General features: G+C 62.7%; 52 protein-coding genes, 1 tRNA gene and 1 pseudogene (2 of these 54 only partly in view). 26 read left to right on the plus strand and 28 right to left on the minus strand.

Going from position 1 to position 56,829, the window contains the following annotated elements:
- Positions 1-489, plus strand: the 3' end of a protein-coding gene (locus ABRP84_RS07770) for an MFS transporter (RefSeq protein WP_023023878.1). The gene continues 1,035 nt to the left of window position 1, outside the view; 489 of the gene's 1,524 nt are visible here — the last part of the coding sequence; the start codon falls outside the window, past its left edge; the stop codon is at positions 487-489.
- Positions 490-559: 70 nt separating this feature from the next.
- Here the strand turns inward: ABRP84_RS07770 and ABRP84_RS07775 are convergent.
- Positions 560-632 (minus strand) — tRNA-Thr (locus ABRP84_RS07775).
- A 152-nt stretch (positions 633-784) separates the two neighbouring features.
- Between ABRP84_RS07775 and thrE the strand changes: the two genes are divergently transcribed.
- The 5 genes from thrE to otsB all read left to right on the plus strand — a co-directional run bounded on the left by thrE (position 785) and on the right by otsB (position 5,763).
- Positions 785-2,515, plus strand: coding sequence for a threonine/serine exporter ThrE (gene thrE / locus ABRP84_RS07780; protein ID WP_023023880.1), 1,731 nt, complete (start codon positions 785-787; stop codon positions 2,513-2,515).
- 62 nt (positions 2,516-2,577) lie between these two features.
- Positions 2,578-2,934, plus strand: a complete 357-nt coding sequence (locus ABRP84_RS07785) for a hypothetical protein (RefSeq protein ID WP_023017948.1) — start codon at positions 2,578-2,580, stop codon at positions 2,932-2,934.
- 14 nt (positions 2,935-2,948) lie between these two features.
- Positions 2,949-4,418, plus strand: a complete 1,470-nt coding sequence (locus tag ABRP84_RS07790; protein ID WP_023023882.1) for an alpha,alpha-trehalose-phosphate synthase (UDP-forming) — start codon at positions 2,949-2,951, stop codon at positions 4,416-4,418.
- Complete coding sequence (locus ABRP84_RS07795) at positions 4,418-4,993, plus strand: META domain-containing protein (protein ID WP_023023883.1); 576 nt, start codon at positions 4,418-4,420, stop codon at positions 4,991-4,993. The genes ABRP84_RS07790 and ABRP84_RS07795 overlap by 1 nt, the downstream gene beginning before the upstream one ends.
- A gap of 11 nt (positions 4,994-5,004) precedes the next feature.
- Positions 5,005-5,763 (plus strand): trehalose-phosphatase, encoded by a 759-nt coding sequence (otsB, locus tag ABRP84_RS07800; protein ID WP_023023885.1) that lies wholly within the window; start codon positions 5,005-5,007, stop codon positions 5,761-5,763.
- Here otsB and ABRP84_RS07805 read toward each other — a convergent pair.
- The gene (locus ABRP84_RS07805; protein WP_023023887.1) at positions 5,735-6,874 is read right to left on the minus strand and encodes a LacI family DNA-binding transcriptional regulator; all 1,140 of its coding nucleotides are present in this window, start codon (positions 6,872-6,874) and stop codon (positions 5,735-5,737) included. The genes otsB and ABRP84_RS07805 overlap by 29 nt on opposite strands.
- Positions 6,875-6,913: 39 nt before the next feature.
- Here ABRP84_RS07805 and ABRP84_RS07810 point away from each other — a divergent pair, with 39 nt between their 5' ends.
- The 5 genes from ABRP84_RS07810 to ABRP84_RS07830 all read left to right on the plus strand — a co-directional run bounded on the left by ABRP84_RS07810 (position 6,914) and on the right by ABRP84_RS07830 (position 11,526).
- Positions 6,914-7,939, plus strand: a complete 1,026-nt coding sequence (locus tag ABRP84_RS07810) for a metal ABC transporter solute-binding protein, Zn/Mn family (protein ID WP_023023889.1) — start codon at positions 6,914-6,916, stop codon at positions 7,937-7,939.
- Positions 7,939-8,640 carry a metal ABC transporter ATP-binding protein gene (locus tag ABRP84_RS07815; protein ID WP_023023891.1) on the plus strand — a complete coding sequence of 234 codons (702 nt, stop codon included), beginning with the start codon at positions 7,939-7,941 and terminating at the stop codon, positions 8,638-8,640. Before ABRP84_RS07810 ends, ABRP84_RS07815 begins: the two co-directional genes overlap by 1 nt.
- Positions 8,633-9,532 (plus strand): metal ABC transporter permease, encoded by a 900-nt coding sequence (locus tag ABRP84_RS07820; RefSeq protein WP_349819786.1) that lies wholly within the window; start codon positions 8,633-8,635, stop codon positions 9,530-9,532. Before ABRP84_RS07815 ends, ABRP84_RS07820 begins: the two co-directional genes overlap by 8 nt.
- Before the next feature lie 11 nt (positions 9,533-9,543).
- Positions 9,544-10,374 (plus strand): CE1 family esterase, encoded by an 831-nt coding sequence (locus tag ABRP84_RS07825; protein WP_349853247.1) that lies wholly within the window; start codon positions 9,544-9,546, stop codon positions 10,372-10,374.
- A gap of 69 nt (positions 10,375-10,443) precedes the next feature.
- Positions 10,444-11,526, plus strand: coding sequence for an HNH endonuclease signature motif containing protein (locus ABRP84_RS07830; protein WP_239268401.1), 1,083 nt, complete (start codon positions 10,444-10,446; stop codon positions 11,524-11,526).
- A gap of 187 nt (positions 11,527-11,713) precedes the next feature.
- Here ABRP84_RS07830 and rlmB read toward each other — a convergent pair whose 3' ends face one another.
- The 5 genes from rlmB to ABRP84_RS07855 are packed head-to-tail and all read right to left on the minus strand — an operon-like array spanning position 11,714 to position 15,948.
- Positions 11,714-12,664: a 23S rRNA (guanosine(2251)-2'-O)-methyltransferase RlmB gene (gene rlmB / locus ABRP84_RS07835; RefSeq protein WP_237792359.1), complete on the minus strand. Its 951-nt coding sequence runs from the start codon at positions 12,662-12,664 to the stop codon at positions 11,714-11,716.
- 60 nt (positions 12,665-12,724) lie between these two features.
- On the minus strand, positions 12,725-14,155 hold the full coding sequence (cysS, locus tag ABRP84_RS07840) for a cysteine--tRNA ligase (RefSeq protein ID WP_023023900.1): 1,431 nt from the start codon (positions 14,153-14,155) through the stop codon (positions 12,725-12,727).
- A 30-nt stretch (positions 14,156-14,185) separates the two neighbouring features.
- Positions 14,186-14,674: a 2-C-methyl-D-erythritol 2,4-cyclodiphosphate synthase gene (gene ispF, locus ABRP84_RS07845; RefSeq protein ID WP_023023902.1), complete on the minus strand. Its 489-nt coding sequence runs from the start codon at positions 14,672-14,674 to the stop codon at positions 14,186-14,188.
- Positions 14,667-15,392 (minus strand): 2-C-methyl-D-erythritol 4-phosphate cytidylyltransferase, encoded by a 726-nt coding sequence (ispD, locus tag ABRP84_RS07850; RefSeq protein WP_349853248.1) that lies wholly within the window; start codon positions 15,390-15,392, stop codon positions 14,667-14,669. The genes ispF and ispD overlap by 8 nt, the downstream gene beginning before the upstream one ends.
- Positions 15,364-15,948 carry a CarD family transcriptional regulator gene (locus ABRP84_RS07855; protein ID WP_005279544.1) on the minus strand — a complete coding sequence of 195 codons (585 nt, stop codon included), beginning with the start codon at positions 15,946-15,948 and terminating at the stop codon, positions 15,364-15,366. Before ABRP84_RS07855 ends, ispD begins: the two co-directional genes overlap by 29 nt.
- 192 nt (positions 15,949-16,140) lie before the next feature.
- Here ABRP84_RS07855 and ABRP84_RS07860 point away from each other — a divergent pair, with 192 nt between their 5' ends.
- On the plus strand, positions 16,141-16,740 hold the full coding sequence (locus ABRP84_RS07860) for a hypothetical protein (protein ID WP_239268405.1): 600 nt from the start codon (positions 16,141-16,143) through the stop codon (positions 16,738-16,740).
- Between the two features lie 79 nt (positions 16,741-16,819).
- Complete coding sequence (radA, locus tag ABRP84_RS07865) at positions 16,820-18,184, plus strand: DNA repair protein RadA (protein ID WP_349853249.1); 1,365 nt, start codon at positions 16,820-16,822, stop codon at positions 18,182-18,184.
- 238 nt (positions 18,185-18,422) lie between these two features.
- Here radA and ABRP84_RS07870 read toward each other — a convergent pair whose 3' ends face one another.
- Both ABRP84_RS07870 and ABRP84_RS07875 read right to left on the minus strand, forming a co-directional pair.
- Positions 18,423-19,148 (minus strand): hypothetical protein, encoded by a 726-nt coding sequence (locus tag ABRP84_RS07870; protein WP_349853250.1) that lies wholly within the window; start codon positions 19,146-19,148, stop codon positions 18,423-18,425.
- Between the two features lie 10 nt (positions 19,149-19,158).
- Positions 19,159-19,818, minus strand: a complete 660-nt coding sequence (locus ABRP84_RS07875; RefSeq protein ID WP_239268412.1) for a carbonic anhydrase — start codon at positions 19,816-19,818, stop codon at positions 19,159-19,161.
- A gap of 35 nt (positions 19,819-19,853) precedes the next feature.
- Here ABRP84_RS07875 and ABRP84_RS07880 point away from each other — a divergent pair, with 35 nt between their 5' ends.
- Positions 19,854-20,708 (plus strand): HhH-GPD family protein, encoded by an 855-nt coding sequence (locus ABRP84_RS07880; RefSeq protein WP_239268414.1) that lies wholly within the window; start codon positions 19,854-19,856, stop codon positions 20,706-20,708.
- Positions 20,709-20,748: 40 nt separating this feature from the next.
- On the opposite strand, the gene ABRP84_RS07885 is transcribed toward ABRP84_RS07880, so the two are convergent.
- Both ABRP84_RS07885 and ABRP84_RS07890 read right to left on the minus strand, forming a co-directional pair.
- Positions 20,749-20,919, minus strand: a complete 171-nt coding sequence (locus tag ABRP84_RS07885) for a DUF4236 domain-containing protein (protein WP_081443674.1) — start codon at positions 20,917-20,919, stop codon at positions 20,749-20,751.
- A 213-nt stretch (positions 20,920-21,132) separates the two neighbouring features.
- A complete protein-coding gene (locus ABRP84_RS07890; protein ID WP_239268416.1) occupies positions 21,133-24,012 on the minus strand; it encodes an ATP-dependent Clp protease ATP-binding subunit in 2,880 nt (959 codons plus the stop codon).
- A gap of 216 nt (positions 24,013-24,228) precedes the next feature.
- Between ABRP84_RS07890 and ABRP84_RS07895 the strand changes: the two genes are divergently transcribed.
- Positions 24,229-25,542 (plus strand): serine/threonine protein kinase, encoded by a 1,314-nt coding sequence (locus ABRP84_RS07895; protein WP_349853251.1) that lies wholly within the window; start codon positions 24,229-24,231, stop codon positions 25,540-25,542.
- Positions 25,543-25,639: 97 nt separating this feature from the next.
- Here ABRP84_RS07895 and ABRP84_RS07900 read toward each other — a convergent pair whose 3' ends face one another.
- Positions 25,640-27,061, minus strand: a complete 1,422-nt coding sequence (locus ABRP84_RS07900; protein WP_349853252.1) for an MDR family MFS transporter — start codon at positions 27,059-27,061, stop codon at positions 25,640-25,642.
- Between the two features lie 97 nt (positions 27,062-27,158).
- On the opposite strand from ABRP84_RS07900, the gene ABRP84_RS07905 reads away from it, so the two are divergent.
- From ABRP84_RS07905 to crtI, 3 genes are read left to right on the plus strand one after another with little or no spacing between them, the layout of a single operon-like run.
- A complete protein-coding gene (locus ABRP84_RS07905) occupies positions 27,159-28,595 on the plus strand; it encodes a GuaB1 family IMP dehydrogenase-related protein (RefSeq protein ID WP_349853253.1) in 1,437 nt (478 codons plus the stop codon).
- A gap of 31 nt (positions 28,596-28,626) precedes the next feature.
- A complete protein-coding gene (locus ABRP84_RS07910) occupies positions 28,627-29,469 on the plus strand; it encodes a phytoene/squalene synthase family protein (protein ID WP_349853254.1) in 843 nt (280 codons plus the stop codon).
- A 55-nt stretch (positions 29,470-29,524) separates the two neighbouring features.
- Positions 29,525-31,099, plus strand: coding sequence for a phytoene desaturase family protein (gene crtI / locus ABRP84_RS07915; RefSeq protein WP_349853255.1), 1,575 nt, complete (start codon positions 29,525-29,527; stop codon positions 31,097-31,099).
- Between the two features lie 6 nt (positions 31,100-31,105).
- Here the strand turns inward: crtI and ABRP84_RS07920 are convergent, their stop codons facing one another.
- Positions 31,106-32,029 carry a hypothetical protein gene (locus ABRP84_RS07920; RefSeq protein WP_284869450.1) on the minus strand — a complete coding sequence of 308 codons (924 nt, stop codon included), beginning with the start codon at positions 32,027-32,029 and terminating at the stop codon, positions 31,106-31,108.
- 435 nt (positions 32,030-32,464) lie between these two features.
- Positions 32,465-34,042 (minus strand): lysine--tRNA ligase, encoded by a 1,578-nt coding sequence (gene lysS, locus ABRP84_RS07925; RefSeq protein WP_284869449.1) that lies wholly within the window; start codon positions 34,040-34,042, stop codon positions 32,465-32,467.
- A 1,303-nt stretch (positions 34,043-35,345) separates the two neighbouring features.
- Here lysS and ABRP84_RS07930 point away from each other — a divergent pair.
- From ABRP84_RS07930 to ABRP84_RS07955, 6 genes are all read left to right on the plus strand, one after another.
- Positions 35,346-36,056, plus strand: a complete 711-nt coding sequence (locus ABRP84_RS07930; RefSeq protein WP_349837739.1) for an ASCH domain-containing protein — start codon at positions 35,346-35,348, stop codon at positions 36,054-36,056.
- Between the two features lie 433 nt (positions 36,057-36,489).
- Entirely contained in the window at positions 36,490-38,202 is a 1,713-nt protein-coding gene (locus ABRP84_RS07935) for a carbon starvation CstA family protein (protein ID WP_349853257.1), read from the plus strand.
- Complete coding sequence (locus tag ABRP84_RS07940; protein ID WP_023029243.1) at positions 38,186-38,443, plus strand: cory-CC-star protein; 258 nt, start codon at positions 38,186-38,188, stop codon at positions 38,441-38,443. Before ABRP84_RS07935 ends, ABRP84_RS07940 begins: the two co-directional genes overlap by 17 nt.
- Entirely contained in the window at positions 38,434-39,375 is a 942-nt protein-coding gene (locus ABRP84_RS07945; RefSeq protein WP_349853259.1) for an ArsA family ATPase, read from the plus strand. Before ABRP84_RS07940 ends, ABRP84_RS07945 begins: the two co-directional genes overlap by 10 nt.
- Positions 39,376-39,452: 77 nt before the next feature.
- Positions 39,453-40,772 (plus strand): C1 family peptidase, encoded by a 1,320-nt coding sequence (locus tag ABRP84_RS07950; protein ID WP_349853261.1) that lies wholly within the window; start codon positions 39,453-39,455, stop codon positions 40,770-40,772.
- 13 nt (positions 40,773-40,785) lie between these two features.
- Positions 40,786-42,087 (plus strand): C1 family peptidase, encoded by a 1,302-nt coding sequence (locus ABRP84_RS07955; RefSeq protein ID WP_349853262.1) that lies wholly within the window; start codon positions 40,786-40,788, stop codon positions 42,085-42,087.
- A gap of 154 nt (positions 42,088-42,241) precedes the next feature.
- Here ABRP84_RS07955 and ABRP84_RS07960 read toward each other — a convergent pair whose 3' ends face one another.
- The 13 genes and pseudogenes from ABRP84_RS07960 to dacB form a co-directional block, all read right to left on the minus strand.
- Entirely contained in the window at positions 42,242-42,853 is a 612-nt protein-coding gene (locus tag ABRP84_RS07960; protein ID WP_239268440.1) for a GNAT family N-acetyltransferase, read from the minus strand.
- Complete coding sequence (locus ABRP84_RS07965; protein WP_349853264.1) at positions 42,853-43,794, minus strand: pantoate--beta-alanine ligase; 942 nt, start codon at positions 43,792-43,794, stop codon at positions 42,853-42,855. Before ABRP84_RS07965 ends, ABRP84_RS07960 begins: the two co-directional genes overlap by 1 nt.
- Positions 43,791-44,465, minus strand: coding sequence for a Rossmann-fold NAD(P)-binding domain-containing protein (locus tag ABRP84_RS07970; RefSeq protein ID WP_284771715.1), 675 nt, complete (start codon positions 44,463-44,465; stop codon positions 43,791-43,793). Before ABRP84_RS07970 ends, ABRP84_RS07965 begins: the two co-directional genes overlap by 4 nt.
- Positions 44,466-45,566 carry a DUF6779 domain-containing protein gene (locus ABRP84_RS07975; protein ID WP_349853266.1) on the minus strand — a complete coding sequence of 367 codons (1,101 nt, stop codon included), beginning with the start codon at positions 45,564-45,566 and terminating at the stop codon, positions 44,466-44,468.
- Positions 45,567-45,571: 5 nt separating this feature from the next.
- Positions 45,572-46,045, minus strand: coding sequence for a DUF3180 domain-containing protein (locus ABRP84_RS07980; RefSeq protein ID WP_023023950.1), 474 nt, complete (start codon positions 46,043-46,045; stop codon positions 45,572-45,574).
- Positions 46,042-46,527, minus strand: coding sequence for a 2-amino-4-hydroxy-6-hydroxymethyldihydropteridine diphosphokinase (gene folK, locus ABRP84_RS07985; protein WP_349853268.1), 486 nt, complete (start codon positions 46,525-46,527; stop codon positions 46,042-46,044). The genes ABRP84_RS07980 and folK overlap by 4 nt, the downstream gene beginning before the upstream one ends.
- A 95-nt stretch (positions 46,528-46,622) precedes the next feature.
- Positions 46,623-46,997, minus strand: a pseudogene (folB, locus tag ABRP84_RS07990) (dihydroneopterin aldolase); the annotation flags it as partial.
- A 2-nt stretch (positions 46,998-46,999) separates the two neighbouring features.
- Complete coding sequence (gene folP / locus ABRP84_RS07995) at positions 47,000-47,959, minus strand: dihydropteroate synthase (protein WP_349853270.1); 960 nt, start codon at positions 47,957-47,959, stop codon at positions 47,000-47,002.
- Positions 47,960-48,000: 41 nt separating this feature from the next.
- The gene (gene folE, locus ABRP84_RS08000) at positions 48,001-48,609 is read right to left on the minus strand and encodes a GTP cyclohydrolase I FolE (protein ID WP_349853271.1); all 609 of its coding nucleotides are present in this window, start codon (positions 48,607-48,609) and stop codon (positions 48,001-48,003) included.
- Positions 48,610-48,620: 11 nt separating this feature from the next.
- The gene (gene ftsH, locus ABRP84_RS08005; RefSeq protein ID WP_349853272.1) at positions 48,621-51,008 is read right to left on the minus strand and encodes an ATP-dependent zinc metalloprotease FtsH; all 2,388 of its coding nucleotides are present in this window, start codon (positions 51,006-51,008) and stop codon (positions 48,621-48,623) included.
- A gap of 12 nt (positions 51,009-51,020) precedes the next feature.
- Positions 51,021-51,608, minus strand: a complete 588-nt coding sequence (gene hpt / locus ABRP84_RS08010; protein ID WP_349853273.1) for a hypoxanthine phosphoribosyltransferase — start codon at positions 51,606-51,608, stop codon at positions 51,021-51,023.
- 12 nt (positions 51,609-51,620) lie between these two features.
- On the minus strand, positions 51,621-52,601 hold the full coding sequence (tilS, locus tag ABRP84_RS08015; RefSeq protein WP_023023963.1) for a tRNA lysidine(34) synthetase TilS: 981 nt from the start codon (positions 52,599-52,601) through the stop codon (positions 51,621-51,623).
- Positions 52,602-53,888 carry a D-alanyl-D-alanine carboxypeptidase/D-alanyl-D-alanine endopeptidase gene (gene dacB, locus ABRP84_RS08020; RefSeq protein ID WP_034659560.1) on the minus strand — a complete coding sequence of 429 codons (1,287 nt, stop codon included), beginning with the start codon at positions 53,886-53,888 and terminating at the stop codon, positions 52,602-52,604.
- 82 nt (positions 53,889-53,970) lie between these two features.
- Here dacB and ABRP84_RS08025 point away from each other — a divergent pair, with 82 nt between their 5' ends.
- The gene (locus ABRP84_RS08025; RefSeq protein WP_349853274.1) at positions 53,971-54,444 is read left to right on the plus strand and encodes an inorganic diphosphatase; all 474 of its coding nucleotides are present in this window, start codon (positions 53,971-53,973) and stop codon (positions 54,442-54,444) included.
- 413 nt (positions 54,445-54,857) lie between these two features.
- Complete coding sequence (locus ABRP84_RS08030; protein WP_349853275.1) at positions 54,858-55,571, plus strand: endonuclease domain-containing protein; 714 nt, start codon at positions 54,858-54,860, stop codon at positions 55,569-55,571.
- A gap of 73 nt (positions 55,572-55,644) precedes the next feature.
- Here the strand turns inward: ABRP84_RS08030 and ABRP84_RS08035 are convergent, their stop codons facing one another.
- Positions 55,645-56,829, minus strand: partial view of an FtsX-like permease family protein gene (locus ABRP84_RS08035; RefSeq protein ID WP_349853276.1) — the 3' portion only. It continues 216 nt past the right edge of the window; 1,185 of the gene's 1,401 nt are visible here — the last part of the coding sequence; its start codon lies off the right edge, out of view; its stop codon occupies positions 55,645-55,647.

Below are 56,829 nucleotides of genomic sequence, written 5' to 3' on the forward strand. Positions count from 1 at the left end.
TTTTTGCCCATCATCAGCGGCGGTTTCCTGAGCATGTCCATCGGCATGCTGGGCATCATCTGGGCCGACCGCGCCGATAACCTCGCGGTATTTATTACCGGCCTCATCCTTACCGGCTTAGGTGCTGGCTCCTCGATGTCTGTTTCTTCCACCGCCATCATCAATGCCGCCCCCTCCCACCGGGCGGGCATGGCCTCTGGCGTGGAAGCCGTCTCCTACGAATTCGGCACGCTGCTTTCCATCGCCATAACCGGCTCCCTCGTGCCGCTACTGATGACGCACAAGCTTCCCGATGCCCTCGCCCCGCAAGGCACCGACGCACTCCTATCACCCGCCACGCACGACACCGCCGCGGCGGCGTATGATTCCGCGTATTTCCTCACCGTCGGCGGGCTTGCCTGCACCACCTTCATCTTCGCGGTACTAACCGCCTGGTGCTTCCGCGATAACCCGAAGTCCGGGGCGCTGTCTGCGCAAAGTAGCGGGTAAATAGCCACCTGGCTGACTTGTAAACTTTTACCCCCTAACTGTTTGTGCAGCTAGGGGGGGTAGTTTTTTGAGCTGGAGACGAGACTTGAACTCGCAACCTACGCATTACAAGTGCGTTGCGCTACCAATTGCGCCACTCCAGCACCGCGGAATTTCTTCCGCTCGTTGCATGGTACCCGAGTACCACGCCCAAGTGGAAAGCCGGTCCCCCTTGTATGCATTTGCGCCCCACAAGGGTTAAAGTTCAGGCTGAAATTATTACTAGTGTCCCACCGCTTTTTCGAGGGTTATTTTCGTGTCACTACTGTCCGCTATGCGGGAGCGCCTCCGCGTATCCGCAGGCCAAGTCGCCATCATTGACGCGGCCAAAGCCGCACCCCCACCATCGCCACTCGCCCCGGTCGATCTGACCGATGCCGCCCAAGTCACGGGTGTGATGGAAATTGCCGCGCGCATCGGCGAGCAGCTCATTGGCGCCGGATCCGCCAACTCAGATGCCCGCGCGCAGGTGCACCTAGCGGCGTCATCGTATGGTTTGCACTACTGCCACGTGGATATCTTGATGAATACCATCACCATCCACACCGCGATCGGCACCGGCGATAAACGCCAGAACCTCCACGTATTTCGCGTGGTGCCGGATGTGGGCGTGAACTTTTCCAAGCTTTCGGAAGTAGACCGCCTCATCCGCGATATCCACTCCGGTAAGGTGCCACCCGCGATGGCGGAAAAGCGCCTGGATGACATCGACCGCATGCCAGCGCCTTATAAGCCGTCCACGGTAATGCTTGGCTGGGGCGGCATGGGTGGCCTGATTTCCATGATGCTCGGCGGCGATCTCCTCGTTGGTGTCGTTGCCTTCGTGGTCTCCGCACTGATTATGGGGCTGAATGACTGGTTGGCCAATTACCGCCTGCCGCCCTTTTATCAAAACGTCGTCGGCGGCTTCTTGGCCGTCTTCCCGGCCGCGATTTTGTATAACGTAGCCGCCGCCTTTGGCATTAGTATGTCGCCGGCGCAGATTATTGCGTCCGGAATCATCGTGCTGGTGGCGGGGCTGACGTTGGTGCAATCGCTTGTCGATGGCATCACCCGCTCCCCCGTAACCTCTTCCGCGCGTTTTTTCTCCGCGCTGTTATCAACGGGCGCGATCATCGCCGGCGTGGGTGTGGGCATCCAGCTGGCCTCCGCTATGGGCTTTGACCTGCCCCCAATGGGTACCTTGGCGCCGCCGGTCTATCACAAGATTCCCCTCTTGGTGCTGCTCGGCGGCACGGGTTCGGCCGCCTTCGCGCTGGCCTGCGGGGCTAATTGGATAGAAATTACCCTCTCAGGCCTCACGGCGGCCGCCGGTATGGTCTTCTACTACTTCGTGGTCGTGCCCTTCGGCGTCGGCCCGGTGATTGCCTCGGGCCTATCCGCCATCGTGGTGGGCCTAGCCGGCGGTTTGATGTCGCGCCGGTGGGGCATCCCGCCGCTCATTACGATGATCGTGGGCTATACGCCCATGCTGCCAGGCCTCATGCTGTACCGCGGCATGTATGCCTCCATCAACGAGCAGATGATTACCGGCTTTACCAACCTGGCTACCGCGCTGGCCATCTCCGGCGCGCTAGCAGCCGGCGTCGTTTTTGGCGAGCGCGTCGCGCGCCGCCTGCGCCGCCCGAAGTACTTCCGCCCGTACTCCGCCTTCAAGCGCATCGGCCGGTTCTCCTTCCACAAGGCAACTCACCTGGCTCGCAAGGCCCCGCGCATCCCGCGCGTGCCGATGTCCCCCTTTGCCCCACGCGTCAACCGCCCCGAATTGCCGCCCACGCTGGGGCCAAAGCCACCGCAACACGCGCAGGCTCAGCAGCACGCGCCGGGGACCACTCCGGCGGAAGATTTGTGGCCGGCAGATTCCCAGTGGCCGGCCCAGCCGCAAGAAACTGAGCGCACCACCTATACGGTGCCCGGCCAGAAATCACCCACGCCGGAAGAATCCGATCACACCAAGCCCGACGGGGAGGAACCCGAGGAGCCCTAAACGCCGCCGGTAGCGTACAATATTTAGCCTGATAGCTTTCCCAACATTCAGGAGGACTCGCCGTGCCACCCAAGGTCCAAGACACGCACCCACAGGCAGAACAAGATATTGCCCTGGCAGAGGAAACCGCCCGCGCCGCCCGCCGCGTGGTGGCCACCTACTCCCAAGATTTCTTGGACGGCGTGACCTTGATGTCCATGCTGGGTGTCGAGCCCAAGGGCTTGGTGCACAAGAAGGTGCTGGCGGAACAAGCCGATGCCGCGCCGAAGAAATCCACGAAGAAGGCCACCAAGAAGTCGACGTCCAAGGCATCGAAGAAGTCCACTAAAAAGTCGACGAAGAAGACCACCAAAGCGGCCAAAAAGTCCACCAAGAAGTCGACAAAGAAAGCAACAAAGAAGTCGACCAAGAAGTCTTAAGCTAGTCTTGGACTATGAGTGAGCGCGGCAATGACTTCGTAGTAGTGGCAAACCGCCTGCCGGTAGATTTAACTACCGCGGCCGATGGCAGTCAGGAGTGGACGCCCTCGCCTGGCGGTCTGGTCACCGCGCTCTCACCGGTGCTGGAAGCGCACCAGGGCTGCTGGGTGGGATGGCCCGGCGTTGCCGATGCCGCGCCCGAGCCCTTCCGCACCGAGGCCGGGGTGTTATTGCACCCGGTCAGGCTTAGCGAGGCCGATTTTGAGGCCTTTTACGAAGGCTTTTCCAATGCCACGCTGTGGCCGCTCTACCACGATCTCATCGTCACCCCGACCTATGACCGCGACTGGTGGGATGCCTACCGCGAGGTCAACCTCCGCTTCGCGGACGAGGTAGCCCACGTGGCCGCAGAAGGCGCGACGGTCTGGGTGCAGGACTATCAGCTGCAATTATTACCGGGCATCCTGCGGCAAATGCGCCCCGATCTCACCATTGGGTTCTTCCTGCACATCCCGTTCCCCTCCCCCGATCTTTTCCGGCAGCTGCCTTGGCGGGAGGAAACGGTGCGCGGCATCTTGGGGGCAGACCTGATCGGCTTCCACTTGGAGGCCAATGCCCGCAATTTCTTGGAATTGGCCCGCCGCCAGGGCCTCGAGGTGCGTGGCGAGGCCACCACCCGCGATGTCACCGCCCATATCCGCCTCCCCGGTGGCCGCACCGTGGGCGTGGGCGCGTTCCCCATTTCCATCGCCGCGCAGGATTTCGGCCAGTTTAGCGACGAGGATAAACGCCGCGTGGCCCAATTGCGCAAGGATTTGGGCAGCCCCAAGCGCATCATTTTGGGCGTGGATCGCCTCGATTACACCAAGGGCATCCTGCAGCGCCTGACCGCCTTCGAGGAGCTCTTGGAAACCGGCGCCCTGGATCCGGAGGAGGTCACCTTGGTGCAGCTGGCCACGCCCTCGCGTGAGCGCCTCGACCACTACAAGGCCACCCGCTCCCAGGTGGAAGAGGCCGTCGGCCGCATCAATGGCCGCTTTTCCCGCATGGGCCACCCCGTGGTGCACTACCAGCACCGCGGCGTGCCCAAGGACGTGCTGCGCTGCTACTACCGCATGGCCGATATCATGCTGGTCACGCCCTTTAAAGACGGCATGAACCTCGTGGCCAAGGAGTTCGTGGCCTGCCACGATGACGGTTCCGGTGCCCTGGTACTCTCGGAATTCGCCGGCGCCGCCGTGGAGCTGGATGAGGCCTACCTGTGCAACCCCTTCGATATCGAGTCCGTCAAACGCGCCTTGCTCAATGCCGTGCGCGCGCTTTCCGATGCCCCCTCCACTATGACCCAGCGCATGCTCACCATGCACAACCAGGTCATAAGCCACGATGTGCGGCTGTGGTCGCAGTCCTTTTTGGGCTGCCTGCGCGCCGTTCGGACCGAAACCGCCTCGCAAGCTCCCGACTCACTCGGAAAGGACTCCTAATGCCTCCTTCCCTCCCCCGCGTACGCACGGCCGGAGCGGCCGGTGCGGGTACACCCGCTGTGAACAAAGGCATCGGCAGGCATGCCGCAGCCGTGGCCACACTGGGTGCCGTCACGCTGCTTGCTGCCTGCGGTTCCGAGGACGATGCCCCACGGCCCGCGGGTGATGACCGGATTGTGGACAAACACTGGCAGGTCGTCTCCATCAATACTGCGCCGGACGCAGCATCCACCATCCCGGAATCGATTCCTCACGCGCCGGAATTTAGCTTCGGCGAGTCCACCATGGTGGGCACCACCGGTTGCACCCGCCTTGCGGCCCGGCTGAGCTACACCGCCGATGATGAGCGCGAAAATATCCGCGATGGCAATAAGTTGCACTTCGATGAGGTTAAATACGACGACACCGATGAGGACTGCGAGGGCAGTTCCGTGTGGGCTGATAACCTGCTGCGCAACCTCATTACCTCGGATAATGATTTTATCTACACCGTAAATAGCAATAACCAGCTCATCTTGGAGCTCGATACCAATGAGGTAGATTCGCCCTCCATCAAGCTGGTCTCCCGCGCGTAGCATGGGATGCCATGACGCTTTCTACCACCATTAAGGCCTTGGCCGCGGCAGAAGAGCTCGCCGTGGTTTCTGATTTTGACGGTACGCTGGCCCCGATTGCCGCCGACATTTATGACGTGGAAATCAACGCCGATGCCGCCCGCGCCCTCAACCACTTGGCCCACCTGCCGCGCACCACGGCCGCGGTGCTGTCTGGGCGCCACCTCGAGGGTCTGCAGCGCGTGTGTCCCCTGCGCGAGCCCGTCCTCTTCGGTGGCTCCCACGGCGCCGAGTCCTCCTGGCAGCAGACCGAGCTCACCCCCGCCATGCGCGAGCACCTTGCGCGCAAGGAGGAAGAAATCCGCGGCATCATAGACCGCTTCCCCGGCGCGGAGCTCGAGGTCAAGCCCTTCCAACGCGTGCTGCACCTGCGCTCGCTCGAGCTGGACAGCCCGGAGCAGGGCGCGGCCGCCTATGAGGCGGGCCTGGCGCTCGATACCGCCGGTTTCCCGCGCACCGCCGGCAAGTCCGTCATCGAGTTTTCCGCCACCACCGCCACGAAGGGCACGTGGCTGGAGACCCTCCGCGAGCGCACCGTCGCCACCGCCATGGTCTTTCTAGGCGATGACGTCACCGATGAGCACGGCTTCCGTGCCCTCCACCAGCCGCCGGACGTGGGCGTCAAGGTGGGCGAGGGCGATTCCATCGCCGCCGTGCAGCTTGCCGATGTCGACGCCGTCGCCCACTTCCTCACCGAGCTCGCTACCGCCCGCGCGGCCGCGGTGCAATAACCGATTTCCCCGGCGCGAACCGCGTCTGCAACACCCGCCGCGGCACCTCCTCCGCTCCTTCGGCGCCGACCTTCGCGCTGCCTGCACCGGCAGAATCACTTGTCGCGCTAGCGATGAGCTTTTCCAGCATGTGCCCGGCCGCGGCCCCCTTGGCCTTATTGGGCTGGATGACGGTAGCCAGGTCGAGGCGCTGCGCCGCATCGATGCCGTCAAAGCCGGTCACGGATAGGTCTTCTGGCACACTCAGCCCGCGCTCGCGGGCATAGGCCAGCACGCCGAGCGCCATGGAGTCGGTCGTGCACAGCACGGCCGTAAGCTCCGGATGCGCGTCGAGCAAGAGCTCGGCGGCGGCGCGGGTGGTATGGGCATCGTTAATGTGCTGCGTGACCACGGGCACGGACTCGGGCGCGATGCCCGCCTCGGCGAAGACGTCGAGCGCGCCCATCACCCGCGAGCGCTGCACGTGCATCTCCGCGTCCTGGACTTCCTGCCAGGAAATCGGGCCGTCGTGGCGCTGCAGGCGCAGGCGGATGGCGAGGATGCCGATGTGGCGATGCCCGGCATCGATAAGCGCACGCGCCGCCGGGGCAATCGCCGCGCGATCATCAATGCCCACGAACGGCAGGCCCGCGTCCGTGGGCTGATCGCAGACCACCAGCGGCAGGCCCCGGCCCCGCGCGGCCGCGAGGTAGGCATCGCCCGCGGCGACCGAATAGACCACGAAGCCATCGACCGCAGCCGAACCCACCAGGCTGGTCGCCTCCGCCTCGCCTTCTGGGCCGGCGGGAATCAGCGTCAGCGTAGTCTGCGCGCCTGCCGATGCCTCCGCCATGCCCGCCAAGAAATCCACCGACGCCATGTCCTCGAAGGCGTAGGACAGGTGCTCGGTCAGCAGCACGCCTACCGACCCAGCGCGGCGGGTGCGCAGGCTGCGCGCCGTGGGATCAGGCCCCGGGTAACCGCGCGCCTTGGCCGCGGCCAAAATGCGCTCCCGCGTTGCCGGGGAGAGCTGGTCAGGGCGGCTATAGGCATTGGATACGGTTGTGCGCGAAACCCCCAACTCCGCGGCGAGGGAGGCCAGTGTCTTCCGGGTGGGGCTGCGTTTAACCATGCCTGTTACCTTACCCTGCGCCCTGGCGCCGGATTTTCAATGCATGTTCAATTGACAATGATTGCCAGCAAACGCACACTGGAGGGTATGCACACGTCACTACGCGCAACAACAGCCCTACTCGCAGCAAGTGGCCTCCTATTTACCGCCGCATGCTCTACAGATTCCGATTCTGGATCCGGAACCGACTCTGGTTCCGGCGACTCCGGTGATAAGAAGATTTCCATCGTCGCCTCTACCTCCATCTGGGCCGATGTTGCCCAGGCCGTGGCCGATACCGCCTCCGGCATCGACATCGAGGTCGAGCCCATCGTGGAGGGCAATGACACCGACCCCCACCACTTCGAGCCCACCGCGGCCGATGTAGCCAAGGCCAACGACGCCGACATGCTCGTGGTCAACGGCGGCGGCTACGACGCCTGGATCTACCAGGCCGTCTCCGATCAGGACAACATCATTTCCGCCCTGCCGCTGACGGACCACGGCAAGCTGGACGAGGACCCCGATGTCATGACCATCGATGCCGCGAAGGCCACCGCCAAGGATGACCCGGACAAGGTCACTAATATCGAGGGCAACGAGCACATCTGGTACGACCCCGCCGCCCTGGAGGAGGTCGCCGGATCCATCGCGGACCAGATCAACGAGAAGTACTCCGACGCCGGTGCCACCACCGAGAAGATCGACTCCCACGTGGACCAGCTGCGCGATAAGCTCAAGGAGCTTCCCGATGGCCTGAATTACGCCCAAACCGAGCCCATCGCCGATTACCTCATGAAGTACACCGACGGCAAGGACGTCACCCCCGAGGGCTACCGCAAGGCCACCATCTCCGAGGGCGAGCCCGCTACTGCCGATGTCGCCGCCTTCATCAAGGCCATCGACGATGGCGAGGTCGATCTCCTCATCTTCAACCCCCAGACCGAAACCGATACCGCCGGCCGCATCAAGTCCGCCGCAGAGGACAACGACGTCGATATCGTAGAAATCGGCGAAACCCCGCCGGATGGCAAGAAGTTCTGGGAATACTACGACGAAGTCACGAGCAAGCTGGGGAAGCACTAGTGCTCGTTGAATTCCATGAGGCCGCAGTAGACCCGCTGTGGTCGCAGCTTAATCTCGCCGTGGACCGCGGCGAGTTTATCGCCGTTTTAGGCCCCAATGGCGTGGGCAAGTCCACCCTGCTGGGCACCATCCTCGGCACCCGCACGCTGACCAGCGGCCGCGTCGACGTCAACTGCCGGGTCGGGTTCATCCCCCAGCAGCGCATGTTCCCCGCTGACCTTCCCCTGCGCGCCCGCGACCTCGTGTCGCTCTCCGTGGCGCACGGGGTATTCCGCCACCGGCACCCACCCCGTGGACAGGTGGACGAGCTGTTGGAAGAGGTGGGTGCCACGGGGCTGCGGGACCGGCGCGTCGGCCTGCTATCCGGCGGCCAGCAACAACTCATCCGCCAGGCCCAAGCCCTGGCCAATGACCCGGACCTTATTCTTGCCGATGAGCCCCTCCTCTCCCTCGACCCCGCCCGGCAAAATGCCACGGTTAACAAGCTGAACTCGCTGCGCCGCGAGCGCGGTACCTCCATCGTCTTTGTCACCCACGGCATCAACCCCGTGCTCGGGGTGACGGATAAGGTCCTCTACATCGCGCCCAATGGCCACACCTTCGGCCCGGTCGATGAGGTCATGCGCTCCGAGGTCCTCTCGGAGCTCTACGGTTCCAAGGTCAATGTCTTAAACGTCGACGGGAGGCTCATCGTTGTCTAATTACTGGGAAGATACCCAATACCTGCTCAGCGTGGACTTCGTGCAGTCCTCGCTCATCGCCTCCGCGCTGCTGGGCATCCTGTCTGGCGTGATGACCTCGCTCATCGTGCTGCGCCAGATGTCTTTTTCCGTCCACGCCACCTCTGAGCTGGCGCTTATGGGTGCCTCCGCGGCACTCCTCTTCGGCCTCAACCTGGGCTTCGGCGCGGTCGCTGGCGCCATCGTCGCCGCTATCATCCTGGCCATGCTGGGCTTTAAGGGCCAGCAAGACAGCGCCATCGGCGTGGTCATGAGCTTTGGCCTGGGCCTCTCGGTGCTGTTCTTGCACCTCTACCCCGGCAATTCCAATACCGCGATGACGCTTTTGACCGGCCAAATCGTCGGCGTTTCCTCCGCCTCGGTGTGGCTGCTGGCCGCCACCACGGTCATTATCGTGGCCGCCGTCGGCTTCCTCTGGCGGCCCATGCTCTTTGCCTCCGCCGATCCTGATATGGCCCGCGCCGCCGGCGTGCCCACCCGCGCCATCTCCGTCGCCTTCGCCGTCCTCGTCGGCCTCGCAGCGGCGCAGTCGGTGCAAATCGTCGGCTCGCTGCTCGTCATGGCGCTGCTTATCACCCCCGGCGCGGCGGCGGTACAAATCACCTCCTCGCCCCTGCGCGCGGTACTGTGGTCCACCATCTTCGCCGAGGTCTCCGCCGTAGGCGGTTTCATCCTCTCCCTCGCCCCCGGCCTGCCGGTTTCCGTCTTCGTGACCACCATTTCCTTTGTGATCTACCTGGTGTGCCGGTTCATCGGCTGGCGGCAAGGCAAGCGCGCCATCCGCGATGAGGTCGCGGCCAAGCATTTCCACGCCGATAACCGCGCCGCCGCAGAGGCCCACCACGCCGACTAAACTCGGCGGGCATGCATATTCATCGCCGCACCGCGGATGTGGCTGGCCACACCCGCCGCTTCATCGTCATCCAGCCCGAGGAGCTCGGGCCCCAGCCGGACTTGCTGCTGTTTTTCCACGGCTCCCACCAATCCGCCAACGTCATCCGCCGCTTTACCAACGGCACGGTGGACGCGCTTGCCGATGCCACCAATACCCTCATCGTCTACCCCGACGGCATCGACCACCACTTCAACGACACCCGCGCCAACCTGCCGGTCCGCGCCCGCGAGCTCGGGGTGGATGACGTTGCCTTTAGCACCTTCCTCATCGAGACTATGCAGCGCGAGTACTCCACCGCGCGCACCTTCGCCGCGGGCTATTCCAATGGCGGGCAGATGGTGCTGCGCCTGCTTTACGATGCCCCCTTCACCCTCACCGGCGCCTGCGTCTTCGCCTCCACGCTGGGCGAAGGTTCCAATCACGCACCTACCCACCCCGATGGCTACCGGCCTACCCCGCTGCTGTTTATCCACGGCACCGAAGATCCGATTGCGCCCTATTATGGCGGGCTTGCCGGCATCGATGGGCAGCAAACCCGCGGGTGCGTGCTTTCTGCCCCCGCCACCGCGGAGCACTTCGCGCTGGCCAATGGCTGCCGCCCGCCCCGCGAAACCCAGCCCATACCCGGGATAACCTCCACCTACTACGACGGCGACTACCCCGTGGAGCTCTGGACCATGGAGGGCCTCGGGCACGTGATTCCCTCTAGCAAAGAAACGCCGGCGAGCATAGGACCAAATACGGATTCCTTCAATGCTGTGGATAAAGTCCGCGAATTTTTCGGCTTAGGTGACGCTTAAGGGTAGTTGTCCACAGGGAGGTGGGGCATCGGCTAGCGCGGGCTTGCGGGGCTTCTTAGTCTCTGGGGCATGAACGCGCTGCAGACATTTCTCAAGGGCCTGGCACCCGGCATGGATATCATCGCCGACTGCCACGGCCTCTCGCTGCACGCGCTGATTGCGGCCGGGTGCCCCGATACCACCGCCACCCGACTGCTCACGCTTGCCGAGACCTACTTCGGCACCACCGCCTTCCGCCGCCAGCAGCGCGAATCCATCGCCGCCAGCCGCGCCAACGGGCACAGCCTGACGGCCCTGCTCACCATCGAGCGCCACGCCGCCAAGCTGAAGAAGAAGCGCGATGCCTGGGCGCTGCGGCGCGAATTGTGTGGGATGAAGGGGAAGGTCTCGGATATTGATAAGCGGGGCCGCGCCCGCGTCAAGGAGCTCAAGGGGCCCGTCAAGCGCCAGCCCGGCGTGAAGATTTATCGCCGCGCCGACGGCCCCTGGACCATGTCCATTACCGGCCCGTCCGCCGATATCGCCGATATGCACGCCGCGATTAATAAAGATGCCCCGCTTGCTTCTGTGCAGAATATCTTCCACGGCGAGGCCGCCGCCCGCCCCAGCGTGACGACCAATGTCGTGCTTCGCCTCGACGAGCTCGATCGCATCGTCGATTTCGGCTCCGGCTCCACTGCTGGTTCAAACTCCAACGTCAGCGCTGACTCTGGTCCTGGCTCTGCCCATAGCGCCGACTCCCAGGGCGATATCGTGGTCCAGCTGACCAATGGCGCCACGATGACCGGCGCCGAGCTGGTGCGACGGGTATTTACTGAGCACGGCTACGTCACGCTCATCCACCCAGTGGAAGGTCCGGTCAACCTCTACCGCACCTCGCGCTTTGCTTCTGCAAAGCAACGCCTGATGGCAGCGGCCGAAAACCCGGTCTGCCCGTGGCCGGAGTGCCGCTACCCCGCCGATGAATGCCAGGTTCACCACCTCAATGCCTGGAAAAATGGCGGCGAAACTAACCCGGGAAACTTGACCATCGCCTGTCCGTACCACAATGGCGTGAACGACGATGATCCCAATGCCCCGCCCCTGCGCGGGCACTTAGCCCGGGTCGACGGAACCATCCGGTGGCTGCCACCCTGGGCAGATAATGGTTAAATTGTTGTGTGCCACAACGATTCGCACTGAGAAGGTTGTGCCTCGCAAAGACCCAGCGCGCCTTTGACACTAGCTGCGCCGACAACCGCACCGGCGGCTGAGGAGGCGATTCTGTGCGCTCGACTTTGCCAGCACCGAACGTGGATGGCGCTTATCCGTCGCGGCGAGCTGGCGCAGCGGAAATGGGTTATTTTTCGGCGGCGCGGCGTTGGCGTGCGAACTCGGATAGCACCGAACCCGCAGCGACGGAGGCGTTGAGGGACTCAACCCACCCGGTCATGGGGATGGACATGAGGACGTCGCAGGTCTCGCTGACCAAACGCGAAATGCCCTTGCCCTCGGAGCCGATGACGATGACGACGGGATCCGTGCCGCCTTCATAGGTATCCAGCGTGTGATCGCCACCGGCATCGAGGCCGACGACCTGGTAGCCGTTTTTCTGGAATTCCTTCACGGTGCGGGTGATATTCGTTGCGCGGGCGACCGGCAAACGGGCAGCGGTGCCAGCCGAGGTGCGCCACGCCACCGCGGTGACAGAAGCCGAACGGCGCTCTGGAATGATCACGCCATCGCCGCCGAAAGCGGCCACGGAACGGATGACGGCGCCCAGGTTGCGCGGGTCGGTGATGTTATCCAGGATGACGAACATGCCGGGGCGCGGGTTCTCGGCGGCGTTGGCAATCAAATCCTCCACCGCTGCGTACTTATATGGCGGTATCTGCAAGCCGATGCCCTGGTGCATGCCATTTCCCGTCATGCGGTCCATCTCGTGGCGCTGGACCTCGATGATGGGGATATTGCGGGTATTGCACATGGACACGGCCTCAGAAAGCCGCTTATCGTTGCGCGTTCCGGCAGCGATGTAGAGCGTGGTGGCCGGCACCTTGGCGTGCAAACACTCGATGACCGGGTTGCGGCCCACCACCATCTCTGCGGTTTCTTTCTGGTGGCGCCCAGAGTTGCGGCGCTCGCGCTCCAGCTTCGCCTTGTGCTTGGCGTGGTAGACGCGGTCCTCGGCCTTCGGGGTGGGTCCCTTGCCTTCTAGGCCCTTGCGACGCTGCCCGCCGGAGCCTTTGGTAGCGCCCTTCTTATTCGTCTTGCGGATGCCCGCGCCACCGCGGCCATGGGTTCGTGCCATCGTTTCAGTCCTTTCGAGGAAACCGTTCAATAACCAGCGAAAATAACAGCGGAAAGCTGTCTAGCGCTGGGTCAACGACCACGTGGGGCCGTCTGGGGTATCGGTAATGGTGATGCCGGCGGCGGTGAGGCGGTCACGCACGGCATCGGCAGTAGCGAAGTCTTTTTCCGCGCGGGCCTGCGTGCGCCGTTCCAGTTCTGCCTGGACCAGCGCATCGAGCGCCGCGTCTGCTCCGCTAGCTTCGCCTCCATCTTCCCACTCCAGCGGGTCAAATCCAAGTACGTGCGCCATCCCGCGCACCTGAGCGGCCTTCGCGCGGGCGGCGTCCTCGTCCCCGGCGGCCAGGTCCTTATTGCCCGCGCGCACGGTGGTGTGGATAGCGGCCAAAGCCTTCGGCACGGCGATATCATCGTTCATGGCGTCCTCAAAGTCCGGCGTCCAGTCGCCACGTTCGACGCCTGCAAAGCGCTTGACGAAGCCCTCAATACGCCGGTAGCCCGCCGCCGCCTCCGTCAGGGCGGATTCGGAGTATTCCAGCACGGAGCGGTAATGCGCAGAACCCAGGTAGTAGCGCAGCTCCACCGGGCGCACGAGCTCCAGCATGTTCGAGATGGAAAGCACGTTGCCGAGCGATTTCGACATCTTCTCGCCGGCCATGGTCACCCAGTGGTTGTGCATCCAGTAATTGGCGAACTTATCGCCTGCCGCGTGCGATTGCGCGATCTCGTTTTCGTGGTGCGGGAATTGCAGGTCCAAACCGCCGCAGTGGATATCGAAATTGGAGCCCAGGTAGTACGTCGACATGGCGGAGCACTCGAGGTGCCAGCCCGGGCGGCCGCGACCCCACGGGGTGGGCCAGCTCGGCTCGCCCGGCTTGGCGGCCTTCCACAGGGCGAAGTCGAGCGGGCTGCGCTTGCCCGCGTTGTCTGACTCGCCCTGTTCCATCTCCTCGACGCGGTTGCCAGACAGCGCACCGTAGTCGGATCCCTCCGCCTTGGTCCAGGCCTCGACGTCAAAGTACACGGATCCGGCCGCGCCATCGGTCTGCGGGGTGGCCTCGGCGTCTTGGGCGGGAACGGGGTAGGCAAAGCCGGCGTCGATAAGCCGCTGCATGTACTCGACCATCTGGGTGACAAACCCCGTCGCGCGCGGCTCCACGGACGGCGGGAGCACGCCGAGCAGGTTATAGGCCTTGGTGAACTCGCGCTCGTAGGTGGACACCCACTCCCACCAGGGGCGATTATTCTCGGCGGCCTTGGTGAGGATCTTGTCATCGATATCGGTGACATTGCGAACGAGCGCGACGTCATAGCCTTGCGCGAGCAGCCAGCGGCGCAGGATATCGAAAGCCACGCCGGAGCGCAGGTGCCCGATATGCGGCTGCGCCTGCGGAGTGGCGCCACACAAGTAGATGGAGGCGTGGCCGGGGCGGATCGGCTCGAAGTCGCGTTGGCTGCGGGTGGCTGTGTCAAAAATGCGCAAAGTACTCACGCCCCCAGTCTAAATCACCCGTGCGCGGGGTTAGTGTTGGCGCCGCCAGACAACGGCCGTTGCCACCGCCGCGCGGCCCTCTTTGCGGCCAGTAAAGCCCAAATGGTCGGTCGTGGTGGCGGAAATGGACACATCAGCGCCGAGGATTTCCGAAAGCACGGCCTCGGCTTCCTCGCGGCGCGGGCCCATCTTCGGCGTCTGGCCAATGAGCTGGGCGGCGGCATTGCCGATGATAAAACCTTCCGCTTCCAGCAGCTCACGGCACTCGCGCAGGAGCTGGGCGCCGGACACACCGTCGTATTCGGGCCGGCCCACCCCCACGAAAGAGCCGAGATCGCCGAGGTGGGAGGCGGAGAGGAGGGCATCGACAAGCGCGTGGGCTACGACGTCGCCGTCGGAGTGGCCTTCGCAGCCGGGGGTGTCATCGAAAAGCAGCCCGGCAATCCAACAGGGCTTGCCGGCTTCGATCTGGTGGGCGTCGGTCGCGATGCCGACGCGGGGAATGATGGGCTCAGTCATGCTGCTCCTCTGCAAGGGCGTGGGCCAGGGTCAGGTCCGTGGGGGTGGTGATTTTGAAGGCGAGGAAATCGCCCGGCACGGTCTCCACGCGCTGGCCGTGCCATTCCATCAGGCTGGCATCGTCCGTGGCGGTGAAATCCGGCTGCTCGCGCCAATAATCCAGGTTGGCCTGGCGCAGCGCGGCGAGGCGGAAACCCTGCGGGGTCTGCACGGCGCGCAGGCGGGCGCGATCGGGGGTGCCAACCACGGCGTTACCGTCGACTTCCTTGATGGTATCGGTCACGGGAACCACCGGGATGACGGCGGGCGCGCCGGCAAGAACGCGCCGCGCCACGCGCTCGACCATCGCGGTGGGCGTGAGCGCGCGGGCTGCATCGTGGATGAGCACCACAGCATCCTCGTCCGGAATGGCCTGCAGCCCGGCCCAAATCGAATCGGCGCGCTCGCCTCGCCCATGCACCAGGCGCACCGGGATATCTGCGCCCACGCGCTTGACGATGCCCCCAGCTTCCCCCTCCATGGCCGGGCTCACCACCGCGATGACCTCGTCCACGAGGCCGGAGCGGGCCATGGTGCGCACGGATCGCTCCAAGAGGGTGCGGCCACGAAGTTCGACGTAGGCCTTGGGCACCTCCGCACCGAGGCGGGTGCCTTGCCCGGCCGCGGCGATTAAGGCGATAACGCGGGGTTTAGTCTTCGTCGTCGAAGGAGAGGTCATCGAGATCGATGTCGTTGTCGATATCGGTGGTAATGGACTGGTCATCGACTAGACCTGCGGCGCGGTGGCGCTCGATGGTGGCGTCGATTTCTTCCATCATGGTATCGGCTTTTTTATCATCGACCGGCTGCGCCAGCGCCAGCTCGCCCACCAAGATGGTGCGGGCCTTGCCCAGCATGCGCTTCTCGCCGGCGGACAGGCCGCGGTCCTGATCGCGGCGCCACAGATCGCGCACCACCTCTGCGACCTTGTTGATATCGCCGGAAGCCAGGCGCTCCTGGTTGGCCTTGTAGCGGCGGGACCAGTTGCCAGCCTCTTCCACGTCCTCATCGCGCAGCACGGAAAAGACCTTTTCCAGGCCTTCCTTGCCCACGACATCGCGCACGCCCACGTTATCCGCATTCTTCTTGGGCACGCGGACGACAAGATCGGACTGGTTAATGTGCAGCACGAGGTATTCCAGCTCTTCGCCGCCCATTTCGCGGGTTTCGATATCCTCGATGACCGCCGCGCCGTGGTGCGGGTAGACGACGACCTCGCCGACCTTATATTCCATTGCCACTCCTTATAATCCCGTGAATATGCCGATAACTAAGGCCGCCATTTTATCACGCGCGACATGCCTACCACCGGATGCCCCCGATTACCCCCACGGACTACCCGCTAGGTTAGCGAGAAACTGTGTACTTTATATCGAAAGGGACTAGGCTAAAGATTTGATAAGTCCTGAGATCGCAATTGATGGAGGATGCTCAACGTGCAGTCCCTGAAGTCCGCCGCCCGCCGCGGTGCCATTATTTCCGTTACCGCCGTCTCCGCTTTGGCGCTGGCTTCTTGCTCGGCAGGCCACATCGCCCAGACCGCAGAGAAGGTAGCTGCGGTTGATGGTGCTTCTGCCAGCACCGATGACGATAAGATTGCCGTCCGCGATGTCACCATCCTGACAGAGCCTGACGGTGGCGCCGCATTGAAGTTCAACGCCGTCAACCAGGGCTATGAAACCGATGTCATCACTTTGAAGTCCGTGAAGGTCGATGGCCAGACCGTCGAGATGAAGCAGACCCAGCCGCTTAAGCGCGATCACTCCATCGTGGCGGACTCCCAGAAGAACCTGGACGCAACCCCGGATCACGATTCCGAGACCGTGCAGTACGTAGCCACCCACCTGGATAACGATGACTTTGGATACGCCGGCCACCGCCCGGTTACCTTCGAGTTCTCCAACGGCTCTATCGAGGTCGATGCCACCGTCGCCGCCTCCCAGATGGAGTCCGGTAAGTACGACCGCGACGTGGAATCCCCAGAGGGCTACACCACCGACGCGAACACCGGTAACTCGCACCACTAATAGCCACCGCACGCGCGCCCTACTTTGCGGAGTACGGGCGCGTTCGTCGTTTTTGCCGCCACGTTCTAGGCTCTACACCATGGCCAAAAAATCTCGCCCCATCCACACCTGCTCCGAATGCGGTTATGTCTCCCCCAAGTGGCTCGGGCGCTGCCCGGATTGCGGTTCGTGGGGCACGATGGAGGAAAAGGCGCCGGTGGTGGCGGGGGCATCGGCAAGCGGGGGGCATGCGAGCGTGGCGCCTGCGAGCCCGGTGCAGCCCATCACGCAGGTGGGCGCGCAGGCGACGAAGACGGTGCGCACGGGCATCGTCGAGCTCGACCGCGTGCTGGGCTCCGGCATCGTGCCGGGCTCGGTGGGACTCATGGCCGGCGAGCCCGGCGTGGGCAAATCCACGCTGCTTCTCGAGGTCGCCTCCCGGTGGGCGCAGCTCGGCCGCACCGTCCTCTACGCCACCGCCGAGGAATCCGCCGGCCAGGTCCGCGCCCGCGCCGAGCGCACTGGGGCGCTGCAGGAATCGCTGTACCTCGCGGCCGAATCCAACCTGGACGCCGTCTTTGGGCACGTCGATGCCGTCAAGCCCGGCCTCATCATCGTGGACTCCGTGCAGACCATGCATGCAGTGGGGGTGGAAGGCGTGCCCGGCGGCGTCGCGCAATCGCGCGCCGTGACCGCGGCGCTGACGTCGCTGGCGAAATCCACCGGCATCCCCGTGCTGCTGGTGGGGCACGTGACCAAGGACGGAAACGTGGCGGGACCGCGGGTTTTGGAGCATCTTGTCGATGTCGTCTTAAACTTCGAGGGCGACCGCCAGTCCAGCCTGCGCATGCTGCGCGGGATGAAAAATCGCTTCGGAGCGACCGATGAGGTGGGCTGTTTCGAGCAAACCGCCGGGGGTATTAGGGAGGTCGCGGACCCGTCGGGGCTCTTCCTTTCCCACCGGGGCACGACGCCGGATGGCTCCGCGGTGACCGTCGCCATGGACGGTGTGCGGCCCATCCTCGCCGAGGTCCAAGCGCTGACCGTGGACCCCGTGGCGAAGAATCCGCGGCGCGTGGTCACCGGACTCGATGCCAACCGCGTGCCCATGGTGCTGGCCGTATTGCAGGCGCGCGCCGGACAGCGCACAAACGATAAGGATGCGTATGTAGCCACGGTGGGCGGCATGCGGATTACCGAAACCGCAACCGACCTCGCGGTGGCGCTGGCCACGTGGTCCTCGCTGCACGAGCAGCCGCTGCCTGCGAAGACCGTGGTCATCGGCGAGGTGGGCCTGGCAGGCGAGCTGCGGCCGGTGCCCAATGTTGAGCGGCGCCTGCAGGAGGCGGCGCGGCTGGGATACAAGCGGGCGATTGTCCCGCGCGGGGAAATCAACCCCGTGGACGGCATGCAGGTGCGCCAAGTTGCAACGCTTGGCGAGGCCCTCGCCGCGGTCCAGCCGTAGACCAACCGTAACCGGTGGCCGGTTCTAACCCGGCCGGTTCTAGCCCGGCTGGTGACGAGGAGCCGGGTGCTCCAGCGGCGCGAACTTCCGTGCGGTCTGCTCCCGCGCGACCTGCTTCCGCCCGGGCTGGCTCTGCGCGGACTGCTTCCACGCGACCCGCTCCCGCACGGGCTATTTCCGCCCGAGCTGGTTCTGCCCGAGCTGCTTCCGAGCGGCCGACTGCAGGGCGGCCGCGCGCTTAGCGGAGGGTGAAGTCCTGCGGCGGGGAGGAATTGTCGCCAATGACCGTATGGGCGAAGTAAGCACCCGGCTCAGCGGTCGGGCGGTCGGTGCACTTGCCCGGTTCGGACGCCTGGCGGGACCATTCGGCCTCGAATTTCAGCTCCTTGCCCGCAGGGAAGGTCTGCTCTCCGGTCTGTACGGAGGCGTAACAATCGGTATCGGACCACACGCGCTGGTTATCGGCCATCTTGTAGACCTCGAAGCGCAGCGAGTTCTCATCTAGATCGATCGTGCAATCCGCGGCGGTGGGGTTGGTCACGGTCATAAAGAACTTCGGCAGCTCGCCGTCCGGCACGGAGTAGTTGAGCATGGAGGTGCGCACCTCCAAGTCCTCAAGCGAGCAGGTATCCTTCGCGGCGTGCACGGATTCCTCGGGCTCCTTGCTTTCCGATGCCCCATCCCCTGCTTCCTCCGCCTCGGACTCGGACTCAGATTCAGAGGCAGACTCGGATTCGGATTCGCTCGTCGAATCCGCGGACGTGGTTTCAGATTCGCTGGTGGATTCCGAAGACGTGGTCGCCGCCGAAGACTCTGAGGACGCGGCAACGGAATCATCGCTATCGCCGCCGAAGGCGGCCACCGCCGCCCAGATCAGCACCACGGCCAGGACGATCACGATGATAAGCGCGGCGACCCGGCGGCGCTTATAGATCTCTTCTGGAAGGGGCTTATTCTGGTTCACGCACTCAATTTTAAGTGGTAGACGCGCCTGGATCCGCTAAGCGGGCTCCGCGTGTCAACTCAACGCCGTAAGAGTGCAACGGCTCCACGCGCGAGTCCTCGAGGAGGTAGCGGGCGCCGACGATGCCGAAGGAGCCATCGTCAAGCTGCTTGCGCACGTTGGGGATGCTGGCCACGACCTGGGTGACGGTTTGGAGGGTGTGTTGGCGCTCGACATCGGCAAGCGTGGCGTCTGGCCCCGCAGTCCACGCGGACGTCGCGACCTTCTCGATGATGGGCCGCTGCAGGCCGATGGGCAGCTCGCCGCCGCGCACAAAATCCACCGCGGCCGCCACCGCACCGCAGGACTGGTGACCCAAGACCACCAGCAGGTTGGGGTGCAGGTGGTCGAGCGCATAATCCAAGGAAGCCAGCACGGAGGCGTCGAGGATGTGGCCGGCGGTGCGGATGACGAAGGCATCGCCAAAGCCGATATTGAAGATGTGCTCGATGGGCGCGCGGGAATCGGAGCAGGCCAGGACCACCACGCGGGGATCCTGGCCTTTGGTGAGCCCGTCGCGCTCATAAATCTTGTTGAGATCCATGATGGTGCCGTCGATGACGCGCTGGTTTCCGGCCTGGAGGGCCTCCCAGACGGCCTGCGGATTATGGGCAACGTTACTTAATGGCATGAAGTATATTTTAATGCCCTAGACTGTCCTGCGAGATGGATACGCACGCACTTCTTTCCTGGTTTGACGCCAATGAACGCGATTTACCCTGGCGGCGCCCCGGTACCTCCGCCTGGGGAGTGCTGCTTTCCGAGGTCATGAGCCAGCAAACCCCCGTCGCGCGCGTCGCCCCCGTGTGGGAGGAGTGGATGCGGCGCTGGCCCACCCCCGCGGACTTCGCCCAAGCCTCCCGCGCCGAGGTGTTGCGCGCGTGGGGCAAGCTCGGCTACCCGCGGCGCGCGCTGCGGCTCTGGGAGTGCGCGGGGGTAATGGACGAGGTTCCGGCGGACGTGGATGAGCTGCTGGCGCTGCCTGGAATTGGCGACTATACCGCCCGCGCCGTGGCGTGCTTTCACTTTGGCCAGAACGTGCCGGTGGTCGATACCAACGTGCGCCGTGTCTATGCCCGCGCCGAAGACGGGAATTTCCTCGCTCCGTCGCCCTCCAAGCGCGAGCTCGCCGCTGTGGCCGCGCTGTTGCCCGAGCGCAATGGGCCGCGTTTTTCCGCCGCGCTCATGGAGCTCGGCGCGCTGGTGTGTACTGCGAAAAATCCCGATTGTAAGCGCTGCCCCCTGCGCGCGACCTGCGCCTGGCAGCTCGCCGGATGCCCCGAACCTTCCGCCGCGGAACAAACGCGCGCCAAAAAGCGCGTGCAGAAATTTGCCGGGACCGATAGGCAGGTGCGCGGCAAAATCCTAGACGTGCTGCGCGCCGCCGATCACCCAGTGCCGCAGTCCGCGATCGACGTAGTCTGGCCCGATGCCGCGCAGCGTTCCCGCGCTCTGGCTTCGCTGCTTGACGATGGCCTCGCCGAGCAAAACCCCGCCGGCCTCTTCCATCTGCCGGACTAACTGGCCGCCGGGCCTGCCAGCGTTTAGGCGCAGCGACTCGCTAACGCCAGCGGCCGCGGAAGTTGAGTCCGCCCGGGAGGTTGACCCACATGCCGCCGCGGGAATTAAAGGTCACCGGCCCAATCTTCGTGGACATGGAGGCACCGGATCCGGAGATGTTAATCCAGCTATTCTTGCCGGTCTTTTTGCGCGAACGATATTGAAGTCCCATAACCGGTCATTCTAGCAATACCCCCGTGCACGACGCTGCGCCACAGAACCAGCGGGCCGCTGTACCGCCATACCGCTGGACAGAGGCATTCGCCCGCCCCGGCTGGTGAGCAAGCTGACCATGGGTGGGCGCATACGAAAACCACCCAGGGTTCGCGGTGGAACCGTGGGTGGTTTATGCAGGCCCGCACGGGGGCGGGGCTTAGCCGATTAGTTACATCGGCTGGCCAGCGCCTGCCGGTGGCGGGTTCTTGCCATCGTCGTCGGAGTTGCCGAGCCCCGGCTTTTCCGAAGGCACGTCCGGGGAAATGACATCTGGCTCGCCGTTGGTGTCGATGCCATCATTGCTGGAACCGGAACCGCCGTCCTTCGGGCCACCATCCTTCGGATCGTCGCCCTCTGGGCCGCCGTTACCGTCGCCGTTGTCGCCATCGGAATCGGAGTCGGAATTATCCGAAGCGGAACCGTCGGCGGCCTCGTCGGAGGGGTTGTTGTCGCGCACGGAGGCATCGGCAAGCGAGGGCTCATCGATGTCATCCGGCAGCGGCTTCGGGCGCGGGGTGAAGGTGAAGGTAGCGCCGGAGTCGTCCTTGGACTCGCCGTCCCAGCCTTCGACGTCGACCGAGATGATCTCGCCGGCGCCAATCTCGCCGAAGAGAATCTTCTCCGAGAGCTGGTCCTCGATATCGCGCTGAATGGTGCGACGCAACGGGCGGGCACCAAGAACCGGGTCGAAGCCGCGCTGGGCCAGGAGGTTCTGGGCTTTATCGGTGAGCTCGATGCCCATATCGCGCTCTTCCAGCTGGGTACCCACGCGGTCAATGAGCAGGTTAACCATCTGCACGATCTGCTCGCGGGTGAGCTGGTGGAAGACCACGACGTCATCGATACGGTTCAGGAACTCGGGGCGGAAGTGCTTCTTCAGCTCGTCGTTAACCTTCGCCTTCATGCGCTCGTACTGGGCGTCCGAATCGTTCTCGCTGGCGCCGGTAAAGCCCAAGCCCACCGGCTTCGAGATGTCCTGGGTACCCAGGTTCGAGGTGAAGATGAGGACGGTGTTCTTGAAGTCGACGACGCGACCCTGGCCATCGGTAAGCCGGCCGTCTTCCAGCACCTGCAGCAAGGTGTTGTAGATCTCCTTGTGGGCCTTTTCGATCTCATCAAAAAGCACCACGGAGAACGGCTTGCGGCGAACCTTCTCGGTCAGCTGGCCGCCCTCTTCGTAGCCAACGTATCCCGGAGGAGCACCGAAGAGGCGGGAAGCGGTGAAGCGGTCGTGGAACTCACCCATATCGATCTGGATGAGGTCATCATCCGAACCGAAGAGGAAGTTAGCCAGCGACTTCGACAGCTCAGTCTTACCCACACCGGACGGGCCGGCGAAGATGAAGGAACCGGAAGGACGGCGTGGATCCTTCAGGCCTGCACGGGTGCGGCGGATGGCGCGGGAGACGGACTTGACCGCCTCGTCCTGGCCAATGATGCGCTTGTGCAGCTCCTCTTCCATGTTGAGCAGGCGGGAAGATTCCTTCTCCGTCAGCTTCAGCACGGGGATGCCGGTCCAGTGCGCCAGGACCTCAGCGATTTGGTCCTCGCCCACCTCGGCGATTTCCTCCAGGTCACCGGAGCGCCACTGCTTTTCCTTCTCGGAGCGCTCCTCGCCCAGCTTGCGCTCGTCATCGCGCAGGCCGGCGGCCTTTTCGAAGTCCTGGGCATCGATAGCCGCTTCCTTTTCCCGGCGAACCTCGGCAATGCGGTCATCGACCTCGCGCAGGCCCTTCGGGGCGGTCATGCGCTTAATGCGCATGCGGGCACCGGCCTCATCGAGGAGGTCGACGGCCTTGTCCGGCAAGAAGCGGTCATTGATGTAGCGGTCCGCCAGCTGCGCGGCGGCGTGCAGCGCCTCATCGGTGTAGGACACGCGGTGGTGCGCCTCGTACTTATCGCGCAGGCCCTTCAGGATGAGGAAGGTGTCATCCAGCGAAGGTTCATCGACCTGCACCGGCTGGAAACGACGCTCCAGCGCGGCATCCTTTTCGATGTGCTTGCGGTACTCATCCAGGGTGGTAGCACCGATTGTCTGCAGCTCGCCGCGGGCCAGCTTGGGTTTTAGCAGCGAAGCGGCGTCGATGGCACCTTCGGCAGCACCGGCACCGACGAGGGTGTGGATCTCATCGATGAACAAGATGATGTCGCCGCGCTGGTTAATTTCCTTAAGAACCTTCTTCAGGCGTTCCTCAAAGTCACCGCGGTAGCGGGAACCGGCAACCAAAGAACCCAGGTCAAGCGAGTACAGCTGCTTGTCCTTGAGAGTTTCTGGGACCTTGCCGTTAACAATGTCCAGCGCCAAGCCCTCAACCACTGCGGTCTTACCAACGCCAGGCTCACCGATGAGCACTGGGTTGTTCTTGGTGCGGCGCGAGAGCACCTGCATGATGCGCTCAACCTCGGACTCGCGGCCCACGACGGGGTCTAGCTTGCCGTCCTTGGCTGCCTGGGTGAGGTTGCGGCCAAACTGGTCTAGCACGAGCGAGTTGGAGCGCTCGCCCGAGCCGCCGGAACCACCGCGCCCACCGGCACCGGCACCGGGACCTGCGCCCGCGCCGATGGGGCCTGGGGCCTGGTTCGAGTCGCCGCCGCCTTCTTGCTGGCCGCCCTCGTAGCCGGACAGCAGCTGGATAACCTGCTGCCGCACGCGCGGCAGATCAGCGCCGAGCTTCGTCAGCACCTGTGCGGCAACGCCGTCGCCCTCACGGATAAGTCCGAGCAGGAGGAACTCCGTACCGATGTACTTGTGCCCCATCTGCAGGCCCTCGCGCAAGGACAGCTCGAGGACCTTCTTAGCGCGCGGGGTAAAAGGAATGTGGCCGGTGTGCGGCTGGCTGCCCTGGCCAATGATCTCCTCTACCTCACGGCGCACGTCCTCCAAGGAAATGCCCATGGACTCTAGAGCCTTGGCAGCTACACCTTCTCCCTCGTGGATAAGGCCGAGCAGGATGTGCTCGGTTCCGATGTAGTTGTGGTTAAGCATGCGTGCTTCTTCTTGCGCCAAAACGATGACGCGACGAGCACGGTCTGTAAACCTCTCGAACATGACTCCCCTAAACTTTCGCTTCTAATGTGGTACCCACTGTAACGCCGCACGACCCAAAGGATTTCCTCTTTTTGGCCCCCATTGCCCTATAAACGCCCCAAACCGCCCATACTCGCAGCTCACATGGGTGTACGCCGGTAGCGAACAGGCTCTATTTAGCCTAGAATCTTCTACATTCTCCCTGCCGTCTCGTAGATACGAAGGAATAAAACAGCCGTGCCGCACCTTCCCGAATTCTTTGCTTCCCAGCACAACCTGCATGAAAAGGCAGTGCTGGATGAGGGGCCCAATTCCACCCTTTTTGCCGTGGAGGACGGCTCCACCCATGAGGAACTCACGGTGGAGATCTTCGCGGCGGGGGTAGAGGGCATCGTCAAGGCCTCTACCGCCCTGCACGGCCTGCACCACCCCGCGCTCGCCGCCCTGGAGGGCTCTGGCACCACCGCGGATGGCCAGGAATTCTTGGTCCGCAAGGGCTGTAAGGGCACAGCCTTGCCCGCGCTTGCCGATGCCCCCACCAAACCCCGCGCCCAAGAAATCCTCACCCCCGTGGCCGGCGCGGTGGATTTCCTGATTAGCCGCAACCACGCGGATTTCGCCGTCCATGGGCTCAAGGCTGAGCGCGTGTTCGTGGATGAGGATAAAGAGGTCGCCGTCCTCGCCGCCGCGGGCCCAGGTGGTGCCAGCACGGCGGAGGAATCGGCGGAGGAAACCGCCGAGAAAACTCCAGAAAAGGCCGAGAGCGTGACCGGCGCCGATGCCGTACGCGCCTTCCAAAAACTCGTTGCCGCCACGTGCCCTTCCTTTACGCCGGACAAAGATTACTCGAGCGCCAAAGAGGTCGTGGCAGCGCTGCGCCCCGAGCGCGATCTCGATACTTCGCAGTTCCCGCCGGTGCAGGCCGAAGAGCCCGAGTCCCAGCCGCAACAACAGTTCCCACCGCAACCGCAGCAGCAGTTCCCGCCGCAGAACCAGGCGGGCCCCCAGTATCAGCCGCAGTATCAACAGCAATACCAGCAACAGCCGGTACCACCGATGAATGCGGCCCCGCCAAAGAAGAAGGGCAAGGGCGGGCTCATCGCGCTCATTTCTGTTTTGGCCGTCATCGCAGTGGCTGCGGCGGGAGCGTTGTGGTATTTCCTGTCCTACCCCAGCTGGGATGACAAGGAAAAGAACCTAGCGAATGCTTATCCGAGCCTGATTGGCTCGCGCAGCGGTCAAGACGGCGCGCTCGGTGCGGAGTGTTCCTCCCGCGCCCCAGAGGATGGTCAAGAAGCGAAGATCACCTGCTCGGGAGACGGTTTCGACTACACCGCCGCCTACTACCCCAGCGTGGAAGAACGCGATGCGGTCCTCCCGGACGCTGACCCAGTAGAGCTGTCTAACGATAGGTGCACCATCCAAAGCTACGAGGCCTCAACGGATCCGCAGACCTACGTTATGGCCGTGGAAGGCACCCAATCCATCTTCATGGTGTGGGGCGACGATGCCGAAGCCGCGCGGCTAAAGCTGCCGCTGTGTGCGCAGTAGGCGTCGCAAGATAACCGGCGGCGGGATGGCCCGGAACGCCCGCGCGGAGGCCACTCCGTCGGCGCGTCGGGCGACGTGCAGCTTCCCGGCACGGGGACTAGTCTTCGGCGGGCACGCGTTTGAGCAGGGGCGCTAGCACGAGCACGAAAAGCGAGAGCACGCCGGCGAAAAGGAAGGCCCAGTGCGCGCCTTGGGCGGTGGCGGCGGCCTCGCTCATCCCCTCGGCTTGGCCGGATTTGGTGCCGCTGGTCAAAAAGGCCACGAGGAAGGCGGTACCCGCCGCGCCGGCGAGTTGCTGCAGCGTATTTAGAATGGCAGAGCCGTGGGAGTAGAGGTCATCGGGAAGCGAGGACAGCGAGACCGTCATCAGCGGGGTCATCATGAGCGCGATGCCCACGGCGAACAGGATATGCATGCCGATGACCATCCACACCTCGCTGTTTTCTGTCAGCAGGGTCATCAGCCAGATGCCGGTAGAAAACATGACTGCGCCGGGAATCAACAGCGGCCGAGGTCCAAGGGCGTCATAAATCCGTCCCACAATCGGGGAAATCCCGCCCTGCAAAAGGCCGCCGGGCATCACCACGAGGCCGGTGACCAGCGAGGATACCGCTAGCGAGGTCTGTAGATAAATGGGCAGGATATTCACCGTGCCCAGCAGCAGGGCGAACATGAGCAGCATGGCGATGACCGCGAGGGTGAAATTGCGGACTTTAAACAGGCGCAGGTCCAAAAGCGCGCGGTTTACCTTAGCCAGCCGGAGTTGGCGCACGGTAAAGGTAATGAGGGTGAGGACGCCGAGGAGGAGCACGAGGGCATCGGCAAGCGAGCCGCCCTCCACCATCTTCTCGATGGACGATAGGCCATAAATGAGCCCGCCGAAGGCCAGGGCGGATAAGAATACCGACGGGATATCGAGCGGGGTATCCCTGCGCTCGCCCACATTGACCAGGCGGAAGTAGCCGGCGATGCAAATAGCGGCGATGAGCGGGACCATGGTCCAGAAGATGACGTGCCAGGTCGCCATGCTCAAAATGAACCCGCCGACGGTGGGGCCCAGGGCCGGCGCCACGGAGATGACCACGGTGATAATGCCCATGACGGTGCCGCGACGTTGCGGTGGAACGAGCGTCATGGCCACGGTCATAAGGGTAGGAATCATCAGCGCGGTACCGGCGGCCTGCAGCACGCGGCCGGCAAGCAGCAACCCAAAGGCCGGGGCGAGGGCCGCCAGCACCGTGCCCGTGAGGAAAACGCCGGTGGAGGCGCCAAAAATCTGCCGGGTGGTGAATTTATCCATCAGGAACCCGGTGGTGGGAATGACCACACCCATGGTGAGCAAGAAGCCGGTCAGCAGCCACTGCGCGGAGGTCGCCGGGATGGAGAAATCCGCCATGATGGTGGGCAGCGCCACCGAAAGGGCGGTTTCATTCAAAATCATCACCATCGCGGAGAGCACCAAGATGGTGAGGTTGACTATGACCTCTGCGGAGATTTTCGGAGCGGGATTCTGAGACACCAAATCAGGATACTGACTTGGCTAAACCTGCAAAACTTGGGGCGTATGATTTAGATGTCTTTTCCTGCACCCTCGATTCACGTTAGGCAATCCCACAGTGCATTTCCTCAATGATTCCCGCCCGCCCTACGAGCTGACCTACTCGGATGTATTTATGGTGCCGAACCACTCAGATGTTGGCTCGCGGCAGGCGGTCGACCTCACCGCGGCCGATGGCACGGGCAATACCATCCCGCTCATCGTGGCGAATATGACCGCGGTGGCCGGCCGCCGTATGGCAGAGACCATCGCCCGGCGCGGCGGCATGGCCATCCTGCCGCAGGACCTCAGCCTGGAGGCCGCGGCGGAGACGATCGCCTCGGTAAAGGCCGCCGACCTGGTCTATGACACCCCTATCACCATCAAGCCGCACCATACGGTGGGCTATGCCAGCAACCTTTTGCACAAGCGCGCCCACGGCGCGGCCATCGTGGTCGACGGCGCGCTGCCGGTAGGCATCATCACGCCAAAGGATCTGCGCGGGCAGGATAATTTCACCGCCGTGGGCGAGCTCATGACCACTGATTTGGTCACTTTGCCTGTGGGCATCGACCCGCAGGAGGCCTTTACCCGCCTGCGCGCAACCTCGCGCAAGCTCGCCCCAGTGGTCAATCCGGATGACACGCTGGCGGGCATTTTGACGCGCAAGGGTGCGCTGCGGGCGACGATGTATAAGCCGGGCATCGACAAGCAGGGGCGCCTGCACATCGGTGCCGCGGTGGGCATTAATGGCGACGTTGAGGGCAGGGCGCGGGCGCTTGCCGATGCCGGCGCTGACGTCCTCGTCATCGATACCGCCCACGGCCATCAAGACAGCATGCTGGCGGCGCTGCGCAAGGTCAAGGCCCTGGATCTGGGCCTACCGATTGCCGCTGGCAACGTCGTCACGGCCGCCGGCGTGCGCGAGCTGGCCGAGGCGGGCGCGGATATTATCAAGGTCGGCGTGGGCCCCGGCGCGATGTGCACCACCCGCATGCAAACCGGCGTGGGCCGCCCGCAGTTTTCCGCCGTGCTGGAATGCGCGGCCGCGGCTCGCGAGGTGGGTGCGCACGTGTGGGCCGATGGCGGCGTGCGCGATCCCCGCGACGTGGCCCTGGCGCTGGCTGCGGGCGCGTCCAATGTGATGATTGGCTCCTGGTTCGCCGGCACCTTTGAATCGCCCGGTGACCTGCACAAGGACGCCGATGGATCGTTCTACAAGGAATCGTTCGGCATGGCCTCGCGCCGGGCGGTGCGCGGGCGCAATTCCGCCACCGAGGCCTTCGAGCGCGCCCGCCGGGAGATGTTTGAGGAAGGCATTTCCACCTCGCGCATCTACCTCGATCCGGAGCACGGCGGCGTGGAGTATTTGGTAGACCGCATCATCTCCGGCGTGCGCTCATCCTGCACCTACGCCGGGGCCGATTCGCTGGCTAGCTTCCACGAGCGCGCCACCGTGGGCGTGCAATCGGCGGCCGGTTTTGCCGAGGGCCAGCCGCGGGCCACCAACCGCTAGGGCGCTTTGGGCGCGTGCTACTTTTGCAAGTATGTTGACTCGCTATGACCAGGCGGCCTCGCGCGCGGCCGCGCGGGTTATGGGGCAGTATTCCACCAGTTTTTCCCTGGCCACGCGCCTGTTGCGCGGGCGGGTGCGCGAAGACATCCGCCACGTTTATGCCGTGGTGCGCATCGCGGACGAGCTTGTCGATGGCACCGCACATCAAGCCCGCATCGATGCCGCCGCCGCGCTCGATGCCTACGAGGCCGCTATCTTGGCGGCTCCGGAGAAAAGGCTGCACACCGATCCCATCGTGCATTCCTATGCCATTACCGCCAGGCGCTGCGGCTTCCAGCGCGATCATCTCGTGGCTTTTTTCGATTCCATGCGCGCAGATCTCACCCATCGGGAGTATTCCGCTTCCGAGCTCGCCGAGTATATCTACGGCTCCGCCGAGGTCATCGGCTTATTGTGTGTGCAGGTCTTCTTGGCGGAAGAGACCGTCTCCGCCGCCGATCGCGCCACGATGGACCGCGGTGCGCGCTACTTGGGTTCCGCGTTTCAAAAGATTAACTTCCTGCGGGATCTGGGCGAGGACTCCTCGGTCCTGGGCCGGGCCTATTTCCCGCAGGCCGCTGGTGGCGAGCTTTCCGAGGCCGCCAAGTCCGCCCTCATCGCCGAAATCCGCCGCGAGCTCGCCGCCGCCGAAAAAGCCATACACCTCTTGCCGCTATCCGCCCGCGTTGGCGTGCGCGCGGCCGCCGATATCTTTGCCGAGCTAACCAACCAGCTCGCCGCTACCCCCGCCGCGGAGTTAAAAACCACCCGCATATCCGTGCCGAATCGCACCAAGGCGTGGATGGCCGCCCGCGCGGTGCGTGCGGTGCGATAGCGCACCGCACGTAGATGAAGAACCCCGCCGAAGACTGAATACTAAGGAGAACATCATGCACGCTGTCGTCATCGGGGCCGGCATCGCCGGCCTTGCCACCGCTGCCCTCCTGGGAAAAGAGGGCTACGAGGTTACCGTCGTAGATTCCCTAGACGAGGTAGGCGGACGCGCGGGCAGCTATACGGAGGCGGGGTTCCGCTGGGATACCGGACCGTCCTGGTACCTCATGCCGGATGCCTTCGACCACTTCTTTTCCCTCTGCGGTACCTCGACAGAAAAGGAACTGGATCTGCTGGGCCTCTCGCCGGATTACCGCGTCTATACCGGCGGCCCCGCCGAATCCGCTCCTGGCACCGGCTCGCGCCCCACCCCCGTGGATATTCACTCCGGGACCGATAACGTTGCCCACCTCTTCGAATCGATTGAACCAGGTGCTGGCAGCCAGGTGCGCACTTATTTAGCAGATGCCAGCGACGCCTACCACGTAGCGCTCGATCACTTTTTGTACACCACATTTTCGGCGCCGTTGAACCTGGTGCATGTAGATATTCGGCATCGGCTAGCGCGGATTGCAGCGCTGCTGACTACCAGCTTGCAAAAACACGTCAACGGGCAATTTTCGGATACGCGCCTGCGCCAGATTCTGAGCTACCCAGCAGTTTTTCTCTCTTCCGAGCCCGCCGCGGCCCCAGCACTGTATTCCCTTTTAAGCCATACCGACCTGGTGGAAGGCGTGCGCTACCCCCTCGGCGGATTCCACGCAGTGGTGCAGGCCATTTACCGCCAAGCAGAAAAATTCGGCGCCACATTCCGCTTGGGCGAAGAGGTCACCGCCATCACCACCGCCAGCGGGTCTTCCACACGTGCCACCGGCGTCCGCACGACAACCGGGCATATCGATGCCGATATTGTGGTCTCCGCCGCGGATTTGCACCATACCGAAAATCAGCTGCTTCCCCGGAAACTGCGCACCTATCCGGAGCGCTACTGGGCCCGCCGCAATCCGGGGCTGGGCACCGTGGTGGTACTTGCCGGTGTGCAGGGCAAGCTCCCGCAGCTAGCTCACCATACCTTTTTGTTCAGCCAGGACTGGGACCCCGATTTCCGCGCGGTCTTTTCCGCACCGGACCCAAAACGTCCCCTCGGCGCCTCTGAGTCCATCTACATTTCGAAGGTTTCTGCCACCGACGCGAATGTCGCACCGGAAGACCACGAAAACCTGTTCTTCCTCATCCCCGTACCCGCTGTAGAAGCCTACGGGCACGGCGATGCCTACCACCCCGAGGCTTCCCCGCGCGTTGCTGCTATTGCCGATGCCGCCCTCGACCAGCTTTCCCGCACCGCCGATATTCCTGACCTCCGCGAGCGACTCACCATCACACGCAGTCTCGGACCAGCCGATTTTGCCGAGCGCTATCACTCCTGGTCAGGTGGAGCTTTGGGGCCAGCGCATACGCTATTTCAATCTGCATTCTTCCGCGGGCGCAATGCCTCGCGCAAGGTGGCCGGCCTCTACTACGCTGGTGCGACCACCGTGCCGGGCGTCGGCGTGCCGATGTGCCTGATTTCTGCAGAAAACATCATCAAGCGCCTGCGCGGCGATACCTCCGCTGGGCCCCTGGCAGGCTAATCGAGGTTACGCGTCGAGCAGCACGACGCGGCTAATCCCGCTCCGGTCCTGACAATTGGGCAATCTGTTGCTTGGCTCAGTGTCATCGAGGAATTTCGGTGCAGCAAAGCTGCATTCCCACTCGCCGATATTCAGGATGCCACGCGTATTGACCTCTTTAGGCTTGAACTCATAGTGCACATAGTAATCCACCACTTCCATTGCCTTGGAGCAGTTGGTGCCATCTACCTGCACATAAACATTTTTAAGGCCCCATTTAGTCTCCATCTGTCCACAGATGGTGCCTTGCTCCGCATAGCCGTTGGAATCCGGTTCTAATGGATAGGTATCGGCGGAGAACTGACCGTTATCTTTAAGAGTGAAGTGATGACCGTTGACGGTGACCATAAATTCATCCTCATGTGGGGCCGAAAAGGTCACGCCACTGATTTCTACCTCTTCGCCGGCATTGAGTGGTTGTGCTGGAACAAGATCGCCCGGCTCGACTACAGCCGCAGGAAAGAACCCTGCGCCTTTCTTGTAGCTAACCATATTGGCCTCCCATTGCGGGATTTCCGGGTCCGGCAGAATTGGTGGGTCGGAGAATTGTACGGAGCACCACGGGCCTTCAGATTGCTCATTGAAGGAGCACTGAACCTTCCCATCGGGGCTTTTTACTCCCCAAGAGTTCATCTGCTCGTATGCGGGACCGGTCGCGAGAAAGTCTTTGGCATCGCGCTGTTTAAGACCGTGAGAATCTTTCTCCTCCTCCGTCTGCTTAGTCGTTGTGGTTGTCTCTTCCGTTGACTCAGGAGCGGAGGTTTCTTCCGAGGATGCCTGCGTTGTGGGCGAACTAAAGGCCTGGTTCTCCGCGTCATCGTCGGGCGAAGAGCACGACGCGAGGCCGACTGCTAATAAGGGGACGGATAGGAGAGATACGATTCTTTTCATATATTCAGTTTCGCACAGTATGTGCACCATCACATGAGTTTGCAAGCCCTACCGGCGCCGCTGCCTGCGATTGCGAAAACAAAATCCGCCGACCCCAGTGAAGTCGGCGGATTCGGTGATTGCAGCAGCGTTGCGGGCTACTTCTGTTCCTCCAGCAAAGTGCGACCTCCGATGCACAACGTCTGATGCAATAGGTCCTCGGTGATAACTGAGCAAACTCGGCCCTGAAATGTAGCATTTTCCGCTCAGATATCACCGAGGAGGTTGCACTTTTGTGAAGTCGATAGAAGTAGGCGTGCGACTCGGGCTGCGAGGCACACGCGGCGGGTGCAATGGGCAAACAAAAAGGCTGCAGCCAAAGGAAGGCTGCAGCCGGTGTCGTTGCGCTAACGGTGCCCGCGCGGGTGGGCACCGAGTGGGAGCGCCGGGTATGGACTACTTCTGTTCCGGCTTTACCAGTGGGAAGAGCACGGTCTCGCGGATACCGAGGCCGGTCAGGGCCATGAGCAGGCGGTCCATGCCCATACCGGTACCGGCCGTGGGCGGCATGCCCTGTTCCATCGCGGCGAGGAAGTCCTCGTCCAAGACCATGGCTTCCTCATCGCCGCCGGCGGCAAGGCGGGCCTGATCCTCGAAGCGCTCGCGCTGGACAACGGGATCGACAAGCTCCGAGTAGCCGGTGGCCAGCTCGAAGCCGCGCACGTAGAGGTCCCACTTTTCGGTCACGCCGGGTTCGGAACGGTGCTGGCGGGTTAGCGGGGAGGTCTCCACCGGGAAGTTCTTCACAAAAATGGGGCCTTCCAGTTGGTCCTCGCACAGGACCTCCCAGATTTCCTCCACCAGCTTGCCGTGGCCCCAGCCCTCGCCCTGCGGCACGTCGAGGCCGATGACCTTGGCAATGCCCTTCAAGGTCTCCACGTCGGTATCGATGGTGACCTCCGGCTGGCCGGGGAACTTGCGCTGCAAGGCCTCGTTCAGGGAAGGATACATCTCGATTTCGGGCCATTGCTCGCCGCCGAAGTCGAAATCGGTGCCGTCGGCAAGCGTGACGGTAGTGGAACCAAAGACCTCGCGGGCCACGGACTGGATGGATTCGCGGGTCATGCGGGCGCAATCGTTGTAATCGCCCCAGGCGGCGTAGGTCTCTAGCATGGCGAACTCCGGCGAGTGGGAGCGGTCCACGCCCTCGTTGCGGAAGTTGCGGTTGATTTCAAAGACGCGGTCGATGCCACCGACGACGGCGCGCTTCAAGTACAGCTCCGGGGCAATGCGCAGGTAGAGGTCAATATCGAGCGCATTGGAGTGGGTGATAAACGGGCGAGCGGCCGCACCACCGTGCAGGGTCTGCAGCATCGGGGTTTCGATCTCTACAAAGTCCTGGCCTTCCAGGTAATTGCGCAGCGCGCGCATGACCTTCACGCGCACCATGGCGTTCTTGCGGGCCTCTTCGCGGATAATGAGGTCGTTATAGCGCTGGCGCACGCGGGTATCTTCAGCCATTTCCGCGAAGGACACCGGCAGCGGGCGCAGGGACTTAGCCGCCATGGTCCATTCCTCAGCCATGATGGACAGCTCGCCACGGCGGGACGCAACCACGTGGCCGCTAACGGAGATGAAGTCGCCCAAGTCCACATCGGACTTCCAGGCATCGAGGCGCTCCTTGCCCACCTTGGCCTGCGAAAGCATGGCCTGCATTTGGGTGCCATCGCCGTCCTGCAAGGTGGCAAAGCACAGCTTGCCGGTATTGCGCATGAAGATAAGGCGGCCAGCAATGGCGTGGGAAACCTCGGTTTCCTCGCCGGGCTCCAAGTAGGTCACGTCCTCTTCATTGCCCGGCTCTTCGCCCTCGGCCACTACGCGGAAGTCATGGCGCAATTCCTTAAGCGCGATGGTGCGCTCGACGGATACCGGGTAGGCCTCTACGCCGGATTCGAGCAGGCGGTCGCGCTTTTCACGGCGGATGCGCAGCTGCTCAGGGACATCATTTACTTCAGTATTCTTCTGCTCGCTCACGTTAGCCTAGGGTAGTCGATCCCAGCTGCTACCCGCGATTTGGCCCAGCTATGTCTACCAAAGCAGCGAAAGGGCGCACAGACCGCAAGCACACACCATGACGTTGTATCGACTGAGAACACTAACGATTCCTACAAAATATCGTTTAAGCCTGCGCTTCCCCACCTATAAAAAGAATCCGGCCCTGAGATAGTTTCTCAGCGCCGGTATTCTGTAGCTGCGGGTACTGTCCCGCTTTATAGCTAAGATATTATACCTATTCTAAAAGAAAGACAAGTGTGTGATGCCTAAACTGACATATCGTGCGGCTAGGCAAATAGAACGGGCTATCCCTCCTGCGCGCTTCCAGACATATAAGCAAGCCACGGTAGGGCTTGTTGAGGCAGCTCAGCTTTATCTATGGAATATACAAGCCTCCAGCGCGGTTACCGAGCTGACGGGGATAGTTGAAGTCTTGCTTCGTGACACAATCGATATGCGTCTCCGTCAATGGAATGCTACTCTCGGAGGTCATGAAGATTGGATTGTGAATCCGGCTCCAACGATTTTGCAACATCTAGTTCGTCCCAATGTCCCCGCTTCATGGCAGCCCCGAAATGATTCAGACCTATATCCAAGGTGGTGGGAGAAGAAGGCACTGGATAATTATGCTAAGCCCCATCCCGGTAGCCGTTCTGTGAGGTCCGTTCCACCAACTCACGATGATTTGGTGGCGAGTTTGAACTTCGGTTCATGGACTAGCATTCTTCCTTCCCCGAATGCTGGTCCTCGAAACAAACGAGTCGAAATATGGAACTCAGCACTGTCATCAGGATTTCACGGCGTTCGACATGAAGCGGTATATCGCTATGCCCATGAACTACGGTGGATGAGAAACCGAGCTGCTCATCTACGGCCAATGCTTGATATTAATCGTCTCTGGTCTACGCATCGCTACGCGATACGCTTACTTAGGTCTATGGATACTGATTTTGCACAGATCATTGCAGGCCAAGCTACTCTTCCGACCGTTATTAAGGCCAAGCCCCATACTCTATGAAGAAGCCAATAAATCCAAGGGCGAGTGACATGCCTGAATGCCCTGGGCTTGCCTAGCATTTTCTGCGACCCAGCCTTTGAGCATCGGTTTCGAGGTACTTATATCGGGCCACTTTAATTGCACTCTGCTCAGCCAAAGAAGAATAAACCAAGTGCCGCCTCGGAGCTAAGGTTTCCTGCGATCAAGCAAACCCAGGAAATCCAGATTTGATTGGCCCCTGTCTTTAAATAGATCGATGCTGCTAGTAGTTACTACCATTGAAGCGTGATTACTAACGAACTTCGGGAATTAACAGCCAAAGCAACCGCCCATGCGCAGCGTTTCCAAGACGGAGGCGACCACACCGTCGCCGCAGCCCTCCTGACCAAATCAGGAAAACAGGTTCTCGGTTTAAACGCACACCATTTCCTTGGTGGCCCCTGCGGTGAAGTCTCTGCTTTAGCAAACCATGCCGCTAGTTACCCAGAGGATCCCATCCAAGCAATGGTCGCCGTATATGGACCTACCGGACAAGTAATTTCACCCTGTGGTAAATGCCGCCAGGTACTTTTTGATGTCGATCCATCCATCCAGTGTATTGTGCGCGGAAGCAACGGCCTTGAAGCGCTCACCGTGGAAGAGCTTCTTCCATTCGCGTTTAACTGGCGAGATATGGAAAAAGAGCAGCGTATCTACATGTGGGAAGGCTACGAGGATTCCATTCGGAGCGGAGAAAAGCAACAAACAATCCGAGTAGATGATCCCTTCTATGAAGGAAAAGCCCAAATAGTCTTTGAGAAGGAAACCGGAGAAGTTGTCACGCTACCCGCACAGGTCACAGCCGTTGTATCTACCCAGCGCGGGCTACTGTCGGAAAAGCAAGCTAAAAATGACGGGTTCAATTCTCTATCCGAGCTTCACGAAGCTTTAGATACCCACTACCCCGGATTAGCGGATACAGACGAAGTTGACGTTGTAGAATTCGAGCTCCAGTAGACTATCCAGACCGAAAATCGGATCATTCGCTACCTAACCAAAAAGCTGCTGTTCGGAAATTTTTGAGATATTTCGTCAAGATTTACAAGTGCCGCCACCAAAGGGCTCCCAACTGTAGGAAGCGAGCTAACGACTCCTCCATAAGTCCAGTCGATTGAGCTTTCGCCGTTAACCACGGTACTTCGGCACGACTGGCTCCATGCCGCGCCAGCAGAGTCCTTTAATCCCGGCCGCTACCCGCGATTTGACCCAGCCATGTCTCCCAAGCGGCGTCGAGCACGCATAAGCCCCTGTGATCCACTCCCGCGCGTCCACATAGTGGAACACCACCCCCTTAATTTACCCGCACTGCAAGAATTTGTGTGAACCGTGACATACTGTTCAGACCTGTGATACACAACACCTCACCTTCGACGCGCAAGGAGACACAGCCATGAACTCTCTCATCCTTGTCATCATCGGCGTGGCGATGATGCTGGCCGGCTACCTGCTCTATTCCAAATTCCTGGGCAAGAGCATCTTCCGGCTATCAGAGAACTACACCACCCCGGCGCACCGCCTCAAAGACGGCGTGGATTACGTTCCCACCAATAAATACGTGCTGTGGGGCCACCACTTCACCTCCGTGGCGGGTGCGGCACCGATTATCGGCCCGGCAGTAGCCGTCATTTGGGGCTGGCTCCCGGCATTCTTGTGGGTCACGTTCGGCACTGTTTTCATCGCCGGCATGCACGACCTCGGTGCGCTGTGGGCCTCGCAGCGGCACAAGGGTCAGTCGATTGGTACGTTGTCGGGGCGCTACATCGGCAAGCGCGGGCGCAACCTCTTCCTCATCGTGATCTTCTTGCTGCTGCTCATGGTCAATGCTGCGTTCGCAGTGGTGATTTCGAACCTGCTTATTTCCACGCCCTCGGCGGTCATTCCCACGTGGGGTGCAATCGCCGTCGCGCTGCTGATTGGCCAGGCCATCTACCGCCTGAACTGGAACCTGCCGCTGGTGTCCCTGGTGGGCGTGGTGGCGCTGTATTCGCTGATGGTTCTGGGTGACCGCTTCCCGGTCGTGCTGCCAGAGACGGTCCTGGGCATTCCCGCCAACGGCGTGTGGATCATCCTGCTATTTATCTACGCCTTCATTGCTTCGCTGCTGCCGGTGTGGGTGCTGCTCCAGCCGCGCGATTACATCAATGGCCTGCAGCTTTTCGTAGGTCTTATCATCTTGTACGGCTCCTTCCTCATCACCCGTCCGGAACTCGCCGCCCCTGCCGTGCGCGAGAATGTTCCTGAGGGCACCCCCGGGATTTTCCCGCTGCTTTTTGTCACCATCGCCTGCGGCGCCATCTCTGGTTTCCACGGCATCGTGGCCTCGGGTACCTCGTCCAAGCAGATTGATAAGGAAACCGACGTTCGCTTCGTGGGTTACTTCGGCGCTGTGGGCGAGGGCCTGCTGGCGCTCGGCACCATCATCGCCACGACCGCCGGCTTTAAGACTCTGGCGAATTGGGAGGAAATCTACGCCGAGTGGAACGCCGGCGGCGTCGACGCCTTCGTGCAGGGCGGCGGTGCGCTGATGAACGAAGGCCTGGGCATTCCCACCTCGCTGTCTGCCACCATCCTGGCAACCATGGCCGTGCTCTTCGCCGCCACCACGATGGACTCCGGCGTGCGCCTGCAGCGCATCGTGGTCCAGGAAATCGGCGAGATCATGGGCATCCGCATCACGGCGCTGGTTTCCACCATCATCGCGGTGGGCCTGGCCTTCGGGCTGACCTTCTCGGCGGGCGCGGACGGGTCCGGCGGCATGACCATCTGGCCGCTCTTCGGTACCACCAACCAGCTCATGGCCAGCCTGTCCTTGGCCATCGTCGTGGTCATCCTCACCCACCTGCGTCGGCCCACCCTGCCGGTTATCATCCCGCTCATCTTTGTCACCATCATGTCGCTGTGGGCAGCGCTGCTACAGCTGAAATCCCTGTTTACAGATCAGAACTGGCTGCTCTTCGGCATGGACGTCGTCATCGTCATCGCCTCCATCTGGGTCATCGTGGAGTCGATCGGCGCCATCTCCAACGCGCGCAAGGAACCGCCGCTGGAGTGGACCGATGACGATACCGACGCTCCCCTTCCCCAGCATGCTCGACAAGCTTAAGGCCTTCGGCGCGGGGCTCAATGAGTTCTACCAAGCCCCGTACCGCGCCGTATTTGCCAAGGCCCAGCAGCAAGAAGATGACCTATTTATGATGCTGGTGGCCTCGGAGGCGCTCGGCATCCCCAACCCCGCCAGCTACTACACGCTGGAGCTATTGCCGCTGGTCTACGAAGATTTCCACGCCTGGCACACGCGCATGGGCATGGATAAATCACCCCTGGAGAATATTCAATGCTGCTAGAAACCGCGCCCATCATGTTCTTTGGCGGCAAGGGCGGCGTAGGCAAGACCACCCTCGCCACCGCCACGGCCCTGTCTCTTTCTCAGGACCACAACGTGCTGTTGGTCTCCACGGATCCGGCGCACAACCTGGGGCATATCTTTGATGCCACGCTTTCCGATGCCCCCACTCACCTCACCCCCTCCCTCTCCGCCATCGAGCTCGATCCGGCCCAAGCCACCGAGGAACACCTTGCGACCGTAGGCGCCTCGATGCGCCGTTTCATGCCGGAGCACCTGCACGGCGAGGTAAAAAAGCACCTGGATTTGGCCCGCCAATCCCCCGGCACGCAGGAGGCGGCGCTCTTAGAACGCATGGCCGCCCTGGTCGCCGCCGCGGACGAGTATGACTACCTCATCTTCGATACCGCGCCGTCCGGCCACACCTCCCGGCTGATGGCCCTGCCGGAAATCATGGCGGCCTATACCGATGGGCTGCTTGCCCGGCGCGAAAAGTCCGATAAATTCGGCTCGCTGGTGCGCGGGATGTCCGCGGAGTCCGGCGCCGATAATGACCCGGTGGACCGGCGCAATCAGGAAATCCGCGCCACGCTCTTCCAGCGCCGCGAGCGCTTCGAGCACCTGCGCGCTGCGCTGACCTCTCAGCGCACCGTGTTTCATATCGTGCTTACCGCCGAGCGCCTGCCCGTCCTAGAGTCCTCCGAGTTCCACGCGGATCTCACCGGCAATGGCGTGCGGGTGGGCTCCATGCTGGTCAACCGCCGCACCCCGGCGGACCAAGGCGAGTTCTTGGCCTCTCGGCGCGCCGCCGAGGACGAGGCTCTGGCGCTCTTGCACGATAAGCTTCCCGATACCCCGGTCCACGAAATCCCCTGGCTCCCAGAAGAAGTGGGAAGCCCCGAAGCCGTGGCGCGGCTCGCGCGGCATCTATAGCGATCTGTAGCGATCTCTAACGGCCCATCCAGCCCCAGCGGCCTCGCGTGAGATCGCCGTCTGCTAAAACGGTGAGTATGACTTTGCTCACCAATGACTTCCTGTCCCAATTGCGCGAGGAGGCCGCGGCGGACTCCCAGCTGCGCGTCGCGCGCAATGCCATTACCAGCGTAGGGGTGGCCAAGGCGGCCCTTGACCGCGACCGCATTACCGCGCTCTACCCCACCACCGAGGTAAAGCTCGACAGCCTCGGGGTCACCGACCAGATGCGCTCCGGGCGCTGCTGGATGTTTGCCGCGCTCAACGTGTTCCGCCACCGCGCGGCCAAGGAGCTCAACATCGATGACTTTGAGTTTTCCTTTACCTACCTGCAGTACTTCGACAAACTCGAGCGCGCCAACTTCGCACTCAACCAGCTGCTGGATCTCACCGAAGACGGCACCGACTGGGATGACCGCGACGTGGCTACTTCCCTCGAGCTCACAGGCGACGACGGCGGCTGGTGGTCATTTTTCACCAACCTCGTGGACAAGTATGGCGTTGTCCCGGCCGAGGTCATGCCGGAGGTGCACTCGTCCGGCCACACCGCGCAGATGAACCGCGATATCGCCACGATCATCCGCCGTGCTGCGCACCGTGCGGTGGAAGGCGAGGGGGATCGAGGGGACATCGTCAAGCAAGCCCGCACCGATATCCAACGCGTGCTCGCCATTCACCTGGGCACCCCGCCCGAGGAATTTACGTGGAGCTACCGCACCAAGGACGAGCAATTCTTCCGTGTGCACTCCACCCCGCGCGAGTTTGCGGATAAGTACCTGCCGAAGTTGGACGAGTACGTCGTGCTTGCCGATGACCCCCGTACCACCAACGACAAGCACCGCCTCTACACCAGCGCCGGCGTGAACAACGTCGCTGGCGGCGCGCCCGCCGGCTACCTCAACGTGGATGTGGACGAGCTGCGCTCCGCCGCGCGCGCCAGCATCGAGGCCGGCGAACCGGTGTGGTTTAGCTGCGATGTCTCCCGCCAGTTCTCCTTCCAGAACGCCGTGTGGGACGAGGGCCTCGTCGATACCGATGGCCTCTACGGCATCGATTCCACTATGAGCAAGGAGGAGCGCTTTACCTCCGGCGAATCTGCGCCCACCCACGCGATGGCGCTGACCGGAGTTGATGGTGCGCCGCGGGCATGGCGCGTGGAGAACTCCTGGGGCACCAAGCCGCCGCGCAAGGACGACGCCGACGAGGTACCCGGCAAGGGCTTTGCCACGATGTCGGATAAATGGTTCGGCGAAAACGTCTTCCACATCGCCGTGCGCAAGGAATTCCTCACTCCCCAGCAGCAGCAAGCGCTAGAGACCGAGCCCATCGAGCTTCCCTTCTGGGACCGGATGAACTAAGGAGCATCGAAAAATGAATGAGATCAATCCACAGGAAGTTCACACCACCAACGCCACGCTTGCCAGCGAGCCGGCCATCAGGGCGGCGCGGAATGCGGTGGCGCAGGAGGGCATCGATAAGCTGAGCGTCGACCGCGACCTCGTGCGCGAGCTCACCACGGCGACCAGCCACAAGCTCGATAAGTGGGGCGCGGCCAACCAGAAGGCCTCTGGCCGCTGCTGGATTTTTGCGGGCCTGAATTCTCTGCGCGGTGGCATCATGGACCGCACCAACATCAAGGATTTCGAGCTTTCGCAGACCTACCTGTACTTCTACGACAAGCTGGAAAAGGCCAATTGGTTCCTCACCGCGGTAGATGAGCTCAAGGACCGCGATATTACGGACCGCACCTTGACCAAGCTCATGGATGACCCCATCGGCGATGGCGGCCAGTGGTCCATGTTCGTCTCCCTGGTGGAAAAGTACGGCGTGGTGCCCAAGTACGCCATGCCGGAGACCGCGTCCTCCGAGGCCAGCGCCATGCTCAACCGGAACCTGGAGACCGTCCTGCGCCGCGCCGCCCACCAGATCCGCGCGGGCAAGTCTGGGGCACAGGAGCAGGCGCTTGCCGATGTCTACCGCATCCTCACCGCCAACCTCGGCCTCCCTCCCACAGAGTTCCAGTGGCAATACCGCGATAAGGACGATAATTTCTACCGCGAAGGCACTTTTACCCCGCAGGAATTCGCCCGCGAATACCTCCCGAAGGACTTGGGCGAGTATGTCTGCGTGGTCAATGACCCGCGCAATTCCTACGGCGAGCTCTATACCGTGGACTACCTTGGCAACGTCGCCGGCGAAAAGGTCACCTACCTCAACGCCCCGGTCGAGGTATTGCGCGATGCCACTCGCTCTGCCGTCGAGGATGGCCAGCCCGTCTGGTTCGGCTGCGATACCAGCCAGCAATCCGATGCCGATAGCGGCGTCTGGGCCAAGCAATTGCACGATTATGAGGGGCTGTATGGGGTGGATATGGGCATAGAGAAGCCAGATCGCCTCCGCCTGCACGAGTCCCTGATGACGCACGCGATGGTCTTTACCGGCGCAGATATTGCCGAGGGCGGCGACGTCACCCGCTGGCGCGTGGAAAATTCCTGGGGCACCGAGAAGGGCGACAAGGGCTTTTGGACCATGGCCGATGACTGGTTTGACGAGTACGTCTTCGAAATCGCCGTCCACCCGTCCCGCCTGCCTGAGCAGTACCAAGAGGCGCTCAAATCCTCCGATATCACCACCCTGCCAGCGTGGGATCCGATGGGCGCACTGGCGAATTAGCGCGGCGCGGGTGGCGCGGGGAGGACCCGCGCCGCGAGAGTTCGTGCCGCGAAGTCTGTAGCGTTCGCCGATGTGGCTGCGTTGCGTGGCGTGACGCTCCGTTCGTTTGCGTAGCGTGAAGCTGCGCTCGTTTGCGTGGCGTGACGCGGTAGCCTCACGCCACGTGGCGCACGTACAGCATGCAGGTAAGGTCGCGGTCCTTATCGATGGAGATTTGCTTCTCCCCCACCCGCTCAAAACCGCGGGAATCGTAGAACTGATAGGTGCAGCCATCGTCGGTGTAAAGGTAAATATCCTTGCCGGGGTGGCGCTCCTCAAAGGCCTCAATGAGCGCGGTGCCCACGCCTTTTACACCCGAGTTCGGGTCAGCGACGAGAAAGCCGATCTCTCCGTCCACGGTATTTTCGGCCAGGTAGCTGACCAACATGTCCTCGTTCGCGGCATCATAGTCACCGCGGTGCCCGCCAGGGCGCAGGCTATTGAAGAGATCCACGGCCTTGACATAAGCCTTGCGCCACCACGGATACGGCAGCGCTGGTTCGCCTTTAATCGATGCCAGAATCACGCCGAGGAAACGCCCATCATCGGCATAGGCGGCCAAAATATCGGTGGCCTGGGCCCGCTCTAAATCCCAAAAGTAACGGCCGTAGGCACGCTCGAAGCGCGGGTTCTTCACAAACCAATGCAGGTGCATGCCTTCGATGGCAAACTCAATCGCCTTGGGCTCATCGCGCGGGTCGAGGTCGCGGATGTGGATTTCGGTCATTAGTCCTCCGGGGATTGGTCTTGTTCGCGCTGCTTTTCGCGCTCGAGCTCGGCCTTAGCCTCGTGCTCTTCAATATTAGTGAAACCAATCCCCAACGGCAGGCCAACGTTGTCAATTAATCTAACTCCGCCAATGGTGGCCGCAACGAGCAGGCGGGCATCGCCCTCGGCGGGTGGCTCGCCCAGATCGCGGCCGCGCACCTCTAAGTATTCCGGTTCAACGCCGGCGGCTTCTAGGACACCTGCGGCAACCTCGCGAACCTTGTCTGCCCCCGCCTCTGCGGCATGTGCCCCGGCGGTAAGCGCGGCGGACAGGGCGGCTACGTCCTCCCTCTTATCTTCGGGCACGCGGGTATTGCGCAGGCTCATCACCACGCCATCGGGCATGCGCACGGCGGGTACGCCCTGCACGCGAACCCCGAGGTGCAGGTCCTGCACCGCATGGTGAATGGCCAAGAGGAGCTCGTAGTCTTTTTCCCCGATGAGGACATCGGTGGGCGATAGTGCCATCATCAGCGTGAGGTAGAGGGTGAGCTCGCCTGATAGATCGGGCTCTAAGCCTTCAGGTGCAGATTCAGCATCAGGCGTCTGCTCGGCAGCGGCGGAGTTCGCGGCGTCGCGTTCGACGGCGACGCCGCGAGCCGAGATAGTAATCCGGCGACCATTGGGCCAGAGCTTCTCGGGAGTGTAATCCCAGATGACGTCCACGCCCTCGGCGCGCAGGAGATCTACATCCTCGGCACGAGGTTCTTGGAGCGCCACGACAGTCACCGCGCCGCGGATGCGGCGGGCCGCACGCACCAGCGCGATATGCCCAGCATGCACGCCGGTGGTCAATGGCACGAAGGCCACAGGGCGGCCGGTCTTGCGCAGCGCGCTACCCACCATGCGGATGCGGTCGACCTCGCTGATGACGGTGGCTTGTCCCATCTTCAAGCTCATCGGGATTCCTCCTGCAAGGCCCACATTTCCAATTCGGTGCGATCTTCTACTTCACCCAAGCGCCGAGCGGTTTCTAAGTAGTGGCGGCGCATTCCGGGATCCGTGGCACCGCGATAGGCTGCGATGATGTCTTCTGAATCGATGTCGAATTCAGACGGTGGGATCTCATCAAACTCGGCAAAGAAATTGGCTTCTACGGCAGCTGCTAGGTGCAGGCGGCTAAGCATTTCTATGTAGTAGGAGCGGGCGGCGAAGGCGGGACGTTCGGCATCGGAAAGCGGCACTGCCTGCCCCCGGAATTCGCTCACTACGAAGTCAGCGATGTTTTCTCCCAGCTCATCTAGCGTGGATACTGCCCAGCGCCCGCCCGCCATGGGTGCGACGGCCGCCACGATGCAGCCGTGGGTCTCCAGCGGGTCAAGGCCTTGCACGCCTCGGGACAGGCACGTGTGAAAAGCGATGAGACCCTTGTGTACGTGGTCCTCAACAAGCTCTACAGCAGCATCCAGCCGTGCCTCACCCACGGCAAGAATCAGTGCCTGGAAGGAGCCAAGCTCGGCCGGATCATCAAGCATCTCCACGGTATGGCCGGCGCGCTCCATGGCAGTGGCCAGGGAGATCCCGGCGAGGCTGCGCCCGAAAAGGGCAACGCGCATGCGCGGTGGACGCATTTATTTATCCTTCTTCATCTGTGCCAATAGCTCCGACACGGACACGGAACCATCGCGCTGTTCATCGCTGCGGCGGCGGCCGCGGGTCTGCTGCTGGCGGCGCGAGGCCGATTGCTTCTGCTCGGCGGCCACGTGGTGTCCCGAGCCCTTATATTCCTCGCGCGCATCCTTGCCTGTGGTTTGCTGCGGGATGTTCTGGGTCACCGCATCGGAAGCGGGCTCGGCTGCGGTATCAGCCTCTGGCTTGCGGTGGCTACCTCGTGCGCCAGAGTGAGCTGCGTTGCCAGAGCCCGACTGCCGAGAGCCTTGGCGCTTGATATTGGAGTCCCCACCCGAATCCCAGCGCACGGCCTGGAAGCTGCCGGTATCGAAGGAAACGTCCTTCGGTTCCTTCGCCCCCGCGGCCTCGCTGGACGTGGCGGGCTTGGGGGCATCGGCAAGCTGCTCGGAGTGGGCGGGCTTAGCGGCATTATCGGCCCGCGAAGAGCTGCGCTGCGCGCGGGTGTTTTCGCTGATGATGTCATTGAGCGGGTTAGAGTCCGCGTGCGCGCCGGAGGGTTGATTGCCCAAGCGGCCAGCGATGGCATCGGCAGACGGCGCACCGGTAGAGGTTTGCTCAAAGTCGACGTTTTCTTCCCTGTGGTGGGACGCCGCGGCGGTCTGCGCCTCCAGCTCCATGATGCGGCGCGCCTCCGCGTGCAAGGCGGCTGGCTCGTAGGTGAAATCGTGGCCGGACAAATCCTCGATCTGCTTCCGGATAGAGGCCAGCTCGGTGCGGATCTCATCGAGGATTTGCTGATCCGGCAGCTCCTTGCCTTCGGCTGCGCGGGCCTGCTTGAGCTCCGCGCGGTGGGCGCGCTCCTGCAGCTCCAGCTTGGTCACGGATTCCTCGGCCTGGCGGCGGTAGCGCATCACCAAGAAAAAGCCCACCACTGCGGCCCACAGGGCGGCAATCAGCGCAATCTTGAGCGCCGCTGCGGAGCCGGAAATGAGCATGACGATGCTGGCGATAACGGCCAAGATGACGAGGGCGATAATCCCAATTTGTCCCCAATCTGGCGAGGACGACGAGTTTTTGGAAGAAGAGCGCGGCTGAGTCATGTTCCCTAATGTACCGCTTGAAGCCCGTCCGGTGGCGGCGGGGTCTCACAGTGTCGCTCCAATCGCAGGCCAGCCGCAGACATGGCGATGCCGCCAATCGCGGATGCAAGCACTCCCACCAGATCATCGGAAGCCGCGACAAGGGTGCCCGCATTCGGGATGACATACACCGCCACCCCTGCATAGAGCCCACCGACGATCGCGCCCGTCCACGCCGAAGCCTTACCCACCAGCATGAACTGCGCGATGGTCATGGGATTAAGCTGCGAATTATCTAGCCCGATGCCGTGGTCCTCATCGGTGGCCTTATCCACCTTCCAGGTAAGCCCCAGGCACACCACCACCATGAGCCATAGCGTGGCAGATACCGTGACCGGGATGGACATCATGGAGCCATAAAAGCGCGTGGTGAGGATGGCCGCCGCGGCTGCCATGAATATCCCAACACCGATAAGCGCACCGAGCGAGGTTCGTTTCATAACTCCTCCATCAGGCCCAAGCGGTGGATATTGACGGTTTCCTGCGGGTCCAACGCGGCAACCAGCGCGGAGACATCCTGTCCCTTCAACTTAGCAACCGCATCAGCGGCCAACCAGGGTATAAGCACGAATGCGCGCTCGTGGGCATAGGGATGCGGAACGATAAGTTCCGCATCGGAGGAGCTATAGCCCTCGATATCGACGATGTCCACGTCCAGGGTGCGCGGGCCCCAGTGGCGCACGCGCACGCGCTCAGCCGCCTCTTCCAGCTTCTGGCCGCGCCGCAAGAGCTCCAGCGGGCTCTCCTCGACGTCCACGATGAGCACCGCATTCAAGAATTCATCCTGGTCCGTTACTCCCCACGGCGGGGTGGCATAGACGGGCGAGGCCGCCACGATGTCCTCGCGGAACTCGGTAAATACCGTGCGCAAAAGCTCCACGCGGTCATCCATATTGGAGCCGATGGATAGTACCGCGCGCATTACTTACTCCCGGGGTTCGTGTCGGGGCACTGCGCGTCGGCTCGCTGTGCCTCGGCCTGCGAAGTGCCTGCCTGCGAGGCGGACCGTGGGGCTCCGGTACGCGCGTGCTTGCGGGAGCGGCGGGCGACGACGGCGACATCGGCAAAAGTGCGCGGGATCGGCGCCTTGGGCTTGTGCACGGTCACTTCCACCGCGTGCAGGTCGGCGAAGGATTCCATGATGGTATCGGCCACCTCGCTGGCGACGGTCTCAATGAGGTCGCGGGAGGGGCCTTCGACGATGCTGGCGGTGACATCGGCAAGCTCTGCGTAATTGATGGTCTTGGTCAGATCATCGTGAGCTGCGGCCTCGGCAAACTCGGACCAGCAGGTGATATCGACGATGAAGGGCTGGCCGGTGCGCTTTTCCTCATCAAAGACGCCGTGGTAGCCAAAGCACTCCAGGCCGGTTAATTCGATGCGATCTGCCATGGTTAATTCCTTTCCGTACCCATCGCGGTAGAGGTCACTGTGCCCGTGCCGGTGGCGGCATTGCGGTAGCTGCCGGTGGCATTGGCGCCGCCTACATAGGACTCGCCGGCGTTCCACGCGGCGGCCACGTCGACGGCATCGCGGGATACGCCCACCTCGTGCACGCGCACGCCCCACGCGCCCATCTGGGCGGAAATGGCGGTCACGGCGGCGGTGGCGGGATCGGCAAGCAAAGGGCTCGCCTCTACCCCGCGGTCTTCCCGGATAGCGGCGAGGAAGCGCTTGCGCGAGGCACCCACCAGGATGGGAAATTCGCCATCTAGAAACTCGGGCAGGGCCTTAAGCAGTGCCCAGTTATCCTGGGGGCTCTTGGCAAAGCCCAGGCCCGGGTCCAGCACGATATTTTCCTTTTTCACGCCCGCATCCAGGGCGTTATTGCTCAGGCGGGCGAGGGTCTCGTGTACGTCGCGCACCACATCGCCACCGTGATCCGCCGTGCCCGCTGCGGATCCGAACGCGCCTTCTTGGAGCGTGCGCCAGTGCATGAGGCAGACGGGAACGCCGGCATCGGCCATGGCGGCATACATCTCAGGATCGGCGAGGCCGCCGGAGACATCATTAATCATGTCCACCCCGGCCGCTGCCGCCGCAGTGGCAACCGAGGCGCGCATTGTATCCACCGAGGTGCGAATGCCCTGCTCGTGCAGCGCCTGGATGACCGGGACCACGCGGTCGGCTTCTTCCTGCGCGTCCACGCGCACTGCGCCCGGGCGGGTGGATTCGCCGCCCACATCGATCATGTCCGCACCCTGTTCCACCAGCTCGCGGGCATGATTGGTGGCGGCGTCAAAGTCGAGCCACCGCCCGCCATCGGAAAAGGAGTCCTTCGTAACATTCACGATGCCCATGACGAGCGTGCGCTTCGCGATGGTCAATTCTCCAACTGAGGAAGCCGGGTGCACTGCGTTCTCCTTTTCGCTCGACAAACTCGACTGCGTACGCGCTACGTACGAATGAAGCTCAACACTTCCGCGCGCGAGGCGGCGTTATTTTTGAACCCGCCGCGCACCGCGGAGGTCGTTGTGGTCGCGCCCGGCTTGCGGATGCCGCGCATGGCCATGCACAAGTGCTCGCACTCGATGACCACGATGACGGACTGGGCCTCGAGGACATTCACGAGGGCATCGGCAATCTGCTGGGTCAGGCGCTCTTGGACCTGCGGGCGCTTGGCGTACATATCCGCCAGACGCGCCAGCTTGCTCAGCCCGGTGACGTGCCCATCCTTGCCGGGGATATAGCCAATATGCGCCACCCCATAAAACGGCACGAGGTGGTGCTCGCAGGTGGAGTAGATGGGAATATCGCGCACCAGGACCAGTTCCTGGTGGTCCTCGGCGAAGGTCTTGTGCAGCACCTCCGTCGGATCCTCGTGCAGGCCAGCGAATACCTCACGGTAGGCGCGGGCCACGCGTGCCGGGGTTTCGCGCAGGCCTTCGCGGTCAGGATCCTCGCCCACGGCAAAGAGCAGCTCGCGAACTGCCGCCTCCGCCCGCTCCTGGTCATACGGCGCGCGGGCGGGCACCTGCTGGTTATCAGTGTGATTTTCAGACATGCACGTACTTCTTACTCTTTATCATCGCGCGGCTTTTCCGCATCGCGCGCGTAGGGGTTATCGCGGCGGGAAGATTCATTCCAGCCAGGGGTGAACCATTGGCTGGTTTCTCCCTCTGGCTTGTGGTGCTTGCCCCTGCTTTCCGATGCCGAATCCGATCGCCCTTCCCCACCGTCGCGCTCCCCGCGGTTTTCGCCGGCGTTGTGGACGTTACCGTCGCGGTCGCTCCGGTCGGCGCGGTCGCTCTGGTTGTTTCGGCCGCTGCGGCCATCGCTGCGGCCGCTGCGGTCCTCGGAATCGCCGCCGCCGTGCAACTCGCGCACGGTTTCGGGGTTCACGTAGTCACCGGCGTGCTGGCCAAAGTTAAAGCCAACCTCGCCCTTGATCTCTTCGCCGGCGAGGCGGCGCTCGCGGGCGGCACGGGAGGCATCGAGAAGCGTCATGCGTTTAGGAAGTTCCTCGCCGCGCTCCTTGGCCAGCTCGACCGGCGTCTTGACCGGCGCGTAACCGAGCTGGCGCGGGAAGCGATCGTCTTCGCCGGGGAAGACATCATAGGCATCGCGCGGCACGATGCCGTTGAAGATGCTCTCCAGGTCTGGCCGGCGCAGGGTCTCCTTCTCAAGGAGGGCCTCGGCCAGCTTGTCCAAGAACTCGCGGTTGGTGCGCAGGATGTCGTAGGCCTGCTCGTGCGCGCGCTCGAGGAGGTAGCGCATCTGCTGGTCGATCTTGGAGGCAAGGTCATCCGAGTAATCGATGGAGCCGCCACCCCCGCCCATCTGGCTGAACGGATCGCCCTGCTCCTGGCCGTACTTGACGGTGCCCAAGTCAGGAGAAAAGCCGTATTCGGTCAGCATCGCGCGGGCGATCTTGGTGGCGTTCTCGATATCGGAGGACGCACCCGTGGTGGGAGCGCCGAAGACCAATTCCTCGGCGGCGCGGCCACCCATGGCAAAGACCAAGCGGGAAAACAGCTCGTCGCGGGTGTACATACCCTTGTCGTCTTCCTGCGAGGTCATGGCGTGGCCACCAGTGCGGCCGCGGGCCAGGATGGTGACCTTGTACACGCGCTCGATATCCTTGAGCGCCCACGCGGACAGGGTGTGGCCGCCCTCGTGGTAGGCGGTGACCTTCTTCTCGTGCTCGGAGATGATCTTGCCCTGGCGCCGTGGACCGCCCACCACGCGGTCGGTGGCCTCTTCCAGCGCGTCATAGGTAATGACATTGCCGCCGATGCGGGCGGTGAGAAGCGCGGCCTCGTTAAGCACATTGGCAAGGTCCGCACCGGACATGCCGGCGGTGCGCTTGGCCAGCTGCGCCACATCGACCTCTTCCGCCAAAGGCTTGTCCTTGGCGTGGACGCGCAGGATCTGCTCACGGCCGGCCAGATCCGGGTTGGTGACCGGAATCTGGCGGTCGAAACGGCCCGGGCGCAGCAATGCGGGGTCCAAAATATCTGGGCGGTTGGTGGCCGCGATGAGGATAACGCCCTCGCGATCGCCAAAGCCGTCCATCTCCACCAGCAGCTGGTTCAGGGTCTGCTCGCGCTCATCGTGCCCGCCGCCGGTACCGGATCCGCGCTGGCGCCCCACGGCGTCGATCTCGTCCACGAAGATGATGCACGGGCTGTGCTCTTTGGCCTGTTTGAACAGGTCACGCACGCGGGAGGCACCGACACCGACGAACATCTCCACGAAGTCCGAACCGGAGATGGAATAAAAAGGCACGCCGGCCTCGCCCGCAACGGCGCGGGCCAACAGGGTCTTACCGGTACCCGGAGGGCCATAAAGCAGCACGCCACGCGGAATCTTCGCGCCGAGCTCGTAATAACGGGAAGGATCATCAAGGAAGTCCTTGATTTCCTGCAGCTCATCCACGGCTTCATCGGCGCCGGCAACGTCCTCGAAGGTATTGGTCGGCATATCCTTGGTCAGCTCCTTGGCCTTGGAGCTGCCGATGCCGAACATGCCGCCTGCACCCTGCTGCATGCGGGACATGAGCCAGAACAGCAGGGCGAAGAGGATGACCATCGGCAGCAGGAAGCTGAGCATGGAGCCCAAGAAGGAATCCTGGGTGACATTGGTCTGATACTTCTCCGCACCCGAATCCTTGACCGCATCAAAGACCTGCTCGGAGGCGCGCGCGGGGTACTGAGACACGATCTCTTGTACGCCCTCGCGCTCTTCTACCGTGATTTCGTCCTTGAGCTTGATGCGCAGGCGCTGCTCGCGGTCATCAATTTCTACCTCGTCAACGTTTTTATCCTGCAGCTGTTTCAGGGCCACGGAGGTATCCGTGTCCACATATCCGCGGGTCTCGTTGCTAAAGAACGTAAAGGCATACAGCGCTACGAGGATCAGCGCCGCAATGCCGCCGTAGCGAAGGAGTTTATTGTTTTTCATTACTGCGCGATTTTAGTTGGTGGTATAGACATCAGGGTGAAGGGTGCCCACAAAGGGCAGGTCGCGGTAGCGTTCCGCGTAGTCAAGGCCATAGCCAATGACGAATTCATTGGGGATATCAAAGCCGACATCGAGCAGATCGATCTGCGCTTTTACCACTTCCGGCTTGCGCAACAAGGTCACCACGTTGAGCGACTTCGGGTTGCGCCCCCGCAGGTTGCGAATGAGCCAGGATAGCGTCAGGCCCGAGTCGATGATGTCTTCCACGATGACCACATCGCGCCCGGCGATATCACGGTCCAAGTCCTTCAAGATGCGCACCACCCCTGAAGAAGACGTGGAGGCGCCGTACGAGAAGACGGCCATAAACTCCAGCTCCGAGGGGATGGATAGCTTGCGCGCGAAGTCCGTCAGGAAAAAGGCCGCACCCTTTAATACGCAGACCAAAAGCAGGTCCTGCTCGGCGTCGGCATATTTCTCAGATACCGCATCCGCCAGCTGCTGGACGCGGTCTTTAATTTCCTCTTCCGTGATGAGGATTGCTTCTACATCGTCTCCGTAGCGGTTTGCGGGGACGGCGAAGTCTTTCTTGTCGTGCACGAGTGCGCTCCTTTAATGACCAGACAATAGTGCCAGTTTGCCACCTATACGTGCTACTTCCAACCTCTGCCCCGCTTGCCGCGCCGAACTCACAGCCACCGGCCCTTGTCCGTGCCAGTTGGTACACAGCTTGCCGATGCCCCCAAGCCCCTCCCTCGTCACCTTCACTCCCCGCTCGACAAGCCAGGCCGCAATAGCGCGCCGGCGTCGCGGCTCCGGCAGCGCGGCCAATTCCGCACAGTCCGCGGTGGCCGGCGTGGCGAGGTATCCTTCATCGCGCGCGGTATCCATCGCCGCTTGCGCCAACGCCGGTACCGCATCACCGCCCATTACCCGCGATAGCTCCGGGATGATTTCCCGGCGCAGCGCTACCCGCCGAAAATCCGTATCCGCGTTCTGCGGGTCCTGCCACACCTCTAACCCCAGCTCCGCGCACGCGCCCTCCGTATCGGCACGGCGCACCTGCAGAAATGGCCGCACTACCCGCGCGCCTTCCACTACTGTCCGCTCCGGCATGCCGGCCACCCGGCCGCGCAGGGCTCCAAGAAGGAGCGTTTCCGCCTGGTCATCGGCCGTATGCGCCACGGCAATCTCCAACGACCTTCCTCCTCTGCGCGAAGCTCCGTCTTCGCGCGCGGCCGCGGACATCGCTCGGTAGCGCTCTTGCCGAGCCACCGCTTCCAGCGAATTCCCCGCTTCGTCCGGCACCTGTACCACGAGCACCCGCGCCCGCGCGCCCAAGCTCTCTGCTTGCCGAGCCGCCTTCTCAGCCTGCGCACGCGAACCGTCCTGCAAACCGTGGTCGACGCACAGCGCGATGACATCGTGGCCCTCCGCGATCATCGCCGCGCACAGCGCTAAAGAATCCGCGCCGCCGGAAAGCCCCACCGCCACGGTGTGTTCCATCTTTGCCGCGCGGACCGCGCGCCGGCAGGCCAAAAAGTGCGGTGAGACCCGCGGCCAAAACGGCGTTACTCCAGGCTGTGGGCTCATTTAGAACTCATGCAGCGCCGCAGCGAGGTCGTCTTGGGCCGCGCGAGCCGCCATAATCTCGCCATCATTGACCAAGAACGCAAAGGAATACACGCGTCCGGATTGGCCTTGCGCGGTGCCCGCCAGCGCGGATACGCCGGTCAATGTGCCGGTCTTCGCCCGGACAAACCCGCGCGCCGTGGACTCCCCGTAGCGCTCGTGCAGCGTGCCGTCACCTCCTGCTACCGGCAAATACGCAGCCAAGGGGCGCAGCTGCGGGTCCTCCACCGCGCCGTTGACAATCTCAGCCAGCACGCTCGCGCTCAACCGGTTATCTACCGAAAGACCCGAGTTGTCCTTGATATCCACGCCACTTACATCGAACCCGTGCTCGCGCAGCACGTCCAGCGTGGCTTGGGTATCGGCTTGGAAGCTGGGCTGCTTGCCGCGGGCATCGGCAAGCTCGCGGGCAATTGCCTCTGCCATGACGTTATCGGAATGCCGCACCATCTCCAGCGCACGCTCGCCCAGGGGATCCGACTCGACGCTGGCCAGCTCCTCCGCACCGTCAGCCATCGTGCCCGCGGCGAATTTATCCGTGCCCAGGCGCTTGGCCAGCTCGCCCGCGACGTCGAGGGCCGGGGTGTGACTGCGCGGCACATCGCCCTCCGTAGCGCCAATGCGCCCGCCATACAGCATGGCCGGTTCCATGGGCGCGACGAAGCCCTCATCGACGTTTTCCGGATCCCAGCCCGGTGCCTGCGGCTCGCCCGCCCACGCGGAGGTATCGATGTACACGCCCGCGACCTGGGTACCGGTCTTTTTAATCTGATCCGCCAGGTCATCGAGCTGCTCGTTGGTCATCCAGGCATCGCCAGCCGCCTTGATCACCACGTTGTTCGGGTCCTTGCCGCGGTAGACCTTGGTGGTAATCCGCTTCGACTCATCCAGGGCGAGCGTTGCCGCGGCGGTGGTCAGCACCTTCGTCGAGGAAGCCGGGGTCAGCGCCTTATCTGCATCGCGCTCCCACACCACCGTGCCGGTCTCACTATCGATGACCTGCCCGCCAAAGGTGGCCAAATCCTCGTTCTTGCCCAGCTCATCGAGCTTCGCGCTGAGCGCCGCAAAATCCACGTCCTGCGCCTTAGCCGGCTGCAGGGGATTCTCCGGGGCCTGGACCGTTTCGGCCTCGCCATGCGAAAGATCGCCGTACTCGCGCTGGATGGTAACCCCCAGCGCAGCCGTGCCCCCGACCGCCGCCGTGACCACCAGCGCGGTTACTGACCACCAAACCTTCTTAGCTTTCATCGCCACCAACCCTAGCGCGGATGGGCGACGCGCTAGACTATTGACGGTAATTAACACCCAATCCCACATGGAGGACATCGCTGTGAGCGTTGAAGTAACCATTGAAATCCCAAAGGGCTCCCGCAATAAGTACGAGGTGGACCACGAGTCCGGCAAGGTCTACCTGGACCGCTACCTGTTCACCCCAATGGCCTACCCCGCCGACTACGGCTTCATCGACCACACGCTTGGCGAAGACGGCGACCCCCTCGACGCCCTCGTCATCCTCCCCGAGCCCGTTTTCCCCGGTGTCATCGTTGAAGCCCGCATCGTCGGCGTGTTCAAGATGACCGATGAGGCCGGCGGCGACGACAAGCTGCTTGCCGTCATCGATGACCCACGCTGGGAGCGCTACCAGGACATCGATGATGTGGAACAGCACATCAAGGACGAAATCGAGCACTTCTTCGTCCACTACAAGGACCTCGAGTCCAACAAGGAAGTTTCCGGCTCCGGCTGGGGCGACAAGGCCGAGGCCGAGAAGATTCTGGAAGACGCCAAGGCTCGCCTGAAGTAGGCTGCGGGGGTTTCTCGGGGGCTTCGGGGGGTTGGCCGCGGATTTTCGCGGCCAAGAAACCTGCTGTGGCGGCCAGCTGATGAGTTTTTGGTGGCCGCGTGATGCGTTCTTGGCGGCCAGCTGATGCGTTTTTGCAAATAGGCCACGGAAACCATGGGGTTTGCGGCCACTATTTGTCAAAACGCACCAAACAGGCATCAAAACGCACCAACCAAGCACCACCCAAACGCCCAGCCGCGCTGAAAACCGCCCAAACGGGCCGCACAACCTTCGTTTCGGGGGATCGAGGGATACGAATGGAAATTTTTCGGGGGAAAAGTGCCGCTCAGCAAGCGGTACGACACGGCGCCGTCCGGATTGCGAACGGCTTCTGCCTGTCAGAGGAGCCGACGCCGAACCAGCTCGCGCGCATCATGAGCGAGCAATGGCCGGATTGTGCGCTCGACGGCTACTCGGCGGCGCTCAAGCACGTCGAAAAGCCGCTGCACTTTCCGCTGGAGTTCTTGCGCAGCTCATCGCTGCCGTCGAGTAAGTACTTCACTTCACGCCGCGCCCGGCCGAAGGGCGCGTTGACCTGGGACGGCGTCACCGTGTGCAATCCGCTGCAGGCGGTCGAGGCGATGCCGGAGGATGATGCGGTTGCCTTCCTCGAGGACTTTTATTCCGGCAAGGACGGACTCCAACGGCTGGAGCTAAATAAGCTGGACTACCAGCGGTTTCCGCGGCCGGTAAAGCGTGCCCTGGACAGGGCGATCATCGGCACGGATAGCGTGCCGGAGCGCCAATTAACGCGCGCCCTCGCGCCGCATTTCACGGTGCATAACAACATAAAAATAGGCCCCTACCACTGGGATCTGGTGATTGAGGAGCACAAGATAGCCATCGAGGTCGATGGCTACGCCTACCACCGGGGAGAAAACCGCCGCCAGTTTGAGTTGGACAGGCACAAGCTTAACGATGCCGTCCATCGCGGCTGGAAGCCCCTCCACTTCACCGCGACGACGATTGACCACTACCCGGATTTCGTGGTGCAGCAGGTACTGGCCACGGCGAAGAATAAGCGGCCCTTTGCGCGGCCGCCGTGGCAATGGCACCGCTTGTGGAGGCATGAAGGCGCGCGGCGCTAGTGCCAAGGCCGGGCCCAGGGCGAGCTAAGCTCAGTAAAGCAAAGCCCAAGGCGACCGAAGCTCAGGAAACCGGTTATTCCTTGCGGCGGCCGCTGCGGAGAACGTGGCCGCGCAGGGGCTCGACGAGCGCGATGGCGAGGAAGGTCACCGCCCAACCCACGGCGAGGAAGCTGAAGGAAATGAGGAGCCGCCCGGCGAGGTCGACGCCTTCTTCCCAAACGGTGCTAAAAAACATCAGGCCGGCGATGCCGCCGCCGAAGAGGAAGCCGAAGAGGCTGAGCGCGACGATGGGTCCCATCACGGCGAGGGTGTTCGTGCGGAAATGGAAGCGGCGCGGCACGCCCATCAGGTCGAGGGAGCGGATAAGTTCCTTGTCCTCGAAGGCGGACGATACTTGGCCGAGGAAGATGGACATGCTGGTCAGCGCGAAGCCGAAGAGCAAGGTCAGGACGACCCCGGTGGAGACGTCTCGGAACATGATGCCCGTTTCTTGTTCTTCCTTCATCGCGGTGGCAAGCGCATCGGTGCCCATGGGCGCGCCCAAGAGGAAGCCGGCGAGGAAGCCGAAGAAGCCGATGGCCGCGCTTTGTCGCCAGGCGCGGCGGGCGTTGGCGTTGACGCGCTGGCAGGCCACGAGGTGTGCGGTGCCGGGGAGCAAAGCCAAAAGGCGGGCGCCGATTTGCAGGAGGTAGGGCGCGACCAGGTTGATGCTCATGACCACCGCGAAGAGCACGACGGCCACGGAGATTTCGGGTGCGCCGGATTTGCCTTTGAGCAGGGCACCGCCGACGGTGACGATGAGGAGGAAGGCGATGAGGCGCCACCATCTGAAAGCGGCGGGCATCTGGCGCTTGGCCACGCCGAGGGGGCTGACGCGCACGCGCCGCATGCCGGCAAGGGCCGCGGCGAGGGCGAGGAGGAAGAGGACTGCGGCCACCGCGAGGTATCCCCACCAGGGCAGGATGATTTCCTCAAAGGCGACGGGGCGGTCCTGGAATTTCACGTGCGTGAAGACCGGGGCGATGAGCACGCTGACGAGCCAGCCGAGCACAATGCCGATGAGGGCTTGGATGCCGGTCTCGACGGCGGCCATGCGCTCAACTTGGTGGGAGCTTAGGCCCAGAAGGCGGAGGGTGGACAGGCGCTGTTCCCTGCCGGAGGCGCCGAGGACGGCGGCCTGCGCGGTCAGGTTAAACAGGGCGGGAACGATGAAAGCGCAAGCCATGAGCGCGAGGACGAACCAGGGCAGGAAGTAATC

The organism is Corynebacterium sp. KPL2861, assembly GCF_040225475.1.
Classification (GTDB): Bacteria; Actinomycetota; Actinomycetes; order Mycobacteriales; family Mycobacteriaceae; genus Corynebacterium.

Excerpts from the sequence above, each read along its gene's own strand:
- folE (WP_349853271.1), bottom strand. The coding sequence starts at position 48,609 with ATGTCTGAAAATCACACTGATAACCAGCAGGTGCCCGCCCGCGCGCCG.
- ABRP84_RS07885 (WP_081443674.1), bottom strand. The coding sequence starts at position 20,919 with ATGGGACTTCAATATCGTTCGCGCAAAAAGACCGGCAAGAATAGCTGG.
- ABRP84_RS07935 (WP_349853257.1), top strand. The coding sequence starts at position 36,490 with ATGAACTCTCTCATCCTTGTCATCATCGGCGTGGCGATGATGCTGGCC.
- ABRP84_RS07875 (WP_239268412.1), bottom strand. The coding sequence starts at position 19,818 with ATGCCATTAAGTAACGTTGCCCATAATCCGCAGGCCGTCTGGGAGGCC.
- ABRP84_RS07975 (WP_349853266.1), bottom strand. The coding sequence starts at position 45,566 with ATGACTCAGCCGCGCTCTTCTTCCAAAAACTCGTCGTCCTCGCCAGAT.
- ABRP84_RS07830 (WP_239268401.1), top strand. The coding sequence starts at position 10,444 with ATGAACGCGCTGCAGACATTTCTCAAGGGCCTGGCACCCGGCATGGAT.
- dacB (WP_034659560.1), bottom strand. The coding sequence starts at position 53,888 with ATGAAAGCTAAGAAGGTTTGGTGGTCAGTAACCGCGCTGGTGGTCACG.
- ABRP84_RS07880 (WP_239268414.1), top strand. The coding sequence starts at position 19,854 with ATGGATACGCACGCACTTCTTTCCTGGTTTGACGCCAATGAACGCGAT.
- ABRP84_RS07960 (WP_239268440.1), bottom strand. The coding sequence starts at position 42,853 with ATGACCGAAATCCACATCCGCGACCTCGACCCGCGCGATGAGCCCAAG.
- tilS (WP_023023963.1), bottom strand. The coding sequence starts at position 52,601 with ATGAGCCCACAGCCTGGAGTAACGCCGTTTTGGCCGCGGGTCTCACCG.
- ABRP84_RS07890 (WP_239268416.1), bottom strand. The coding sequence starts at position 24,012 with ATGTTCGAGAGGTTTACAGACCGTGCTCGTCGCGTCATCGTTTTGGCG.
- crtI (WP_349853255.1), top strand. The coding sequence starts at position 29,525 with ATGCACGCTGTCGTCATCGGGGCCGGCATCGCCGGCCTTGCCACCGCT.
- ABRP84_RS07810 (WP_023023889.1), top strand. The coding sequence starts at position 6,914 with ATGCATGTTCAATTGACAATGATTGCCAGCAAACGCACACTGGAGGGT.
- ABRP84_RS07855 (WP_005279544.1), bottom strand. The coding sequence starts at position 15,948 with ATGGAATATAAGGTCGGCGAGGTCGTCGTCTACCCGCACCACGGCGCG.
- ABRP84_RS07860 (WP_239268405.1), top strand. The coding sequence starts at position 16,141 with ATGCTCAACGTGCAGTCCCTGAAGTCCGCCGCCCGCCGCGGTGCCATT.
- ABRP84_RS07950 (WP_349853261.1), top strand. The coding sequence starts at position 39,453 with ATGACTTTGCTCACCAATGACTTCCTGTCCCAATTGCGCGAGGAGGCC.
- ftsH (WP_349853272.1), bottom strand. The coding sequence starts at position 51,008 with ATGAAAAACAATAAACTCCTTCGCTACGGCGGCATTGCGGCGCTGATC.
- ABRP84_RS07980 (WP_023023950.1), bottom strand. The coding sequence starts at position 46,045 with ATGAAACGAACCTCGCTCGGTGCGCTTATCGGTGTTGGGATATTCATG.
- ABRP84_RS07910 (WP_349853254.1), top strand. The coding sequence starts at position 28,627 with ATGTTGACTCGCTATGACCAGGCGGCCTCGCGCGCGGCCGCGCGGGTT.
- ABRP84_RS07790 (WP_023023882.1), top strand. The coding sequence starts at position 2,949 with ATGAGTGAGCGCGGCAATGACTTCGTAGTAGTGGCAAACCGCCTGCCG.
- rlmB (WP_237792359.1), bottom strand. The coding sequence starts at position 12,664 with ATGGCACGAACCCATGGCCGCGGTGGCGCGGGCATCCGCAAGACGAAT.
- ABRP84_RS08030 (WP_349853275.1), top strand. The coding sequence starts at position 54,858 with ATGAGCGAGCAATGGCCGGATTGTGCGCTCGACGGCTACTCGGCGGCG.
- otsB (WP_023023885.1), top strand. The coding sequence starts at position 5,005 with ATGACGCTTTCTACCACCATTAAGGCCTTGGCCGCGGCAGAAGAGCTC.
- ABRP84_RS07940 (WP_023029243.1), top strand. The coding sequence starts at position 38,186 with ATGCTCGACAAGCTTAAGGCCTTCGGCGCGGGGCTCAATGAGTTCTAC.
- ispF (WP_023023902.1), bottom strand. The coding sequence starts at position 14,674 with ATGACTGAGCCCATCATTCCCCGCGTCGGCATCGCGACCGACGCCCAC.
- ispD (WP_349853248.1), bottom strand. The coding sequence starts at position 15,392 with ATGACCTCTCCTTCGACGACGAAGACTAAACCCCGCGTTATCGCCTTA.
- ABRP84_RS07955 (WP_349853262.1), top strand. The coding sequence starts at position 40,786 with ATGAATGAGATCAATCCACAGGAAGTTCACACCACCAACGCCACGCTT.
- ABRP84_RS07805 (WP_023023887.1), bottom strand. The coding sequence starts at position 6,874 with ATGGTTAAACGCAGCCCCACCCGGAAGACACTGGCCTCCCTCGCCGCG.
- ABRP84_RS07965 (WP_349853264.1), bottom strand. The coding sequence starts at position 43,794 with ATGAGCTTGAAGATGGGACAAGCCACCGTCATCAGCGAGGTCGACCGC.
- ABRP84_RS07795 (WP_023023883.1), top strand. The coding sequence starts at position 4,418 with ATGCCTCCTTCCCTCCCCCGCGTACGCACGGCCGGAGCGGCCGGTGCG.
- ABRP84_RS07945 (WP_349853259.1), top strand. The coding sequence starts at position 38,434 with ATGCTGCTAGAAACCGCGCCCATCATGTTCTTTGGCGGCAAGGGCGGC.
- folK (WP_349853268.1), bottom strand. The coding sequence starts at position 46,527 with ATGCGCGCGGTACTATCCATCGGCTCCAATATGGATGACCGCGTGGAG.
- ABRP84_RS07970 (WP_284771715.1), bottom strand. The coding sequence starts at position 44,465 with ATGCGTCCACCGCGCATGCGCGTTGCCCTTTTCGGGCGCAGCCTCGCC.
- radA (WP_349853249.1), top strand. The coding sequence starts at position 16,820 with ATGGCCAAAAAATCTCGCCCCATCCACACCTGCTCCGAATGCGGTTAT.
- ABRP84_RS07920 (WP_284869450.1), bottom strand. The coding sequence starts at position 32,029 with ATGAAAAGAATCGTATCTCTCCTATCCGTCCCCTTATTAGCAGTCGGC.
- ABRP84_RS07825 (WP_349853247.1), top strand. The coding sequence starts at position 9,544 with ATGCATATTCATCGCCGCACCGCGGATGTGGCTGGCCACACCCGCCGC.